Below are 57,671 nucleotides of genomic sequence, written 5' to 3' on the forward strand. Positions count from 1 at the left end.
TAACTGAACTTTCTATCCAGCGCTTATCTGTAAATGCAGGTGAAAGATACGATGTCTTCGATACATTGACGCCTGGATTGGTGCTCAGAGTCGGATCCAAAGGCCGCAAGTCGTGGTCTCTTATGTACAGAATTGCCGGTCGTGGTGAGGATGGTATGCGGGGCAAATTGCAGCGCCTGACACTAGGCCAGTACCCTATCGTTAAGTTGGAAGAGGCCCGTGAAAAAGCACGGATGGCATATCAGCACGCAGAGGAGGGGAATGATCCTTCGGATCTTAAAAAGTTAGAACTTTTGCGGCGTAACGCCTGCCGTTTTGAAGTGGTATGCGAAGAGTTTATCGAGCTCTATGTAAAGCCTCAAACGAAGAAGTGGAAAGATACTGAGAGTCTTCTAAGGCGCTTTGTAATTCCTGAATTTATAGGTCTTCAGATTTCCGAAATTGACAGAGGTAAATGCTTTCAGTTGCTTGATACCGTGACCGCTAAGCGTGGTGAAGCTATTGCACGTGAAGTTAGAAAGCATCTTGTCAAATTTTTAAACTGGTCTGCGGATCGCGGATACATTGCCGTAAACCCGCTGGCGGGTGCCAAAATGCCGAGCCTTGTTTATGTACAGCGAGAACGGGTTCTGAGCGCAGAAGAAATAGAAAAGATTTGGCGTGCTGCTGGAGAAATTGGATACCCATTTGGTCCATTCGTAAAGCTACTCATTCTTACTGGTCAGCGCCGAAATGAAATTGCGAAAATGCAAGTGAGGTGGTTCACGAAGGTAGATGGCGTCCCGGCAATTGAAATTCCCGGTGCCATTCGAAAAACAAAACGCCCACAGCTACTTCCTGTCACGGAGGAAATTGCAAAAGTTCTGTCAGATCTCCCCGTTTACGAAGGCGCGGATCACTTGTTTTCTACCACCGCTGGGCACAAGCCAATTTCAGGGTTTTCGAAAGCTAAAACTAGAATCGACCGAATAGTGGGCTTCTCTGATTGGACCTACCACGATATTCGCCGGACTGTTGCTACGGAGCTTGCAAGAAGGAAAGTACCCCAAGAGCATATTGAACGCGTTTTAGGGCATGAAGTTGGCGGTGTTCAAGGCACTTATAATCTCTATAGCTATCACGATGAAAAGCGCGAGGCATTGGCGCTTTGGGGTGCTGAGTGGGCTGATAAATGAGTCTTATGCAATTGCATTTAGCTGGTGTATTGATTGCATAAATAGCAATGTAAGCATCATGTCACAGTTATCAGTGACTATCTACTTTAATCTATTTCTCTCATCTTCCAATTACCGTTAATGCTTCTGCTCAAACTGCATAAGGCCGGCAAAGATTTTACCCAAGATTAGAAGGTTGCTGCGTGGACACCGACAACTGAGACATAGCCTTCCGATTCTTAGAAACACACGCAATTTGGGTTTCTGAGAACTTCGATTGTTTTGACGGAAGTCTTCTTATTTAGCAGAGAGTATAAATGGAAGATTTTGAATTTAGATGATCCGATTTCGTGGGTGCAGATCAACCCCATTGTGCCGCATGAATAGATAGTCGCTCATCGATCTTTCATGCGAAGATCCCAGATGGAATTAATAACATCAAAGAGGGCGGAGCTTGTATTTTTGTCTTTGTTGCGCTCCAACGTAACGATGCTCAGGCAAGCAGGTACGGAAAGCGTTTCGCATATCGAAAGGCCAAAAGATTGCCGTTGGTGAAGCGCGATGGATTCCCTGCAAAGGCTTAACCCAACGCCTGATCGCACCATTTCCAGCATTGATGCTTCCTGATCAACAAGCGCGACGATGTTTTGCTTGCAGCCATGTTTATCGAAAATAGAAGTAAGCAAACGATTGTGAACGGATGTCTCAGGTGTTCCGATCCAAGGTAGCTTTGCCAACTCAGTCCAATCACTCGTTTTTATACGGTTCTGCCAGCCTGCGGGCGCGATCACGCGGTAAGAAAAATCTGCTAATTTCACGCTGTGAATGGGTTCATCGCCAACCATATGATCCATTAAATTTGGATCACTTAAATAAAAGCCTGCATCAATTTGGCCGCGTTTTAAGCGGTTCAATATTTCACCGCTCACGCCGTGCATCAATTCCGTCGCAATATCAGGAAAATCTGATCTTAATTGATGGAGTAATCGACCAAGGCGGATGAATTCTGGGTCGACGATAGTGCCAATTTTGAGGGTGCCAGTTACACGGTCAAACTGTTGCCGTGCGGTCCGGCGAAAGTCACTCATGGCCACAAGCACCGCTTCTGCTTTTTGCAAAATGGCCGCGCCGTCCTGTGTAATTTGCAGGCCATTAGGTGTTCGTTGAAACAGTTGAACACCGGTTTCAGCGCTCAGCCGCTTTAGCTGATGACTGACGGCAGGCTGCGTTAAATTTAATAACTCAGCTGCGCGAGATACACTGCCCTCACGGGCAACGGTTACAAAAGCTTGGATATTGTTGAGATTGAAAAAGCGTTCCATATAAAATTTTGTAATATCACTATGTACCATTTGTCATTAGGAAAATCCGAAATTTTCCATATTCTAAGTTCAGATGACGCGCTTGGAGGAGGCGTGGCACGTCTTGAGTATGTAAATAGCACCACATTTGCGTGTAATTTTTCAAACCGTGATCTGCTCTTCTCCTTCTTTCGTTGTCTTTTAAAGAGTTGGAAGGCGGCGCATGTCTGAATTTAATAAAGAATTTGATTTTATCATTATTGGTGGCGGTTCCGCTGGTTGCCTGCTCGCCAATCGGTTGAGCGCCGACCCCGCAAATCAAGTTTTGCTCGTTGAGGCTGGAAAGCCTGACACTTATCCATGGATACATATTCCGGTTGGATATCTTTACTGCATAGGTAATCCACGTGCGGATTGGATGTATAATACTGAACCCGACAAGGGGTTGAACGGGCGTATATTGCGCTATCCGCGCGGTAAAACGCTTGGCGGATGCTCATCCATCAACGGCATGATCTACATGCGCGGTCAGTCGCGTGACTATGACAATTGGGCAAAGCTGACAGGCGAAGATGCTTGGAACTGGGAAAATGCGCTCGATTCTTTTAAGGCTCATGAAGACCATTATAAGCTTGATGATGGCGCAGACCCTGCAACGGGTAGTAATAGCCGGTTTTCAGATATGCACGGGCATGGCGGTGAATGGCGCATAGAAAAGCAGCGCTTGCATTGGGATGTGCTGGATAAATTTGCTGACGCCGCTGTGGAAATGGGCGTTGAAAGAACGGATGATTTCAACAGTGGTGATAATAGCGGTGTTGGCTATTTCGATGTCAACCAACGTTCAGGCTGGCGTTGGAACACAACAAAAGCCTTTTTAAGACCCGCAAAGACGCGTCAAAATTTGACAATTTGGACTGAGGCACAGGTCGAAATATTAAAAATTGAACCAGCAAATGATGGTAGTTTGCGGTGTGTCGGCGCCCTGATAAATTATGGCGGTTCATCAATTTTTATTCGTGCAAAACGCGAAGTTATCCTATCGGCAGGATCGATAAATTCTCCGCAAATCTTACAGATATCAGGTATTGGTTCTGCACCATTATTAAAGGCTCACGGTATTGAGGTTCATGTTGATGCGCCTGTCGGTGAGAATTTGCAGGACCATCTTCAAATCAGGGCTGTGTTTAAAGTTAAAGGCACGCGCACACTCAACACAGTGGCAAAAAGCCTGTTTGGAAAAGCGATGATCGGCGCAGAATATTTGTTCAAGCGCTCTGGCCCAATGAGCATGGCGCCTAGCCAGCTTGGCGCATTTACACGATCTGATCCTAGCCGTTCTCATGCTAATCTGGAATATCATGTTCAACCGCTCAGCTTGGAAGCGTTCGGCGAAGATCTACATGATTTTCCTGCGATGACCGTGAGTGTTTGCAACTTAAATCCGACCAGCCGCGGTACTGTGCAAATCCGTTCAAATGATTATCGCGACCCGCCTAAAATTTCACCGAATTATCTTGCAACTGAAGATGATCGTAAAGTTGCAGCAGACAGCTTGAGACAAGTGCGCGAAATTATGGCGCAGCCCGCAATGCAGATTTATGAGCCAGAGGAATATAAGCCCGGCATTCAGTATCAAAGCGATGATGACTTGGCGAAGCTCGCAGGAGATATCGCTAATACAATTTTCCATCCTGTCGGTACGGTCAAAATGGGACGTTCAGATGATCCTACGGCGGTGCTTGATCCGCATTTGCGCGTCAAAGGTGTTGATGGGTTGCGTGTGGTCGATGCGAGCATCATGCCCGAAATTGTCAGTGGCAACACAAATTCCCCAACGCTGATGATCGCTGAAAAAGCTGCCGGATGGATATTGTCTGGGCAGTGATGCGCGGCCGTGAGTTTGCTTTTTTCCTGGAGATACTATGTCTACCTCTTTTTCCAAACTACCTTTGAGCGGCGTTAAAGTCGTTGATTTTGGCCAGTATATCGCTGGTCCAGCGGTTGCAATGTTGTTGGGTGATCTTGGCGCGACTGTCGTTCATATTGACCCGCCTGAGGGACCAATGTGGGATAGCCCTGCCAATGCAAGCCTTATGCGCAATAAGCTCATTGTTAATCTTGATTTGAAAACAAAAGATGGGTTGGACAAGGCGCTGTCTTTGTGTGCTGAAGCGGATATTATCATTGAAAATTTCCGTCCGGGTAAATTGGCAAAACTGGGGGTCGATTTTGCCGTTTTACGGGAGAAACATCCGGCGTTAATTACTGTGTCACTGCCAGGCTTTGCATCCAATGATGCGGAGCGGTGCGAGCTGCGCGCTTTTGAAAGTGTCATCGCGGCAAGCTCGGGCGTATTTACAGATATGGGCTTGAATCGTGTATTGATGGGATTGAGCCCGTCTTTTTCACCACTGCCATTAGCATCAGCTTATGCATCTCAAATTGCAGCGTCAGCAACAGTGCTTGCTCTTCAATCGCGTCAATTGACGGGGCTCGGTGATCAAATAGAAGTGCCGCTTGCTGCAGCCGTGATGGAGGGGTTGTGCTACAACTCGATCAAAGTTGCAGACATGCCGGTGCGCTATTTAACACAGCGCGAAGTTGAGATCGAAAGACGGCGCATCGAAGGCCTTCCAATGAATGTGCCTTACGATGAATTGCAAGAATTGCTCGACCCATTTTTCCGCAGTTATATGTGCAAAGACGGCCGTATGTTTTATGTTGTTTGTCCGAGCCATAAATATCATGCGCGACGCTGCCTTGAGGTCTTAGGCATATATGAGGAAATGGTCGCCGAAGGGTTGAGTGAGGAAGACGATACTTACAAGCCTCATGCAGAGTGGGCGTCTGATACGTCACTTGGCGTTTATCCAATGCCAAAAGTTTGGGCCGATAAAATCGCCGCTCGCATGAAAGATGTGTTCATGACGCGAACATCGCACGAATGGAAACGTATGTTTGGTCGTGCTGGAATTCCCGGTGCGCCGCAGCGGTGGTTACAAGAATGGATTAACGACGAATACGCTGAAATGTCTGGCTTAATGATTGATGTCTGGGATCCAGAATATGGGGAGATGACGCAGCCAGGGCCAGTGGTGTGGATGGAGGAGAGCGGTGAAGAAGCGCTGAAACCAGCAGCGCGCCGTTCTGTTGAATTTGAAGAAGCATTAAAGACATTACGTAAATTTCGCACCGAATTGCCTGACCCTACAGATGCCATAGAGCAGGAAGGGTGGCTTTCTGGTGTGCGTGTGCTTGATATGTGTAATGTGATCGCTGGCCCTCATTCGGTCAGCTATCTAGCGCGGTTTGGTGCGGAGGTCATTAAGCTAGATCCTGCTAAGCCGCTTTATGATAGTTGGAACACTGTTGTTTATGGTCTCAGCCAAGGACGCGGTAAGCGTTCAATCTTGGCTGATGCGACTTCTGAACACGGGCGAAAAGTTTTTGAAGATCTTATCAAAACAGTTGATGTCATTGTTTGGAATGCTCCTGATAGTCAGATTAAGCGTATGGGGCTTGATGCAGAAAATCTGCGTAAGCTTAATCCGAATGCAATTTTCTGTAAGCTCGATTGTTTTAGCGGTGTGCGTCGCGGCGTGCGGACAGATTTTATCGGTTATGATGATCTCGTGCAGGCTACGACAGGTATTATGCTGCGCTTTGGCGGGGCTATGGACCGTCCAGAAGAGCACGCACATGTTGGTACGATTGATGTGATGTGCGGCTTTGGTGGTGCCTTGGCTGTTGCAAGCGCGCTTTATCAAAAACATCGTTTTGGGCGCATTGGACGCGGTCGCACGTCGCTTAGTGCAAACAGTGGATTGCTGCAAATACCATTTTGTTATGACTATAAGGGACGCAGTCTTTTTGATGAACCATCAGGCCCTGATGTCAATGGTTACAATGCTTTAAGCCGATTTTACAGCACAGCATCGGGAATCTACATATTGCTAAGTGCGTATGAAGCAGATCTTCCCAGATTTAAGAATGTGCCTGACTTAGAAGAACTGCCGGAGATAGATGAGGAGAACCGTGCATCTTTTCTAGCAACAGCTTTTCAGATGTATCCTGCAACTGAATGGATTGAGCGATTAAGGGCGGCTGATATTGCCTGCGCTATTTGTGATAATATAGATGCATTGCGTGCGGAAAATACGCATGAAGCAGACGGTACGACGGGCGTGGATAACGGCAGCTATTCGTTCTCAGTTTACCGCGATCATCCTAGTGGTCATGAGATAACGCAGCTCGATCCATATGCAGTTCGCAGCAAACGTGGGCGCGTGTTTGCATTATCTCCAACAGAGAAGTTTGGTAGTTCAACAAGACTGATTTTGAGTGAGCTTGGTTATAGCGACACGGCAATAGAAGCGATACTAAAAACCGATCAACTGAGTGAAAGCTGGAGTGAGGAATATCTGCCGAGTTGATTTATAAATTGGTGCATCGCTTCAATGAGAAGCACTGATACCTAATGGCATACAGGCCTTTGCGGTCTGTTTTCCACATAACCGCATCACATAGGCAATGGCGAACACCAGTGTGGTCGCCAGCTGGAGAGGCTTGCCTGATGCACCACGCCATAAAGGAGGAGATATGGCCAAACTACCCCCATTAATGAAACTACCGATAGAAACCGCAGACAGCGGCTTTTATTCTGGTTTCAGCAAACATGTTGCAATCACATCCAAAATACTGGTTAGCGCACTTATTGTGTGGGCCATATCAGTTCCAGAAAATGCAGCGACTGTACTCAATGCGCTCAATGGCCAGATGCTTAAGAATTTTGCAAGCTGGTATATTTATGTCGCTGCAGTGTTCTTAATTCTATGTGCCGCATTGGCAGTGCTACCCGCAACTGGACGTTTAAAACTGGGACTTGCAAATGATAAGCCAGAGTTTTCAAACTTCTCATGGTTCTCCATGATGTTCGGTGCAGGAATAGGCATCGGCATGCTTACTTTTGCCACGGCAGAACCAATGTATCATTTTGCCACGAACCCAAATGTTATCAAGGGCGAAGTGGTCGGGTATTCTGCGGAAAATGTTACACCAGCTTATGTCTGGTCTTTCCTACATTGGGGATTATCTGCTTGGGCATGTTATGCGCTGGTTGGGTTATCCTTGGCATATTTTTCATACCGTCGTAATTTGCCTTTAACGATCCGTTCTGGACTGACGCCTTTGTTTGGCAAGCACCTATCTGGCGGCTTGGGACATGTTGTTGATATTGTGGCTGTCGTTGCCACCATACTTGGCGTTGCTCAAACTTTAGGATTTGGCGTTGAACAGTTTGTTGCCGGATTGAGCCGCATTGGAATTGGCGAGTGGATTATCAATGCCGATGGGAAGCCTAGCTCTGCTGGTGTTGTTTTTGCCCTCATTGTTATTCTTGGCGCTTCAACATTGTCAGCGCTCTCAGGGGTTGGCAAAGGTATTAAATGGTTGTCGAACCTGAATATGGGGCTTAGCTTTTTCTTGCTTGCGTTCTTCTTGCTGTTTGGGTCGACCTTTTTTGGCTTCAATTCTCTTTTTTGGGGATTGCTGGAATATTTGCTACAGTTGCCAAAACTACTTTTCACAGTTTGGCACACTGACGGTACTGAAACGGGAGACGCGCTTGCTTCATGGCAAGGTGGATGGTCCGTCTTCTACTGGGCTTGGTGGATTGCTTTCGCACCCTTCGTTGGTGTTTTCCTTGCTCGAATATCCAAAGGCCGGACAATTCGCGAATATGTCTTGGGCTCTGTCGTGATCCCATCATTAATGTGTTTTTTCTGGTTCACCGTCGTTGGCGGTACTGCAATTGACCTAACCTTGAATGGTTCAGCAGGTGATGCCATTACGGGTGCAGGGCAGGAAAGCCAGCTATTCGTTATGCTGGAGCTTATTTTGTCGGGTGGATTTGCGTGGATTATGACCGCTATTGTCGTGGTTCTTCTGCTCACCTATCTCGTTACCACCGCAGATTCTGCAATTCTGATTGTGAATACAATTAATGCTGCAGGCGAAGAAAGCCCTAAAGGCAGCGCTCACATAATTTTCTGGGGTGTCGCACTTAGCTTCGTGGTTGGCGGTCTGCTCATTGTTGGCGGCTTAGGTGCGATTAAAACCGCAATGGTAATTGGCGCATTGCCATTTAGTCTCGTCATGTTCTTAATGTGCATTGCGCTCATCAAGGCCGTTGTTCGAGACGCTATCCGCGATAAGAATGGCATCCAAAGCGTTCATATTGATAACTAAAAAGAAAAGAGGCATTTTTAAAATGCCTCTTTTTGCCCGTTCTTATAGGCATCAATCAGGTAAAAGTTGATGAAGGTTTGCGCTTCATATTTCGGACTGCTTCATGCCAACTATCGGCATATGAATTTAAGTGATTGCTTTTTGTGCAGTCTATTTCTTGCTCGCTTGTTGCGCTGTTAAGTTTGGCGATCGCACTATCATCAGCGCTGAGCATAGCCGCACCAATGCTTGTACCTGTTGCACTTTTGGATGCAGCAATAACAGGCCCTTGAGTGGCTGCCGATAACATATCGAGAAATGGACGATTACGCGAAAACGGGCCTTCAACGATGATTGGTCCTTGCGCTCCGATCAGGTTCAAACAGACGGATGTCATCATCGCCAGATAAAACGAAATAGCCGCGTAGCGCACACCATCAGCAGGCTCATCGCCCAGCCATTTTTGTCCATAGCCTTGAAACGGGCCGGAGCGATTTTCTGCCGCGGGCAGCAGGTAGATTTTCTTTTCCAAAACGGTGGCAATGTCATTATTACTGCAATCAGCGGTTTGGCCTTGCAACAATAGGTCATATTCGCGCCCGCCCATAAAGCGTGCCGATGGCACTGCATCGCCAAAGGCGCTCACATTGACCAGAGTGTCACGTGCTGGATCGGGCTTAATGTTGTTGCCTTCAATTGCCATGCAGATGACCCATGTGCCCGATGATACTACGCTGAACGGGCCTTTGCGTTGGCGTAAATTCGGATAAAGCGAAGCGTTGGAATCATGGATACCGCAATAAACAGGAACATTGGCAGATATGCCCGTTTCAGAGGCAATTTTCGGTGTGATCGTTCCCAAAATATCGTTGGCTTTGCGGATCGGTGCTAAAAGTTTGCCCCAGCCGGTCAGGGTGCAAAGCGATGATAATTTGTTTTCCCAAGGGTTCCACAAATCCGTGTGACATCCAAGTGACGTGACTTCTGTTGCCAGAACACCTGTTAACCGAAATGCCCAATATTGTGGATAGGTGACGATTGATTGAACTTGTGAAAATTCCTTAGCAAATAACGTTTGTTGCCAAAATAATTGTGCGCCAAGATTAAGACCGAGCGGCAATTCTGGCGATCCGGTTTCTGCAAAATTGGGGCGTATTTTTTGGTAGGTGGGTTTGGTTGTATCAGGCCCATCATGCTCATAATCAAGCATCGGTAATGCAAGTTGTCCGTCATTATCCAGTAATACAGCCGACGCACCATGCGTTGTAATAGAAATTGCCGAAATGGGGTGTGAATCGTTGAGCGCACGAAGCGATTGAACGATAAATTTCCATAGACCTTCTATGTCAAAATGCGGATAGGGCGCTTTATTTAAAACGCTGTTGGGCGTGGTGCGTACCGCGATTTCAGACCAGTTTTCTTTGTCAACGATCGCGACCTTTGCGTTGGTCTTTCCTATGTCGATAACAGCTATGAAATTTGTCATCATCTAATCCATATGGAAGACGTTAAGAAGCGGCACTGCTACCGGAGATTGATCCGCATTTGTTTCCATTATGTCGGCCATGTAAGCCCACCATTTTTGCATAATAGGGTGGGAGGGCAAGTCGTCCATAGTGTGATTATCTTTGCGCCATAGGACCGCGAATAATACGGATGTTTCGGCATCAAGATGGATAGAATAGTCCGATATGCCAGCCTTCTTCAAAAGCGCATGAAGATCAGGCCAAATTTCATCATGACGCTTTTTATATTCAGCTTCGCAACCGGCTTTAAGTTGCATTTTGAACGCGACCTTTTCCATTACGCTTTGCGTCCTGCGCGTGCGGCGTTGGCCATAGTCCAAAGGCGCGGCAAGGCAATCACTGCAATAAGCAGCAGGCCGATGAAAATCGACATCACAATGCCCGGTACATTCAAAAGGCCAAAGCCAAAGGTCACCATACCCATTATCAATGCGGCAAGAACTACGCCTGGAATAGTGCCAGAACCACCCAAAATATTGACGCCGCCAAGCACGACCATTGTTACAATTTCAAGCTCCCACCCAAAGGCGATAGAGGGCCGTGTTGAACCAAGGCGCGAGGTCAAACACACAGCTGCAATACCGGACATTAGGCCTGTTAAGAGGAATAAAATGAACTTGACGCGCTCGACGCGAATGCCAGAAAACTTTGCGCCAATCGGATTGTTACCGATGGCATATACTGCACGTCCAAAATTCGTCTTATGTAAAATAACCGCATAAATAAGAGCAAAGATTACAAACAACACCAGTTCAAACGAGATAACCCACCAGACATAACCTTGGCCGAAAAATGCAAAGCTGGATGGATAGCCATTATAGGCTGTATCACCGAGAACGATGTATGAGATGCCTCTGAACAGGCTCATTGTACCAATGGTAACAACGATGGACGGCAGGCCCAACCGAGTAACCAAAACGCCGTTGAACGCACCGCATAAAACACCAACGGTAAGTCCGGTTAATACCAGCGTGGGCGTGTCGAACCCTGCTTGCATCATAAAGCCCATAGCCGTTGATGCTAATGCGACAATCGACGCGACAGATAGATCGATTTCACCTGACACAATTAGCATTGCCATTGCAAAAGCAATCATTGCCTTTTCGGTGAAGTTGAATGTCGCATCCGATAGGTTCCACGGATTTAGGAAATAGGGCGATGAAAGTGCATTGATGACAAACACCATCACCGCAATGATCACGAGCAAGGTTTCCCAGCTTTTAAGCGCTCTTTGGTCGCGCGAAGTCAGGCGGTCGGGAATGTTGCGTGCGGTAAAATCATTGCTCATTGTGCATGCTCCGCTTTTTTAAGAATAATCCGGCCTTTTTTGCGCTCGGATCTGGCATTGACCGCAACAGCAATAATGATTGCGGAACCAGAAATTGCCAACTGCCAGAAGGGGGAAATATCAACAACGGGTAGGGCGTTTTTGATAATTCCAAGGAATAAAGCGCCCAGCACAGCCCCGCCAATTGTGCCGATACCGCCAGCAATGGATATACCGCCAATGACACAAGCAGCGACGACTTCTAATTCAAACCCGCCTGCAATATCGACATAGGCAACCGCATAGCGCGATACCCACAGATAACCACAGACACCGGAAATCGCACCAGCAATGACAAAAGCCATAAAGCGTGTGAAGCCGACATTGATGCCTGTGTAAACGGCAGCATGAGGATTACCGCCAACCGCATAGAACGCGCGCCCTAATGGAGTGCGCACAACCAGTAAGTAAAACAGAATAATGGTGACAACTGCCATCCAAGACAGAACGGGTAGGCCTAATAATTCATAGCGCGGAAATGCCTTGAAAGAGGCACTCATCTCATGGGCGTTGATCCATGCGCCGTTAGATACGAGGAAGATAATACCGCGATAAATTGTCAATGTGCCAAGTGTAACGACGATGGGTGGAATGTCGACTTTCCAAACCAGAATACCGTTGATGGCACCTAAAAACGCCCCCAGTGTTATGGCAACCAATAACAAAACTGGAACGGGAAGGTCAGGCGCTGCGACATTAATGAGGCCGACGACCATACCTGTGAGTGCAAGGTTTGATGCTACGGAAAGATCAATGCAGCGCGTCAAAATAACAACCATCTGGCCAAGAGCCAGCATGATGAGAATGGATGTGTCTTGAAAAACGCTCGCCATATTTTGAGGAGCGATGAACCCAGAAAAGCGTGTTGAAATAAGGCCAAGCAAAATCAATATTGCCAGAACAAGAAGCGCTTCACGCGATTTGATAAACTGCTTTATCATGCTGCTTTCTCCTTGATACCTGCGGCGGCGCGGACCAGCTTTTCGGCGGTCATTTCACTGCGGGTAAATTCACCTGCTTTGCGGCCTTCGCGCATAACGATTGTGCGATCAGCCATGCCTAAAATTTCGGGCAGTTCAGATGACACCATGATGATTGCCAACCCATTGGCTGCGAGCTCGCCCATAAATTCATGCACGGCGGCTTTTGAACCAATATCAATGCCTTTTGTCGGCTCATCGACAATGATGACACGTGGCTGAGTAGCCAACCATTTGGCAATGACCACCTTTTGTTGGTTTCCACCTGATAGTTCGCCAATATCTTGATCGAGAGATGCAGCACGCAGATCAAGCCGCGCGGTATATTCTCGCGCTAGTTTGAATTCTTCAGCCAGTTTTAAAAAGCCCTGTTTTGACGTTTTGTGCAGAGAGGGCAGGGTGACATTTTGGAAAATCGGCAGGCCGATAATTGCGCCCTGTTTGCCGCGATCTTCGGGCACATAAACAATGCCGCGCCCAATCGCTTCTGCCGGAGAACGTACAATCGCAATTTCACCAGCGATTTTTATCGCGCCTTTGGATGGCTTGGTAATGCCGAATAATGCCTGCATCAATTCACTTCTGCCAGCGCCGACAAGGCCATAAAATCCTAGAATTTCACCTTCGCGTAAATCGAAGCTCATGTCTTCGAATTCAGTTGGATGGCTGTAACCACTAACGGTCAAAATAGGGTCGCCAATTTTGACTTCTTTTTTCGGATAAATTTGATCAACGGAGCGGCCAACCATCATCGTGACCAATTCATCTTCGCTCACATTTTTAATTAAGCCTTCGCCAGCCATCTGTCCGTCGCGGAAGACCGTGTAGCGGTCGGCAATGCGAAATATCTCATCGAATTTATGACTGATGAATAAAATTGCTTTGCCGTCAGCTTTAAGCTTTTCGACCAAGTCATAGAGTTCAGTAATTTCTTTGTGCGAGAGGGCCGCGGTTGGTTCGTCCATAATAACGACCTGTGCATCAACAGAAAGCGCGCGCGAAATAGCAACCATATGTTTGCTGGCAATGCCCAAATCGCGCAGGCGTGCGGTTGGTTTAATGTCCGCGCCTACCTGCTCAAGAATGGCTTGCGCGTTCGCGTTCATTTTGGCGCGGTCAATAAGACCAAATAGGCCCCGCGGCGCATGGCCGATAAAGATGTTCTCTGCAACAGATAGGTCGTCAAATAAAACTGTTTCTTGATGGATGGCGGTAACGCCCGCAGCTGAGGCCGCATGGGCATTTGGAAATTCTGTTTTTTGTCCGGCAACTTCAATCGTGCCAGCGTTGGGCTGATAAATGCCCGTAAGTATTTTTACGATTGTTGATTTGCCCGCACCATTTTCACCAACAAGTGCAGTAACTTGACCCGGGTACAAGTTTAGCGAAACATCCGATAAGGCTTTAACGCCTGGAAATTCTTTCGAGATACCGCGCAATGAAAGCGCAGCTTTGGTCGTTTTATGCGCGGTGGGGTCCGAGGTAAGCATTATACGGGCCTTTTTGAAAGGAAAACGGGCGTCACCATTGGCGCCGCCCGTCCGTTATGTTGATTAGAAAATGTCTTTGAAGTCAGCGACGTTTGACGCGTCATAGACAAATGGATCGGCCATTGCGCCTTCCGTATTGTCATCAAGCGTCACAGCGCCCATGCGGCCCATTAGAATTTCCGCACCGGCTTCTGCTGTCGCTTTGCCAGAGGCAAGGTTGTAAGCGATCATTGTTGCTGAATATCCAAGATCAATAGGGTTCCAGATCGCGAATGATTTGGATGCGCCGCTATCAACATGGCCTGCCATTTCAGATGGAAGGCCAAGGCCAGTCACATTGATTTCGCCAGCTTTACCTGCATCTGTAACCGCTTGCGCAGCTGCAACGATACCCACTGATGTCGGGGCAATGATTGCCTTCAAATTAGGGTGAGACTTCATAAGGCCTTGTGCTTCTGTGTAGGACTTATCAGCTTTGTCGTCGCCATACACTGTCGCTACAACATTGACGCCAGGATAGTTGCCCATAACCTTGTTCATTTCCTCAATCCAAGTGTTTTGGTTTGTGGATGTTGTTGTTGCAGAAAGAACCGCGACATCGCCGCCGTCTGGCAGATTGTCGGCAGCCAGCTTGATAATCATGTTACCGATTAGCGGGTTTGATGATGGGTTTAGGTGCATTTGGCGACCTTCTTTGGCAACGCCTGAGTCCCAAGAAATAACGGTGATGCCACGGTCCATTGCTTTTTTGAGCGTTGGCACCAAAGCATCCGTGTCGTTCGCCGATACAGCAATCGCGTCCACATTCTGAGCGATCAATGAGTTGATAACTTCGATTTGGCCTTCTGCGGTTGTATCAGTAGGGCCAGTGTAGATGATTTCCACATCACCAAGTTCTTTGGCTGCTTCTTCAGCGCCTTTTGCAGCTGCTTCAAAAAAGCCAATGCCAAGTGCTTTGACGACAAGCGCAATACGCTTTGTTTCCTGCGCTTGGGCTGGTGAGATCATGATCGTTGCTGCGACAGCGGCTGTCGTCAGTAGTTTTTTTAGAATGCTCATAGGTTCCTCCCTGGTTTAGGCATTCGGATATATTCATCCAGCAGCGTTAGCTGCCGTTGAAGCGGCGTCATTCCTTACATGTGCGGCGATGATTAATTCGACACCAGCAGCCTCCAAGATGCTGGCGGATTTATCATCTATGCCGTCGTCCGTGATGATCTTGGTGATCCGATCAAGCGGACACAAAATAAGGCTGGAACGTTTTTTGAATTTTGATGAATCGGCCAAAACGATTAGCTCGTCTGCCTGATTAATGAGTTTTTGTTCAGCTTGAATGAGTAGGGGGTCAGCCTCCATCAGACCAAGAGGTCCAAGGCCCTGCGCGCCCATAAACATGCGTTTGGCGTAGAAATTGCGCGTAACATCATTGTCGAAAGGACTCAGGATAATGTTTTGCTCGCGGTAGATTACACCGCCTGATACGACAACCGTGTTCTTGGAATTTTTGAGCAGGTGTTCGGCAATTGGAAAAGAGTTGGTGAAAACCTGCAAGCGCCGTGAGGCGAGTGGATGCACCATTTGAAACGTCGTTGTGCCACCATTAATAATGATTGGATCGCCATCTTCGCAAAGTTCAGCAGCTTTCAACGCGATGGCACGTTTTTGCGCTGTATTTATCGTTTCGTTGACGCTGAATGTGCGCCCAGCCAAACCGACAAATTGCGGAGGACTAATTGATTCAGCGCCGCCGCGCACACGGCGCAGCTTTTTTTGCACATGCAATGTTGCAATGTCGCGCCTGATCGTAGCCTCGGAAGATTCGGTTAGCTCCACCATTTCTTGAACAGTGACAACCGGTTTTTCCTGTACAGCAGACAGTATAATTCTGTGGCGTTCGCTCTCGTGCATTGATGGCCTCCCAGCCAAAACATCACACTGAAATAGATCGTTGTCAATCACAAACAATCAAAAATAATCATGACGCAGTGCAGTATGACGTTTTTTGATTGTTTGTGATTGACAATCTGTCGATCTTGAACGATTTTGCGCAAAGAAGTCCGTGAGAGACACCGGGCTTATGGGAGAAAACTATGCTCGATACCAACAAACCGACTGATTCACATATCACCAATTTGGAAAATAAATGGGATGATAGCCGTGCCAAAGGCATGAGCGAGCCGGAACTTTTGCTCTATCGATCAAACCTTTTAGGTTCTGATAAGCGGATTACCAACTATGGCGGTGGCAACACGTCGGCCAAGGTGATGGAAAAGGATCTGCTGTCCGGAGACATGGTCGAAGTGCTATGGGTTAAGGGCTCGGGCGGCGATGTTGGTTCCATTAAAATGGATGGTTTCTCAACGCTTTATATGGACAAGTTGCGGGCGCTGAAGAATATTTATCGCGGTCTTGAGTTTGAAGACGAGATGGTTGGCTATCTGCCACATTGTACGTTCAATCTTAATCCACGCGCGGCGTCCATCGACACGCCGCTGCATGCTTATGTTCCGAAAAAACATGTCGATCACATGCATCCCGATGCGATTATCGCAATTGCTGCGGCAAAGAATTCAAAAGAGCTTACGCAAGAGATTTTTGGCGACAGTATCGGCTGGTTGCCTTGGAAGCGTCCGGGCTTTGAGCTTGGTCTTTGGTTGGAAAAGTTCTGTGTTGAAAACCCTGATGCCAAAGGCGTTGTATTGGAAAGCCATGGTCTTTTCACATGGGATGACGATGCTAAAAAATGCTATGAACTAACACTAGAGATCATTCAAAAAGCAATGGATTGGTTTACGGCAAAAACGGCAGGACAGGCAGCTTTTGGTGGCGCTAAACATCAAAGCATTGATGCTGATGCCCGCCACGTTGTTGCATCGCGATTGATGCCTGCTATTCGCGGTATGGTGTCCGCACAGCAGCATATGGTTGGCCATTTTGATGACAGCGATGCAGTGCTTGAATTTGTTAACGCCCATAATATGGAAGCGCTGGCAAAGCTTGGCACATCATGCCCAGACCATTTTTTGCGCACAAAAATCCGCCCGCTGGTTGTTGACTTTAATCCTGCTAATCCCGATGTCGATGCGACTTTGCAGGGTCTCGAAGCTGCAATTGCTGCTTACCGCGAAGATTATGCGGCCTATTATGAACGCTGCAAGCATGATGATAGCCCGCCAATGCGCGATCCAAACGCGGTTGTTTATTTGGTGCCGGGTGTGGGTATGATTACCTTTGCTAAAGACAAGGCAACGGCGCGGATTTCAGGCGAGTTCTACATCAATGCAATCAATGTGATGCGTGGCTCTTCAGCGGTGTCAGAATATTGCGGTCTGCCAGAACAAGAAGCATTTGATATTGAATATTGGTTGCTCGAAGAGGCCAAATTGCAGCGCATGCCAAAGCCAAAGTCTATGGCGGGACGTGTCGCATTGGTCACAGGCGGCGCTGGCGGTATCGGCTCTGCGACAGCTGAGCGCTATTTGTCAGAAGGTGCCTGTGTTGTGCTGGCCGATATTGACGAGACAGCGTTAAAGGCTGCTGGTGATAATTTGAGCGGCCGTTACAGCCGCGATGTTGTGCGCACAGTACTGATGAATGTCACGGACGAGACGGCAGTGATCGGTGCATTCGCGGACGTATCGGTTGAATATGGCGGTGTTGATATTCTGGTGTCTAATGCGGGTATCGCCAGCTCTGCGCCTGTGGAGGAAACCACATTGGCGCTATGGAACAAGAATATGGATATTCTATCGACCGGATATTTTCTTGTGTCGCGTGAAGCTTTCAAAGTTTTGCGGGTGCAGGATTTGGGCGGTTCAATTGTGTTTGTTGCATCTAAAAACGGCCTTGCCGCTTCGCCAAATGCATCGGCTTATTGTACAGCGAAAGCTGCTGAAATTCACTTGGCACGTTGTTTGGCGTTGGAGGGTGCGGAAGTCGGTATTCGGGTGAATGTTGTCAATCCTGATGCGGTGCTTAAGGGCTCTAAAATCTGGTCCGGCGAATGGCTTGATCAGCGCGCCTCAACCTACCAGACAGACAAAGACGGGCTTGAAGACATGTACCGCCAACGCTCGATGCTTAAACGTTCGGTTCTGCCGGAAGATATTGCAGAAGCGGCTTATTTTCTTGCTTCTGACGCGTCTGCAAAATCGACGGGCAATATTATCAATGTCGATGCCGGCAACGTGCAAGCGTTCACACGCTAAACTGGTTTGGGAGGACCGATTATGTCTGATTACAAAAACGCAGCAGATGCTTTTGCTGCATGGGGTGTGGACACGGACGCAGCTTTAGAGCGTCTCAAATCCATACCGATTTCTATGCATTGCTGGCAAGGCGACGATGTTGTTGGCTTTGAGAAAAAGTCAGGCAATTCGGGCGGCGGTATACAGGCAACGGGTAATCATCCAGGTCGTGCACGCACACCAGATGAGCTGCGCGCTGATCTTGAATTTTCCTATTCCATGATACCGGGAAATCACCGGCTAAATCTGCATGCTATGTATTTGGATAGCGATGAGACACCGGACCGTGATGCAATCGAATATAAGCATTTTGAACCATGGGTAGAGTGGGCGAAAACGCAAAAGATTGGACTTGATTTTAATCCGACATTCTTTGCTCATGACAAGGCAGACGACAATTTGACATTGTCGCACCCCGATCAGGGTATACGTGATTTCTGGATCGAGCACGGCAAACGTTCACGCGATATCGCCGCGCATATTGGCCGCGAGATGGGGTCGGCCTGTGTCAATAATATCTGGGTGCCGGATGGCTATAAAGACATTCCTGTTGATCGTTTAGCCGCACGCAAGCGACTTGAGGCTTCACTTGATGCGATGACTGCACCCAGTCATGATAAGGCGCATCTGCTTGATGCGGTTGAAAGCAAATTATTTGGTATCGGTGTTGAGGCATGCACCGTTGGAAGTCATGAATTTTACCTTGGTTACGCAATCCGCAAGCAAATGTTGCTTTGCCTTGATATGGGCCATTTTCACCCAACCGAGAACATTGCCGATAAACTGAGTGCTGTTTCATTATCGCTTGATCGAATATTGCTTCATGTTTCGCGCCCAATGCGCTGGGATAGTGATCATGTGATCTTGCTTAATGACGATATTTTGGCTGTAGCACAGGAGCTTGTTGGAGCCGATCTGCTGGAGCGTACATCTATTGGCCTTGATTTCTTTGATGCCACGATCAGCCGCACGGCTGCATGGATTATTGGGACGCGCAATATGCAAAAAGCGCTTTTGCGTGCTTTGTTGCAACCATTGAGGCAATTGAAAAAGGCTGAAGCGGGGCTCGATTTTACATCTCGCCTAATGATGACCGAAGAGATGAAAGATTTGCCATATGGTGCGGTCTGGTCAGAATTTTGCAACCGCATGGATGTTCCAAACGGGCTGCACTTGATCCGTAGTCTTGAGACATATCAAGCTTCGGTGACTGAGCGTGGGATGTGATGTTGGTTGAGTTTGCTCCATTGCTAGTCTGCCCCCAGTAAATTGGACCATTTAAAGCTGGAATTTTCCACTTATAATCCCTGCTGAGGGAGAAGGAGAGTTCCATAAAAGCATCGAAGTTTTCAGAAACGCTAATCGCGTTTGTTTTGAAGCAGGCTGAGGGTGATGCTTCTGTTGCCGAAGTCTGTCGCAAGGCCGGGATCGGCGTGGCGACGTGTTATAATTGGCTTAAGAACTATGCCGGCTTATGCCATCTGAGATGAAGCGTCTGCGGCAGTTGGGGAGCAGTTCAAGGTCAAATGCTCTAACTTAATTGAAATTGATCTCGCCAGCTCAGCCCAACCTCAACCGCTTTTTTTGGGTTGTATTCACATCCGAAAAAACCACCGTAACCTGCTGCTAAGAATTCTCTCAAAGCGATGCCATAGTCGATACTTCCTTGGTTTGGTTCTGCCCGTTCTGGAAATGACGCTATTTGGATGTGGCCGATCCGGCTTTTGTGTTTATGGAACTGCTCCATCATCGCTCCATGCTCGGCTTCGATATGGTAGCAATCGAACAAAATACGTAATCGTGGATTATCAATCTCATCCAAAATCTCGGCGGCCTGATCAATGTCATGCAGGAAATAATCGGGCATTGCGGCACGGCAAATTGGCTCGATTAGTATCGTAATATCGCTTGCATTGAGTGCATGGCGAAGCGCGCGTAAATAACTGCTACGATTACCTTCATCACCTGTACGTCCAGCGAGAACATGAATTGAACCAGCACCGATCCGCTGGGCGGTCTCTATGGCGATGTCGATATCTTTTAGTGCTTCTTTTTCGCGTGAGGCTATGGCTGCACAACCGGCTGTTTCGCCCATACGTACATTTAGCCCTAATACTCGTAACCCAGCCTCGGTAAGTACATCGGACAGCGCTAATGTGTCAGCCTGTTGGGCTTCGTCATGGAACTCAACGGCATCAAAACCACACGCGGCGGCTCTACGAATACGATCAATAAAGGGCAACTCTTTCCATAGGAAACCGGTATTGGCAGAAAAGCGATAATGGTTCATGCGTTAGCTTCCGGATTATATTTGCGGTTGAGCTCGGCAATTTGCGAAGATGTTAGATGTCGAGGGGATAGGCCGCGCGTTAGGATTGCTAGTTTTGCCGTCTCTTCTAGTTCCTCTATTGCATTGACCGCACCTTCAAGATCATGCCCCGCAACGACAGGACCGTGGTTTGCTAACAATACAGCCGAACGTCTGCCGCCGAGCCCACGTAATGCGTCCCCCATTGCTGTATCTCCAGGCATGAATACCGGAAGAAGCTTCACACGTCCGAGGCGCATAATCGCATAGGGTGTAAGCGGCGGTAAAACATCGTCGGGGTTTATGTCAGGTAGCATAGACAATGCAACGGAGTGGGTGGAATGAAGATGCACGACCGCACCAGTTGAAGTACGTGTTTCATAAAATGCACTGTGAAGTGGCATTTCTTTTGTTGGGGCATCGCCGCTCTTATGTCTCATGTTTTTGTCAAACAGACTAAGTCTTGCAGGATCGAGTGCTCCAAATGAGCTGCCTGTCGGGGTTACAAGTAGTCCGCCGTCGTCCAGCCGCACAGAAATGTTTCCCGATGCTCCACCTGTTAGCCCGCGGTCAAACATCGATTTTGCAAGTCGGCAGATGGACTCTCGTAAATTGGATTCTATAGTCATGTTTCCTCCAATTTTTGGGCAGCATGCGTAAAAAAGTTTTCAGCGCCGAAATTACCGGATTTCAATGCCAATACCAGATTACGACCTGATACGCGCAACGCTGGTACGCCAACGGCAATTGTAGGCCCAATCTCCAGTGTGTCGGCCTCAAGCGCTTCGACGACTGCACCTGAAGTTTCGCCGCCAGCTGTAATTAGTCGAACGAAGTCAGCTTCAACTGCCGCTCTGGCCAATTGTGCGAAGAAATTTTCAACGATTTGTGCGGACTTTTCAGTTCCAAATTTTTGTTGATTATTTTTAATTACTTGTGGGTCATCGGAGGTGTAGACCAATGGTAAAGTAGTTTGCGCCATTGCCCAATTAATCACATCGTTCACGGTTTCTTGGCCGTCGAATAGGGCTGACACGTCAATTCTGTGTTGGGCCCCTCCATTTTCACGATGATAGGCAATTTGCGTCCGCGTCGTCTTTGAGCACGAACCAGCGATTGCAAGCGCAGGACCTTTTTCACCGCGCCAAGACGCTAAGCTATGTGTAGTGCCTATTAGAAGCTCAGGTAGACCAATCGCTATACCTGATCCTCCGGTGATAAGGGGAAAGCCCTCAGCAGCTTTTCCAAGCGCTTTCAAATCGCAGTCAGAGATGGCATCACAAACGATAATTTGCCGTCCGGAGTTCGTTTCGCTTACTAGTGCTTCTCTTGCTTTCCCATTGCGAATATCATCAAGCGTCAGATGTCCAACGGGGCTTTTGGTTTGATATCCAAGCCAGCGCCTAATGTCAGGATCTACCATCGGGGTTAAAGGGTGCGCCTCCATGCCGCTTTCGCTTAATAAACGATCGCCTACGAAGAGGTGTCCTTGGTAGATTGTTCTGCCAGTTGCAGGGAAGGCAGGACAAACGATAACGGGAGCGGATGTGCCCACTTCTTCAATCAGCGCTTCAATAACGGGTCCAATGTTGCCATCGCGGCGTGAATCAAACGTCGAACAATATTTAAGTAAGATTTGTTGGCAGCCTTGATCGCGAAGCCACCGATAGGCGGCAAGGGATGCTTTTACAGCATTTTCCACCGGCATGGTCCGTGTTTTGAGCGCCACAATGCCAGCTTCCACTTCGTTGTCTGCAGGTTTCGAAGGTACGCCAACATATTGTGTGGTACGTAAACCACCGTTTGCTAATGTTAGCCCTAAATCCGATGAACCTGTGAAATCGTCACCAATTGCGCCTAAAATCATTGAGTGCTCCATGGTCGTTAGCGCCATTGCCAATGTTTGCAGTAGATAATTCTTGCATAAGTAATGGCAGTGGTGTTGGCGCCTATAGGCGCGTTGTTTATGTGTTGATCAAACTGTTCGGTCTATCAGTACCCGCCAGCTTTCATCTGTATGCCGACTTCAGAACCTCTTATGGTCGCAACCGCAGATCTAAGCTCACGTGTTAGGGCACCTAAATCATTGCCCGGTGTTACAAGATCAAAGCCTTGCTCCACTCTGGCCCGTGCAGCTTCTCCATTTGCGCAAAATACACCCGCTAACTTCTTTGCCGCACGTGTTCGCTCCAGAACTTGTGCAATAGCTTCAGCTGTCGCAGGACCGTCTGTGCCCTGGCCGGGGCGTTCGCCATAGGCCAGCGCAAGATCATTTGGTCCAATGTAAATCATGTCAACGTCTTCAACAGATAGAATTGCGTCGATGTTTTCTACTGCCTCGCACGTTTCTATCATGGGAATAACTAGAATTTCATCATTGGCATTAGCGAAGTAATCATCTCCGCCATATAGAAGTCCGCGTGAGGGACCAAAAGAGCGGCTGCCTTGGCTTGGATATTTACATGCGCTTGCAAATGAGCGTGCGTCTTCTTCCGTCGATATCATTGGGCAGATTATGCCGTAAGCACCTGCATCAAGTATATGCATGATTTGAGCTGCATCATTACAGGACACGCGCGCTAGGGGCACTGCATCCGTTGTTGAAATAGCTTGAAACATGGTCAGGCCAGTATCAAACCCGATCATTCCATGCTGAAAATCAATGGTGACGCTGTCAAAACCTTGTCGCGCGACACCTTCAGCGGCATAACTAGAGCCTATAGAGAGCCAAGCATTTATTGCTGGCCGTCCTTCGGCAAAAATTTCTTTCAACTTATTCTTACGCATGCGTTTTGTCCTTTAGAAGACGTGCTTACCAACGAAGTTCCATTTGGCTTCTTCGCTGTTTCAATTTTCATTGGTGCTCTGGCAGCACACAAAATTCCCTCACATGGTTCACTTTTTTAATAAATAATGTCAACATAATTGTTAACATTATTTATGTGGAAAAGTTATTTGCCGCTGTGTTATCAGGTAATTTTGAATTTGAATTTTTCTGTAAAGTCTAGCGTTTGGTGTTTGTTCTGGCTTGCTGAGTTTGTTTATTGCAATAAAAATGTGGGAAGAGAGGTTTCGTTGTTGCGCAACAATAATATTGACAATCTACAGATCAAATTCCAATAAAGATTTACCGATCTTGGTGCGTTAAAGGGTCAATTTAGTCATGACAGACGAGATAATCAGTCGAATCGAAGAAGATATAGTATTTGGAGTTTATCCTCCTGGAGGTAAGCTGGTGGAGGATCAGCTTGGCGAAAGATTTGGTTTATCGCGCTATAATCTTCGTTCGGCACTCTCTATTCTTCAGGAGAAGGGGTTGGTTGAAAAGATTCCCAATCGTGGAGTGCGTGTAATTGAACCTACGCCAAAAGAGATTGATGAACTGTATGAAATCCGCCTGTTGTTGGAAAGCCATGCGGCTTCGCAGACCCCTTTGCCAGCTCATCCGTCATTAATTGAAAGTCTTGAAATCAAGAATCAAGAACACAAAGAGGCTGCAGCTAAGGGGGATCTTAGGGCCGTTTTTCGTCACAATCTCGCTTTTCACAGTATTCAATTTTCTGCTTGTCCTAACGAAAAGCTTCGAGATGCAATAGAGCAATATGCACGCAAGGTTCATATCGTTCGAGCGGTAAAGTACTTTGATGCTAGTCATCTTGAGCGGGTAATTCAGCAGCATGCTGCAATTGTAAGCTCTTTACGTGGGTCGGACACGTGGACTTATGTTCAGGCCGTACGCGAACACATACCTGCCTCCAGTCAAGCTTATCGTACCGCCTATGAATTAAAGTACGGCGTTTCAGGAGCGTCTTGAGGATTGTTAGAAAAAATGTTAACAATTTAGTTGACAATAATGAATTATATGCTGAATGTATGCTGACATTCATTTGGAGGATTATGATGTCATTTACATTGCACCGCGGCTTAGTTGCTGCATTACTGCTTGGTTGTAGCTTTCCAGCGTATGCTCAAGATGAGCGACGCGTCAAAATTGTGTTGGGCGAAGAGGCTCAGCTTATTGACCCTTGTATGGCATCACGTTCAGATGTCGGTCGCGTTGTACTACAGAACATCTCTGAAACGCTTACAGTGCTAGATCCGCGTTCTGCCGACTTGCGGCCGCGATTAGCTATGTCTTGGACGCAGGTTGATGATGATACTTGGCAGTTCAAGTTGCGTGAGGGGGTAAAGTTCTCTGATGGTACTGCATTTGATGCAAAAGACGTCGCGCATTCAATTGCACGTACAACTTCCGGTGCAATTAACTGCGAAATAGGCGTTAAATATTTTGGCGGGTTAGATATCTCAACAGATGTTATCGACCCACAAACGATCGAGATAACGACAAACCCAGCGCAGCCGATCTTGCCTGTTTTGATGTCAACAATGACTATCGTACCTGAAGAGACTGCGATGGATGAACATACGCGCAGTCCTGTTGGAACGGGACCTTACATTTTTGATGAATGGAAAGCTGGACAGAGCATTAGTTTGTCACGCAACCCTAGTTATTGGGGTGAAACTCCTGAGGTCGAGGGAGCGACCTATTTGTTCCGTTCGGACAGATCAGTGGCAGCACTGATGGTTGAAAATGGTGAGGCAGATATTGTACCCAATATTGCTGTTCAAGATGCGACGAATACTGACACAGATTTTGCTTATCCAAACTCCGAGACTTTCTTCTTGCGTATTGATACCCAAGTTGCACCACTAAATGATCGACGTGTCCGTGAAGCGCTTAATTTAGCGATTGATCGTGAAGCGTTTAAGGGAAGCATATTATCATCTGAAGTGGTGAGCGCTACTCAAATCGTACCGCCAACGACAATCGGTTCCAATGATAATTTAACTCCCTATCCATATGATCCAGAAAAAGCGCGCAGTTTAATCGAAGAAGCGCGGGCTGATGGAGTGCCGGTCGATACTCCTATCAAATTGATTGGACGCACAGGGATTTTTCCAAACGGAACGGAAGTGATGGAGGCTATGCAAGCCATGCTTTCAGATGCAGGCTTTAAAGTCGATCTGAACATGTATGATGTCGCAGAGTGGGAAAATTTCTATACGAAACCGTTTGCGGAAGATCGCTCACCACAGATCATTCAGTTGCAACATGACAACGCTAAAGGTGATCCTGTCTTTAGCATGTTCTTCAAATATCATTCTGACGGCCTTCAGAGCGTGCTGGAAGATGATGAGGTGGATCGTTTAATCGACGAAGCGACTGTGGCTACAGGTGAAACGCGTGCTGATTTGTGGAAGCAACTCTTTGCGCGTCTCCATGATGATATCATATCTGATATCGTGATGTTCCATATGGTTGGATATACTCGTGTATCAGAGCGGCTGGATTTTGAACCATCAATCGCTACAAACAGCGAGCTGCAACTCGCTGAAATTTCTTTCCGCTAGAAATAGTTGTGTCGGGAGGGCGCATCATTAGCGCTCTCCCTCAAGCTAGGAATGTCATGCTAAAACATCTTCGCAATCGGTTGATCTCAAGCTTGCTATCGCTCGCTGCGCTAATCGTCATCGTGTTCTTTCTATCACGATTGACGGGGGATCCTTCAGCGCTTTACTTGCCTCTCGATGCTTCTATTGAATCTCGTGAAAATTTTCGCGAAATCAATGGGTTAAATGATCCGCTCATCGTTCAGTTCAGCAGTTTTGCAAAAGATATTGTGCAGTTTGATTTTGGCAAAAGCCTGCGTACCTCGCGCCCAGCGCTTGAAATGGTGCTTGAAGCCTTCATCTGGACCTTACAGTTGGCATTAATAACGATAGCACTCGTCATTCTTGTGGCCACAGTGATCGGTTCACTGGCAGCATTTAACGTTGGCGGTCTTTTTGATCGGGTCGCTACAGTCGTTTCACTAATAGGTGCTAGTGCGCCAGATTTTTGGATAGCCATCGTTGGAATTCTTATATTCTCCATTGGTTTTGGTTGGTTGCCAACTTCGGGTACAGGAAGTCTTTTGCATTGGGTTTTACCCGTAGCAATATTATTCATTCGTCCCTTTGGGCTTATTACACAAGTTGTACGCAACTCCATGATTGCCGCACTGCATGCGCCTTATACAAAAACAGCACGTGCAAAGGGGGCAGGCCCCCGCCGGATTATTTTCGGGCATTCTTTGCGAAATGCGGCTCTGCCAATAGTTACCGTAATGGGAGACCAAGCTGCAGGCATGTTAAATGGTGCTGTAATCGTAGAGACAATTTTCGGGTTTCCTGGTGTGGGTAAGCTGATGATCGACTCGATTCTTATGCGCGATTTTTCGGTTATTTTAGCCTCCATTGTCGTCACAGCGATCGCCATTCTTCTCATGAACATTTTGATTGATTTATCTTATGCAGCACTCGACCCCCGAACTCGTGCCTGAGCACATAACCCCTCCGAGTACCATGGCTCTTTTGCGTCGCAACCCTGCAGCCCTGGCTGCTGCTATGTTGTTGTTTGTGTTGGTACTTGCTGCGCTTTTTGTCGCTCCAATTCTAGTTGATGCTGCATCATCAACGGACCTAAGAGGTCGCAATGCACCTCCTTTTGATTTTGGACGTAATTGGCTTTTTGTACTAGGTGCTGATGCTTTGGGTCGGCCTATACTGCCGCGCATCATCGTGGCTGCTCAAAACACGCTGCTTATTGCAGGTTGTTCTGTGGTTTTTGCACTTGGCGTCGGTAGCGGGCTAGGCCTTATCGCAGGCTATGTGGGCGGGACAATCTCTCAAATTTTGATGCGTGTCGCAGACATCATAATGTCGTTTCCATCATTATTATTGGCGGTCATCGTTCTTTATATGCTTGAGCCATCGATTTTTAATCTTGTGATTGTTCTGACAATTACGCGGATTCCTGTTTATTTACGTACGACCCGTGCTGAAGTGATGGAAATACGCAAACGCATGTTCGTGCAGGCTTCGGCAGTGATGGGAGCTTCACACCTGCGCATTATTTTGACACATATACTGCCAATCGTGCTGCCTACTTTAATGACAATTGCGACGCTTGAGTTTGCATTCGTTGTTCTCGCTGAAAGTTCGTTGTCATTCTTGGGTATAGGAATTCAACCACCTGATATCACTTGGGGTATGATGGTCGCACAAGGAAAGCCTTACCTTACACAAGCTTGGTGGCTTTCATTCTGGCCAGGCCTTGCGATCATTCTGACAACTTTATCACTGGCATTATTATCAAATTGGATGCGCCTTGCTTTTGATCCAGCACAACGTTGGAGGTTGGAATTATGATGGGAAACAAAGTGGAGCATCTTCTCGACGTTCGAAACCTTAGCATTGAATTTCATGGTGGGCGGGGCATTACACGCGCAGTCAAAGGGGTAAGTTTTCATCTTAATAAAGGGGAAACGCTCGGTATTCTTGGAGAGAGTGGATCAGGTAAGTCGGTATCTACTAGCGCTATTATGGGGCTACTTGATCAACCACCTGCGCGAATTACTTCGGGGGAAGTGCTGTTTGACGGGGTAGACCTGTTGCAGATTTCTGAAAGAGCGCGTCGAGATATTAATGGACGCCGCATAGCTATGGTATTCCAGGACCCTGCTGCTTATCTGAATCCTGTTCAGAAGGTTGGCAGACAGATAATGGAAATGATGACACTGCACGGTGTCTCGCGACATGAGGCGCGTGAACGGACGCTTGAATTAGCAAAGCGCGTTCGTATTCCTGACGCTAGCAAACGTCTCGATGCTTATCCTCATCAGTTTTCAGGTGGCCAACGCCAACGTTTGATGATCGCAATGGCTCTTGCGATGAAGCCTGAAATTTTGATCGCTGATGAGCCGACAACCGCGCTTGACGTTACTGTGCAGAGCGAAATTATTGAGTTGCTTGTTGAGTTGCGCGAAGAGATGGGACTGGCGATGATTATGATTTCTCATGATCTAGGGTTGGTTTCGAAAGTCGCTGATCGATTACTGGTTATGAAAGATGGCGAAATTGTTGAGCAGGGTGTGTCAGAGGTAATCGTCAAAGCGCCTTCGCACCCTTATACGCGTAAGCTTCTACAAGCCGTTCCGGGGCAGGTGCGCAAAGATGCAAGTCGCCCAGATGGGGACCCGCTACTTAAAGTCCGTAATTTAGCGCAGACTTATGGAACTGTGCAGGTTTTGAAAGATATCTCTTTTGACCTTCATTCAGGCGAGACTGTTGCAGTTGTAGGCGAAAGTGGATCAGGGAAATCGACTCTAACTCGCAGCTTACTGATGATGGAAAAACCGTCACACGGAACAATTCATCTTGATAAGCAAGATCTCGTCAACGCCACAGCCGCGGAGCGTGGTCAAGTGCGTCGCAGAATGCAGATGATCTTTCAGGACCCAGGACAATCTCTCAACCCACGTTGGAGTGTCAGTGCGATAATATCTGAACCTTGGAGAATTCATCGTGACGTCCTGCCACCGAAACGTCACCGTGACCGTATTGTTGAGTTATTGGAGCTTGTTGGTTTAAGTTCGGAACATGCAACAAGGCATGCTGGGCAATTCTCTGGTGGTCAGAAGCAGCGTATCGCTATTGCACGCGCGCTTGCACTCAATCCAGAAATTTTGATTTGTGATGAAGCTGTTTCTGCTCTTGATGCATCAATCCAAGCACAAATCGTGGAGCTCTTACAGTCGCTGCAACGCGAACTGGGTATTGCATATCTCTTCGTTGCTCACGACTTACCATTGGTACGGGCATTTGCTGATTGGATAATGGTGTTTCAAGCGGGCGAGCTTGTTGAGCAAAATACGCCGGCAAACATTTTCGGATCGCCGCAACACGAATATACGAAACAGCTCATCCGTAGCAATGAGAAGTACGAGATCGCGGCACTCACGTATTCGTGAGGCTTATCCCGACAGGAGATTTTGAGATATGATAGACTATTTTAAATGGCCCGCCATTGTGACGGTGCTTGGGCTATTTCTTGGTGCTTGGTTGGGATGGAGCGTTAGCGGCACGCTTGCTGGTGCTGCCGGGGCATTCTTCATTACGGCTATATTGTCGATACTGGAAATTTCTCTTTCATTCGACAATGCAATTGTAAATGCTAACAAGCTGCGTGACATGTCACCGATATGGCGGCAGCGCTTTTTAACATGGGGAATTCTCATTGCCGTGTTTGGCATGCGGATAATTTTCCCATTGGCTGTTGTATGCATAGCAGCCGCTATATCGCCTTGGGCAGCGGTTCAACTAGCTTGGAGCGAGCCTTCAGAATATGCAAAAATTATGTCGCAGGCGCATATGTCGATTGCTGCTTTTGGCGGTAGTTTTCTAATGCTCGTCGCGCTGGATTTCTTTCTCGATACAAAAAAGGAAGTGCATTGGGCATTATGGATTGAAGCGAGAAGCGCGTTACTTGGCAACGTCAAGGGAGCAGGTGTTGCTATTGTTCTTGCGCTATTGCTGGGCGTGTCCATGGCGCTTTCAGATGAGCAGCAGGCTGATTTCGTCATCGCAGGTTCATGGGGCATTCTGACTTTTCTCGCAGTGTCGAGCTTAGGTCATTTTTTGGACCGAAGCACTGGGCGAGATGTTGCTGTGAGCGGCGGATTAGGTGCATTTCTTTACTTAGAAGTCCTCGATGCAAGCTTTTCGTTTGACGGTGTCGTTGGCGCGTTCGCTTTAACTCAAAACCTTTTTATCATCGCTATCGGCCTTGGTATCGGAGCAATGTATGTACGGGCGATGACAATTATGCTTGTCGATAATCGAACTCTTAATGATTATCGATACCTTGAACATGGTGCATTCTATGCAATCTTAGCACTTTCGATGATTATGTTTTTGCAAGCGGTATTCCATGTACCTGAAATTGTTACCGGCTTAATTGGCGCAGGATTAATTTGCTTAGCATTTTTGTCTTCGCTTCGGTTCAATCGCAGAGTGGAGCAACGTTAATAGGGCAATTATCGCTTAATTTCTAGGCCTGCCTCACGCACGACGGGCTTGCCTAAATTGACACCGCGGACGGGGGAGTCAGTGAATTACCGCTATTTGAAAACCGCGATAATTTTCTGCCATGACAACGAAAAACCCTTTCAAGTATTTTAAAACTTCGCCTGAAATCATCAAACTAGCGGTGATGTATTATGTTCGGTTTCCACTCAGTTTACGGCAAGTGGAGGATATTCTGCACGAACGCGGAATCGATATTTGTCACGAAACTGCGCGATCTTGGTGGAGCCGTTTTGGACCGATGTTGGCAAAAGAAGTTAGGCATCAACGGGCAGGGAGCCACTCAAACTGGCGTTGACATATAGAAGAGGTTTTCGTCAGAATAAAAGGTGAAAGATACTATCCGTTGACCGGCAGGTGAATGCGAAGCAATCACCGAGAGTTTTGGCGCGATATTGACCAAGAAGGAACAGTGCTGGAAAGCTTTGTTTCAAAGCGTCGAGATCGCCGCGCGGCATTAAAAGTATTACGAAAACTGCTTTCCAAATATGGTTCTCCCGCTGCAATAGTGACGGATAAACTAGTTTCCTATGGAGCTGCTTTGCAAGACTTTGGTATCCGACATCGCCATGAAACAGGGCAGTATCAGCAGGCAAAAACTGTATTTTCTTAGAATACGATATCAGGCGACCCGGCAGCGTTGATAAATACGGCAGCCAATAAGTATTTATCGCCTCCAAACAAAGACGGCCTGCCTAGCTCGTTCGCGCTCAACATTGGCATATTGGCCACCGTTAAATGACAGATCGTGTTCTGTTTATGCGATGAGTTCGCTGAGTATGGCTCGGACGCGACGGTAAATATTGCAGGCAAGCTCACCAAACAATTGCCTTCGTATGAGACAAGTTGTCGCCAGAAATCGCTCATTTTTATGTACTTCGCTTATGCGAGCTCGCGGTGTATTTTAATAAAAGCGCTGGGAGAGAAGCCGTGGTGACGTGAGAAGACCATGCCAAAAGCACTTGCGGAGCCATAGCCAACACGAAGAGCGATTTCATTATTACTCAACCCGCCGCGTAGCAATAGATCACGCGCCACGGCCATTCGCCAAGCGGTGACATACTCCATTGGAGTGCTGCCAACTTCTTTTCGAAAACGTTCGAAAAAACCGGATCGTGACATGCCTGATTCTCGTGCAAGCTCAGCAATCGACAAGGCCTGTGATGCGTCCGCGTGAATACGATGTAGAGCGCTGGAGAGTTGCGGGTCAGACATGCTGCGCAACATACCTGGGGGCAGAGTTTTTCCGGATGTCGACCGCACAGCATCGACCATTAGCACTTCGAGAAGACGCTCCAAAATCATACTTCTTGCTGGGCGATCTGCACTAGTCTCTTCATGGATCATATGCACCAGTGCCATGAGCCGATTATGCCCAGAAACATGGATCATTTCTGGTAGGAGCGAAAGTAAAAGCTCTCTTTCGGGTGTCTTGAATTGGCAATGACCTATGAGTGCGCGTAGTTCAACCGGCGCTGAAACGGGGCCCAAATGGAAAGTGCCCGGTCCGATCTTAAGGGGCAAATGAGGCGCATGAGGCGAGGGATTGGGGCTACTGGACATCGTAAAGCGGTGGATGTCAGGAATTAAAACAAAATCTCCAGCGTTAAGCGTGACCGCATCGCGGTCGGGAATTTTGAGGTAGCAGCGTCCTGATACGACCGCGCAATAAAACGGACTTGCCATGTCATGCCGTTCGACCTGCCACTGTCCACTCGCCTCGACAATCTTCGAAATTGAAGGCTGTGGCTTCAATAGGGCAATTACGCTGGAGAGAGGATCTGTTGGGTTATCAGTCATAATGTTTGGACTTTTGATGGTCTAGATTGGACTTATGAATATAGATAATCCATGATTTTTTGTCTATCTCCTTTAAACGCACATAAAGGAGTTGATTAATGTCCCGCGTTCTCATCACAGGTTGCTCTTCCGGATTCGGCCAATCTATAGCTAAGCGCTTTCTCGAAGAGGGATGGCATGTTGTTGCTACAATGCGCTCACCCTCAACCGAAGGATTACCTTCATCTGATCGTTTGCAGTTGCTACCGCTCGATGTCACTGATCCCAACAGTATCGCAAGTGCCTTAGAAAAGGCTGGTCCACTTGATGCGCTGATAAACAACGCTGGGGTGGGCATGTTGAACGTATTAGAGGGAGCTGAAATCGCGAAAGCGCGTGAGCTCTTTGAAGTCAATGTGCTTGGAGCAATGGCAATGACGCAGGCCGTCATGCCAAGTATGCGAACGCGGCGCAAGGGTGTGATTGTAAATATCAGTTCCAGCGTCACACTACGCGCCCTACCAGCATTGTCTATCTATAGCGCTAGTAAGGCAGCGTTAAATGCCTTCACAATGAGCTTTGCTTTAGAGGCAGAAGAGTTTGGTGTTCGCGCTAGGCTGGTTTTACCGGGCAGTGCTCCAGAAACAGCTTTCGGACGCAATGCCGTGGCGCGAATGGGTATGGATGCGCCAGAGGTATATGAGCCCTACATGCAGTCTATCTTTCAGGCCCGAAAAGCTACAACCGAATTTACACAAGCGCAGGATGTGGCAAGCGCCGTTTGGCGCGCGGTCACCGATATTAACGCACCAATGATGTTACCCGCAGGAGCGGATGCTGAAACATGGTTTCGCGAGGAAGGAATCTTCGCCGCTTAATCTGCGACGTCGAGACATCTAAATTTAATAGTAAGTCCCGTTAGGAAATGAAGTAAATGAACCGACTGATTGATCTTGCGCGTCATCTGCCCACGCCTAAAGCTGTAATGACTGTGGCCTATACACCTATTCAGCTTGAGATGCCCGGCAGAACACCACTCGAACTGCGACTAACGGCTCCGGCAGAGGGGCGCGACTTGCCCATCGTCTTGCTGTCTCATGGGTTTGGGCCGTCGCATTACATTCCTTCCAAAGACGGTTATGCGCCACTCGCACAATTCTGGGCTGAACGCGGTCTAGCCGTTATTCAGCCAACTCACGCCAGCTCTCGTGTCGGAGGACTTGATGCAAGTCATCCAGAAGCCCCGTTCTTTTGGCGCGAAAGGGCTGATGAAATGCGCGCAATTCTTGATCAACTTGACGAGATTGAACGGCAAGCTCCAGCGGTAGCGGAACGCCTTGATCATCTTCAGATCGCAGTTGCTGGACATTCCTTCGGTGGCCATACTTGCGCACTTCTTTTGGGGGCTAGCTTGAATGGGGAAAATTTCTCAGACCCGCGTATCTGTGCCGGGATTTTGCTGGCCACTCCGGGACGTGGCGGTAACGACATGACACCCGAGAGTGCTGAGCGGTTTCCCTTTTTTGATGTGGACTTCAGCCGCATTGAAAAACCAACGCTTGTGGTCTGCGGAGCAGATGATGATCCTCATTTCACCAGTCGTGGACCTGATTGGCACGCAGATGCTTTTTACGGTGCACCCGCTGCCGACGCACTGCTGATGGTCGCTGGTGTAGGGCATGGGCTTGGCGGGATTGCTGGATTGGATGCCAAAGAAACTGAAACTGAGAACCCCGATGCTCTAGAGATGACACGGCGACTTACGACTGCTTGGTTGCGCAAACAATTTGGTCTTGGTTCTTCAGACTGGGAGGAGGGGAAAGTTGCTCTGCGAAATAAGGCGGCAGGCATAGGAACAGTTTATACAAAAACAGAGTGATTTTCTCTGAAATCCACTGCGGAGAAGCCTGTTGTTAATGATGGGTAGGATGCTCCGTTCCCCATTAACGCACAATGAGCAGATTGGTTTAATTATATGAGGAATGCGCTGGTCTTAAATGTGGTGGAGGAATTATTGAAAGTATGTGGTAGAAAACTTGTTTCTCTGCTCCATCAAACAAGCGGTAAAGGCTTTCATCAATTGTGATTTTTGAGAGCCAGGAGGATAAATAATATAAGATCTAAAATTAATTTGCGGCACGAAGGGCTTGAAAATTAGCGTGTCTTGAAAGCCATCTGTTACAAGTGGGTTGACCAAACCAATTGCATCACCAGAGAGTGCAAGCGCGCACACTGTTACAGAGTTTGGTGTCTCCACCACGTAGTCTGGCTCAACATTTGAAGCGGCAAGTGCAGCGTCGAATCTATGACGAGCTCTATCTTCTGGCACTAAGCCTATTAGCTGTTGTCCGGCCAAGAGCTCGGGAGAGATTTCCTCATGGATGGAGAGCGGGTGGCCGCGACGCATTGCGATAGCTCCCATAAAATTTCCAAAAAGTTGTGTATCTACACCGGAGCGATCAATTTCATCTGCTGCAAGCCCTATGTCATATTGTCCATCTATCACGCCGTTTCGAATTGCTGATGACCAAGTAATGTGAAGGGTTATACGTACTTTTGGGTTGGTTTTTCTGAAGTTACGAATAGCCGCTGGGACAATTGTACCGCTACCAGCCGAGAAACAGCCTATGCGTAGTGTGCCTTCTCCATAATCCCGTATTCTCGCGGCAGCCGTACGTAACCGGTCGAGACCGGTAAAGCTTGCCTCGACTTCTCTATGAAACAATTGTGCTTCAGGTGTAGCGACAAGACGCCCCCTAATCCGATCGAAGAGAGGAAACTTTAGCTCAGCTTCCAGCTCTGAAATCAACCGTGATACTGCTGGCTGTGTAATCCCCATCAGTTCGGCCGCCCTGACCGCAGAGCCAGAAATCATAATTGAATGAAACGCTTCGACTTGTCTATGCTTCATAGAAAAATCCTATCAGGTTTAGTTATGGATGTATAGCTATAGATCAGTGGATTTTCTATCTTGTGCACTCAATAGTGCCGTTTAGGAATTCAGAGGATCATCAATGCGTGACGCAACTAAAGCTGTACATCATCCCATAATATCAACAGAGGGCTACGCTGCTTTAAGCGTGCCTACACACCGAGCTTCAACGATTGTTTTCGAAGATTCCGATGCATATGCCACTCGCGGGCAGCGCGATCTTGATAATTATTCATACGGTATGCACGGCACACCTACGCAGCGCGTCTTAGAAGCGCAATTAACTGAGCTTGAAGGTGGACTGCGCACTGTGATCATTCCATCGGGGCAGGCGGCAATTGCTATCATTTTTCTATCTGTATTGAAAACTGGCGATCATGTTTTGATCGCGGAGACAGCCTATCCACCTGCAATTGGTTTTTGTCGAAACTTTCTTGAGCTTCGTGGGATCAGCTTTAGCACTTATCCACCAGGCATAGGTGCAGGGATTGAAGAATATATCACTGACAACACGAAACTAATTTGGATGGAGTCTCCCGGTTCGACAACGATGGAGGTGGAGGATGTGCCAGCCATTGTATCTGTTGCGCGAGGCCGTAATATACTTACCGGAATCGATAATACGTGGGCAACGCCGCTTCTGTTCAAGCCGCTTGCACATGGCGTAGATTTTTCGATGCAGGCGCTTACTAAATATCCATCAGGGCATTCAGACATATTGATGGGCTCTGTTACGGTCAATGATCTTGATCTTCGAAAAGGTTTGCGTGACCAAATGCGCATGCTTGGTATGCATACCGCCCCTGATGCAATTTCACTGGTGCTGCGTGGCCTTGAAACTATGGCATTGCGTTTGACTCATGTGGGCAAGATTGCCGGTAAATTTGCCGCGCAGATTAATGAGCGAGGTGACTGCGAAGTGCTGTTTCCTGCTCTGCCTGAGAGCCCAGGGCACGACATTTGGAAGCGTGATTTTTCCGGGTCAAGTGGCCTGTTTTCTGTTGTCTTACCTGAAGCATGGGAGCCGAATTTAGATCAGGCGCTTGATGCAATGCAGGTATTCGCAATTGGTGCGTCATGGGGTGGAACACACAGTCTGATTGCGCCGATGAATATATCCGCAAACAGAGACACACCACACGCCAGAAATGACAGAATAATATTACGTATCAATATTGGTTTGGAAGACCCCGCCGACATAGGCGCTGATTTGGATTTGTTTTTCCAGCTACTTTCCGCCGATTGATCTCAAATTTCATACTTAATCGCCTCATGACTAGCTTAAAACCTCAAGGAGAGAAATGAATGAAACAAACTATTCTAATTGCAGCAGCGCTTAGCTTGTTGGCAACTGCCGCAAGCGCACAATCCATGTTGGAAACGGTAAAGGAACGCGGTCGGTTGATTTGCGGTTCGAGTCAAGGAACACCTGGCTTTGGTGCACCTGATGACAACGGCTACTGGCGCGGCCTTGATATTGATACCTGCCGGGCAGTTGCTGTTGCAGTATTGGATGACAAAGATGCCGTTGATTTTGTCCCGCTGTCCGGTCAACAACGCATACCCGCACTCCAAACCGGTGAAATCGATATGTTGCCGCGTACTATGACATGGACGCTGCAACGCGATGCCAACGGCATAAACTTCACAACACCGAATTATTATGAGTTCACCGGTTTTATGATGCCTAAAAGCCTTGGCATTACTGAAGTTACGGGCATGACAGGCGCATCTGTTTGCGTGCAGACAGGCTCAACCACAGAGGTTGTGGTCAATGATGTCTCGGCAAAAAATGACCTTGATCTGAAGCCAATCGTTTTCGACAACACTTCAGCTGCGCGCCAAGCGTTTTTCAGTGGTCGTTGCGATGCACTTATTACTGATGCAGGTGCATTGGCCTCAGTGCGGGCAACGATGTCTGATAAACCCGATGATTATGTAATCTTTCCGGCGACAGATTATGCTGATGCGTTGACACCAGCTGTTCGAGCCGGTGATGATCAATGGATGGATATTGTAACATGGTCCATTCAAGCGCTTATTGCTGCTGAAGCCTTTGGTTTGAACAAAGATAATGTAGAAGAAGCTCTTAAAAGCGAAGATCCACGCATACGTCGTTTTTTAGGAACTGATCCTGGTAACGGTTCTGCACTCGGATTAACGGATGACTTTGCGTACCGGATCGTTAAGCAGATCGGAAACTACAGTGAAGTTTTTGATCGCAATGTTGGTAAAGATAGCCCTCTAAATCTTGAGCGTGGACGCAATGCATTGTTCACAGATGGCGGTCTTATGTTCCCGTTGGCATTCCAGTAATTATGTTCAGCACTCTTTGGTATTCCGCACGACTTCGCGGCTGGATTACACAGATCGCCCTTTTGGGCGGTCTGGCAACCTTTCTGCTGTGGGTCGGGAGCAACACTGTGCAAAACCTAGCGCAGCGTGGCATTAGGACTGGCTTGGACTTTTTGTCTCGCCCGGCGCGATTTCCAATCTCTGAATCGATTATAACTTACGATCCATCTAACAGTTTCTTATGGGCTTATGTTGTCGGTGTTGCCAACACATTATGGCTATCTTTTGTCACAATTCTGCTGGCGACACTGCTTGGATTAGCCGTCGGCCTCGCACGCCGGTCTTTACATCCTCTATTATCAAAACAAGCAATGATATTCGTTACAATCATGCGGAATATCCCGCTGATCGTTCAGTTGCTATTTTGGTATGGCGTTTGTACTTCGCTTTTTCCCGCGCCACGCGATGCACTCAACCCACTGCCGGGCGTGTTCCTGTCGCTGCGAGGGGTATATGCGCCATCGTTTTTGGCTGGCCCCAATGCCTTGCCATTTATGCTGGTAGTTGTTGCCGCGTTACTCATAGTGCTTTGGCAAGTGACTCGGCTTTTGCGTCGCGGCTCACAGAAACGAATTATAATTCCCACTGGGTTCCTGATGTGGGTTGGCATATCGGCTGGATTATATAAGCTCTTTCAAGCGCCAGTTTCATTAGAGTTTCCCGAGCTGACCGGATTGAACTTTCGTGGCGGATCATATCTTTCTCCTGAATTCGTCGCCATCGTATTTGGTTTAACGCTCTATACGTCTGCATTTATAGGCGAAATCATTCGTGGCGGTATCGAAGCTGTCAGTAAAGGGCAGTGGGAAGGTGCGCGTGCGCTCGGATTGAGTGAACGACACATAATGTTCAGAATCATTCTACCGCAAGCGCTACGAGTCATAATCCCGCCAATGACATCCCAGTATTTGTCGACTGTCAAAAACACAACGCTGGCTGTTGCTGTTGGTTACCCTGAGCTGGGGCTCGTCGTAAACACGGTGATCAACCAGACAGGCCAAGCCTTGGAAAGCATTATGATTATGCTTGGTGTCTACTTAAGTATCTCGCTTTCTGTTTCTCTTTTCATGAACTGGTACAATGCACATGTTGCATTGGTGGAGCGTTAAAATGGCTATCGGCGAAACAAACGTCCCGCTTACGGCATTGCCGCTCAAACCCAAGCAACCTTGGATGAAGCTATTTTTTGGTGATGTATTTTCTAGTTTTCTAACGATCCTATCTATTTTGATTGTGATCAGTCTATTGCCGGGGCTAAATTGGGCATTGTTCAATGCTACATGGCCCGGCGGTACGCCTGAGGCTTGCCGTGATGGTGGAGCATGTTGGGCATTCGTCGGGGCTAAATCACGACTTATTCTGTTCGGTCTATATCCTCCAGAACATCAATGGCGTGCTACACTCGTTATCGTGCTTATCATTGCGATGGTCCTTGCGTCACTATCGCCGCGGATGTGGGGCAACAAACTCATAATGCTCTGGGGAGCAGGTATTGCGCTTATGCTGATACTTATGGGCGGTGGTTTATTGGGTCTTGATACGGTGCCGACATCTAAATGGGGTGGTCTACCTGTCGTTTTGATGCTCGCAGTTTTATCACTTGGTATGGGGTTTCCCATCGCCGTTTTACTGGCCCTTGGCCGTCGGGGATCATTGCCTGTCGCGCGCGCTGTTTGTACTTTTATTATCGAACTGGTTCGCGGTCTTCCACTCGTTGGTTTATTGTTTGTGGCAGCAATTTTGCTTCCATTATTTCTGCCACCCGATTGGACGATTGATAAGCTTGGACGTACGCTTGCCGCTCTCACAATATTCTCATCCGCTTATCTCGCAGAAGTCGTTCGCGGTGGCCTGCAAGGTCTCGATAAGGGGCAGGGTGAAGCAGCACAGGCGCTTGGTATACCTTATTGGAAAGTGATTTGGCACATAATACTGCCTCAGGCGATCCAAAATGTAATTCCACCGCTGACAAACACTGCGATTGTTATGGTAAAAAATACGTCGCTGGTTTTGATCGTAGGTATTTTTGATATGCTCAGCGCTGCACGTAGTGCAGCAACTGATCCAACTTGGCCGGCTCCTTCGACGGAAGGCTATTTATTCGTTGCGCTCATCTATTTTGCCATTTGTGTTTCAATTTCAATATATGCTCGTCATCTCGAAAATGGCGTTCGTGCAAGGAGCCATTCATGACCCCACAAAGCAATGCAATCGAAGTGCGTGCGCTCAACAAATTTTATGGCGAGTTTCATGCTTTGAAGTCAATTGGTTTCCAAGTTGAACAAGGAGAGCGGGTTGTCATTTGCGGGCCTTCTGGGTCCGGCAAGTCTACGCTCATCCGTTGTTTAAATAGGCTAGAAATACATCAAAGTGGATTTGTCAGTGTGCAAGGGATTGAGCTTGGTGACGATTTACGTAATCTCGACGCCGTGCGGCGTGAGGCGGGAATGGTTTTTCAACATTTCAATCTGTTTCCGCATATCACCGTTTTGCAGAACTGCTCTCTTCCTCAAACATTGTCACGGGGCACTAAGCGCAACGATGCAGAAACAAAAGCACGTGAAATGTTGAGCCGTGTCCACATCTTAGACCAAGCTGATAAATTTCCAGGCCAATTGTCTGGCGGTCAGCAGCAGCGTGTTGCGATTGCCCGAGCGCTTTGCATGGAGCCTAAGATCATGCTTTTTGACGAGCCAACCTCAGCGCTTGATCCTGAAATGATACGTGAAGTTTTGGAAACCATGATTGATTTGGCCACAGGCGGTATGACCATGGTGGTTGTAACTCATGAAATGGGATTTGCACGTGAGGTAGCCGACCGCGTTGTTTATATGGAAGCCGGAGAAATCGTTGAGAGTGCACCACCTGCTACCTTTTTCAAAACGCAAAAAGACCAGCGTACCAAAAGGTTCTTATCCCGCATTCTTTCCTAGATATTTAAGAGGCAGTATTACTTTCAATGTATTTAAATTTCTTTGGGTTCGGCAAAGTATTTTGCCGAACCCATATTTCTTTGTTTATGCCGGTTGGAATTTTTTCAGCGTGTAAATGCTAACTTCCAATGCAGCGATAACGAGCAGTGACAGACCGACCAATGGGAAGAATATTCCCGCAATGATCGCTATTACAAACACACCGCGCGGGATGCGCCAATCGGCAGGAACTTTTGGTGCGCCCAGCGCTCCTTTGGGACGTCTCTTCCACCAGATTATAGCAGCTGAAACAGCCAAAAGTACCATGGCGATACATGCTAAAAGCAATACGATTTGGTTTGCTAACCCGAATGCTTGCCCCATATGGATACCTATCCCCCATTCTGCAGCCCATCCCAGTGCTCCTAGATCAGACAGTCCCATATCCACCAGAACCTCGCCTGTATATTGATCTAGGTGAATGATACGTTCTTGACTAACATTATTGGGGTAAACAGATGCTGTAAACACCCCGTCAGGTGTACTTGGAATATTCAGTTTGTAACCTGCATGAATACCTAAATTTTCTACATTGGCGATGACTTTATCAATGGCGACAGGGACACCTTCTGAGGCTTGAGACAATGGCATAGGCTGCTTTTCAATCGCCCATGGTGAGCGGTCGAGTGCTTCGCCAACTGGGACAGTGGATGTCGGGTATTTACTCCAATATCCATCTGGCATGCCAAGGTCAGCAGCATAGGATAATTCATAGAATTTATCACCCCACACGCCAGACCAAGGCAAACCTGTCATCGCTAGAAACACGATAAAAATAGCCGCATAGATGCCAGTCACCGCATGAATATCACGCCATAGCGGTCTGCCTTTCGTCTTGCGTGGAAGATAGACGCCGACATTGCGAGAGCGTGGCCACCACAAATAAATGCCGGTTCCGACGAGTAGAACCATCCATCCTGCGGCTGCTTCTATGATGCGATTGCCCCACCAACCGACATATTCGAGGCTGTGTAATTTGCGCACGACATACATTAACGATGTGCCCGAGGAACCAACATCCCAAGCTGTTCCAAGAACCGTGCCATCATAAGGGTTTACGTAGATGATGTTCTTGACGCCGTCCTGATCTGCAATACTGACTTCTGCCGCGCGATTGGGCGCTTCGGAAGATAAATAGGCCTTCAATGTGCCAGGGTAAGAAGCCAATGCATTGGATGTTAGAACTGATGGTGCAAGCTGGGGCGATGATATAGGTTCGACAATGCGAAGATCAGAATAGAGCGTGTTATTAATTTCATCCTTAAATAGATAAATTCCGCCGGTCACAGCAATCAGGATCATAAACGGTAGAACGATCAACCCTGCATAAAAATGCCATCGCCAAACAGCGCGGTATAGGGCAGATGTTGTAGGGTTGGATGTAGCAGTTTGTTCGGCAACATGCGTCGCTTCAATAGAGACCATTTGTCTCTCCTTCGATATAATTACAATGATTTGGGATTGAAATTAGATCGAATGCGGCGGGGCTCTGGCGTTGCAGCTATAATGAATATCTTGGAGTAATAAAGGTGCTTCGCCATGCGTGCATAAGCGTATATCTTTAAATACTGCATGTGCCAATAGGAACGTAGGTTGGGGTAGAACAACAGCATGCATTTGCATGGACCAGTCACATGGATGGTGCGTATCGTTTTCTATAGGTTTGCCATTCTTATCGACTGTAATGGTCTGCAGACTGTCACCTGAACAGATGACGATTTCTATGCCTTGTTTAGAAAATGAAGGCATTGTGCCTACTGAAAAAAACGCAAACAACATGAGTGGCCAAAACATTGTTGCAATGACCGTTTCTTTGATTTGACGATGACGTAGCGTTTTCATCATGAATGAAAAATAGCGTGACTTGCGGCCAAGGGAAACTGATTGTTTTTAGTTTACATGCGACTGTTTGAAACAGTAGTTAGGATCAGGACTCTTTAGAGCCACCAAATGAATTTTGCAGCGATTGTTATTGCCGCCACGAAGACGTTTGCTTTTCGATCGTAGCGCGTTTCTGTATTGCAATTACAGAGCTGGCTTTGAAGCGGTAACTGTCATTGTCGGTCTCCAGTATGTGGTATCTGTGTTTTAACCGATCGAGCAAGGCATTGGTCATCTTGCCCCTCTAGGGCCACCGTCAAATGATGCTCAAAAATCCAATGTTTATCACTCCAATTAGCCCCGACACATCTGTTCAGGGGCAAGTTTTCACATGGGGCATATCTCAGTGGAAATCCTGACCTCTTCTGGGTCAGTTATGAGTGGAATTCAACACAACTATTGCCTGATAGGATCAGGCTAGCAGCGATGTTTAACGAGCAGTTTTGAATCATTTTGAGACAAAATGAATCATGCTGGCAGCGGCTTGAAAGACGCTGAGCGTGCCATGCTGCGATGAAATACTGCGAAACGTTGAGGTTGCTGTTCAGTCAATAAATACAGGCTGTATATTATTTGTGAATCGAGCCTAAGTCCGTTCGTAGCGCTGATTGATTGTGGTTGAAATAGACTTTGGGATGAGTGATAAAAACCCACTAACATGGGGAGCAATACATTACTAGGTTGATAGCAAGTTCTTTTCCGGTTCCAGAAACCATCTCGGAAGCGACTAAAAGAACATATAAAAAGCATATGAAGGCGATGTTAAATTCGTATTCCAAGGATAATTTGGGGGCCCAAAACGTTCAATATAACGGCTTCATAGATTGGTTTTGCGGACAACATTTTTGCTATTCGAAATCCACCATTCGTAGTTATACGGCGTCCATTCTCCTTTATCTGGAAAGCGCTCAAGGCATGGGTAAGTTTTCGGCCGATACTGCCGATAAACTTAAAAAGAAGTTAGAATATGGACCGACCCCGAAAGACCGTGGTGATGAAAAGAGAACGTCCTCCAAAAAGCTGAAAACCGTAAATGAAAAAGATGTGCATCGCTTAATAGCTGTATTTCGCAACAGCGGTAATGCAGAAGGTTTGTTTTATGCCAATTGGCTAGTTTTCTCGGCCCTCTTTTTTCCACGACCAAACGAATGGCACGGTGCTAAAAATATAAAATGTGAAACGGATGATGGCGTAATTTTCTTTCTTAAGTTACCGAATTCAAAGAATTCAAATGGGCGCACTTTTGGCCCATATCGTCATCTTGAGCTCAAACTAACAGGTGGTGCAATTTCTGAGTTGGAATTGTTTATCCGCGAATATAAGCGCAGAGCCTCAGAGCATAAAACTGAACGGCACTATCATGATCAATTGCGTGGTATGATAAAACGCATTTGTGTAAAGCATAAAATCAAACCGTTTTCGCCATATGCATTACGCGGCCTTGGTATGGCTACAGCCAAAAGATCGATGGATAGTTTAGCTGTCTCTTACGCAGCTGGGCACCGCTCAGATCGCACCAAAATTGAAAATTACCCTCGGACTAAACGGAAAGGATCCGATTGGTTGAAGCCAGAAATGGCCTTTAGGGTAAGTGAAGATCAATGCAATTTAGTACGTGTAACAGGGCGAGTACGGTCTAAGAAAGATAAGACTTTGACTGTCCGGCACCAAGGTTTTTGAAAAATATAGCTGCTTAAATTATGCGTTGAGTTCGCTGAAAACTTGCTGGACACGCGCAGTTACCATTGCAAACGAGACCATCAAAAAATTGCCTTCAAATCAGACAAATAAGCGTCAGTAATCACTCTTATATGTGATCGTAGTATTTGCTTAAAGCTTCAAGAAACCCGATCCAGCTTATTAGCAATTTGGGCGGAGAGCATTCTTTCCCTACAGATTTGAAATCTGACGGTTTTGTGGAACCTTTCAGCAACGTTCGCGCACTGCTCTCTCGCTTCACTATTGATAATCTTCTAAGTTCGGAGCATCACCCGCTTTGCCGGATTTTACCCAGTCCACCTTGTTGCGAAGAAAGGATAATGCAGTATCAAGAGCTATCTTACGTTCCTGCAATCGTTCAATCTGCAATTCAAGAACCTCAATAGTGCGTTCCGAGGAATGCTCACCTGCGCGATACTCATCGTTGAGAGTAAGAATTTCTGAGAGAGTATATCCCAGCGTTTGTTGAAGCCGGATCATCCGAGCAGCAGTCACGTCCTCAGGCTTAAATAAGTGGTACGGATTAGAGCCACCCTTAAGGCTACGATCAGGCTTCAGAAGGCCTTTCGCTATGTAAAATCGTATCGTGTCGACAGGGAGTTCTACAGTTCTCGCAAATTCCGAAATTAGCATTTTTATCCTTGACCATGGAGTTTACTCCACACTTATAGGTCATGCTTGTCCAAATGTGGAGAATTAATATGACAAGCAACATTAACAACATCCAGCAAGATCAACTTGGTCAAGATGGTCCCCAAATAGGTATTCAGGGTCTTGGCTGCATGGGTATGAGTGAATTCTATGGAGAACCTGACGAGGTTGGTTCACGCGAGACACTAGAAAGAGCCTTGGAACTCGGAGTTAACCTATTTGACACTGCTGACATGTACGGGCTCGGTGCAAACGAGGAATTCCTTGCGCCGTTCATCGCGGCCAACAGAGGCGGAGTCGTGATAGCCACAAAGTTTGGCTACAGCCGCACGCCGGAAAACCCGGATGACTGGAGTATCGACAATCGTCCTGAATTCATTCGAGGCGCTGTTGATCGTTCGTTAAAGCGGCTTGGCGTCGATGTTATTGACCTTTATTATATGCATCGCCGGGACGACCGCGTGGCTTTGGAAGATTCCATAGGAACGATGTCTGATTTGGTTAATGAGGGTAAAGTGAAGCAGCTGGGTTTGTCGGCTGTCAGCGCCAACGAGCTACGTGCGGCTCATGCCATTCACCCCATTGCCGCTATACAATCAGAATGGTCAATCTTCACCCGCAACATCGAAGAAGAAGTTGTTCCGGCGGCCTCCGAACTGGGTGTGACAGTTGTTCCATATGCTCCGCTGGGACGCGGAATGTTGACTGGAAAGGCATTTGCAAAGTCGCTGGCTGGAGACGATGCGCGTCGGCATTTCCCAAGATTCTCAGATAATAACCGCTCAACAAACATTGCTCTGGTTGCAGAGATCGAGGCCATCGCCTCGGCGCGCGATGTAACGGCGGCGCAAATTGCGCTTGCATGGCTTTACGCCCAAAGCCGCAAGCTTAATGTCAAAACAGTTCCCATTCCAGGAACCCGAAAGCGTAGCCGCCTTGAGGAAAACGTTGCATCAACGTCAATTTCACTCACCGCACAGGAGATGGCGGCACTCGAACCACTTGCCTCGGCAGTCCAAGGAGTCAATGTTTAGGCGATTAAATGTAGCAGCTTCGCCATCGGCGGAGCTGGTTTAACCTTCAGACATCAGATTCGACGTTATCCACGATGACAAACTAATTTTATGGTTTGCGTCTGCTTTGGGCCGTTCGTGTAGATCGACACAATGGGTGGCTTTCGGACATTCGCGGCTGCTACAAAGCATTAGGGTTCAGGCAACGAAAGCTGACATCGGGGTGTCTTGGCCCTGCTGAAAAATGCAGGACCAAAAAGGGATCAGTCCCATTTAGGTGCGAGCGTTTCGGGACTGACCAAGCGTCCCTTCGCAGTACCAAGGGCGTCAATTTGAGTGATCTGCTCTGCACTCAACACGATCTCCGCAGCGCGTAAATTGCTGGCAAGCCTGTTCGTATTGCCGGTCCTGGGCAGCGCGATGCTCATCTGGCGCGTCAGGACCCATGCCAAGGAAACCTGGGCCGGGCTCGCATCATGCGCGGCTGCAATATCGCGCAGTGTTGTATTTTCCATGACTTTGCCTTGCGCCAGCGGTGAGTAAGCCTCGACCGGTATGCCCTTGCTCGCGAGGTGAGCGATCATCCGCGTTTGGTCGATCAGCGGATGAAGTTCTATTTGGTTCGCGGCCAAGGGCGTGTTCAACGCAGCTTGTGCTTGGTTGACCATATCTATGGTAAAATTCGACACGCCTCCGTGCCGTACTTTGCCTGCTGCAATCAGATCATTTAGCGCCCCAATTGTGTCTGCAATCGGCACGTCTTTTGACGGCCAGTGTAGGAGTAGTAGGTCTACATAGTCCGTCCCCAATCGTTTTAGAGACGCCTCGGCGGCTGAGGTGAAGGCTTCAGGTGCAAAGTGCTCGGGCAGTATTTTGGTGGTGAGGAACACATCCTCACGACGGGCATCAGCGCGACCCAAACCCTCTCCAACTTGCTCTTCGTTCTCATAGGCCTGTGCCGTATCAATATGTCTAAATCCTTCGGCAAGTGCTGCACTCACCATGTCAGCTACCGTATCTTGTTCAAGTTGAAATGTGCCAAAGCCCATGGAGGGAATTTGGGCGGGTCCGATAAGGGTGATACTCATTGTACTGTCTCCATTGTATTTTTTTCTGTGAACTCAGGCATGACATGTTTGGCCAACTCGGCCAGAACATCTTCTATTTCGCGCTGTGATTGGCGCAGTTTAAAGGCGATATGGGCGACCCCTGCAGCTTGCAGAGAACGAACGTGAGTTGTTAAAGCATTTCGACCTATGCGGCCTCCGAACTGGATAGGCTGGAAGGGCGCATCGGGATTTGGGTCAAGGTCCAAGTGCATAGCAGTCAGGACCGGCGCGACTGGTAGACCAGCATCGTTGCGCGCCTGACGCCACATCGACAGGCGTCGCTCGGCCTGCTTAGGAGGGCCGGGATAAGTGAACCATCCATCCAATTCCTGGGCGATCCATTGCAGGCTTTGTTGGCCCATTCCGGCCATTACCATCGGGATACCTTCAGGCACATACGGGCGCACTGTGACGGGACCTTGTGGCCCTTGCAGCGCATCGCCTGACCAAAGATTGCGCATCTGGTCGACCCGTTCGCGCAGGGTGGCCCCGCGAGCTTCATAGTTCAGCCCCATTAGCGGGTATTCCAACGGACGATCCCCCGACGCAATCCCAAGGATAAACCGCCCGTCCGATAGATGGTGCAGGCTGGCTGTCATCTTGGCCAGCAGGATCGGATCGCGCAACGGCAAGACGATACCGGCGGTGCCTAGCGCGATGCGTCGGGTGCGACCGGCAAGAAAGCCAAGATAGGAAAACGGGTCGAAAACCTGCCCTGCATCCCCGAAGCTCGGATCGTGAACCGGTACATCCCGCAGCCAGACTGCACCAAAGCCAAGGCTCTCGGCCAGCTCCACGCCCTTGGCGGGGCTTGAGATGTTTGGTACACCAAAGGGGCGGCCCTCGTTACGGGCACGGAGCTGCCCAGCTTCAGTCCAATCGCGGTCAAGAAGCAGTTCTATGCCAAAGGTCAGGTGGTCTTTGTAAATCAAATTCAGGGCAGACATGATACGAAGCTCCTTATTATTGGTTTGCTCCGCCGCACGAACATGCGGCGGAACAAGCTAGTTCATTCAGCCGCAATGGCTTGGGGTATGGTCGCATTCAGGCGACCTGACAGGCGCACCAGAACGATCCCGACAACCACCACACCCGCGGCGATGTAAGGAGCAGCGGCAAGACCGATGCCTTCGACCACAAGCCCTCCGACCCATGCGCCACCGGCAATGCCAAGGTTGAACGCTCCGATGTTCAGACCAGACGCCACATCCACCGCACTCGGCGAGACTTCACGTGCAATTTGTACGACGTAAGATTGTAGCGGCGGCACGTTGGCGAAGGCAAAGCCACCCCAGAAGGCAGAAACGGCGATGGCTGCAATCGGGTGTGTAAGAAACGCACCAAGTGCGACCAGTGATATAGCAAGGCCAGCAAAGATTACCGTCAGGGACGCTACTGCACCGATACGGTCAGCTAATTTTCCGCCGGCAATGTTGCCGACGGCGACAGACGCACCGTAAAGCAATAGCACCAGACTAACCGCGCCTGCAGACAGACCCGTGACCTGGTTCAGCATCGGTGCAAGGAAGGTAAAGGCGATGAAGTTGCCGCCATAGCCGACAGCTGTGATCAGATATACCAGCAAAAGGCGAGGCGAGGTTAGCACCTGTAATTGGGCTTTGATCCCCGCCGAAGCAGTGTTGGTCAAATTAGTTGGCACCAGCACCGCAGAGGCAATGAAGCCGATCACGCCAAGCGCGACAACGCCAAGGAAGGTCGACTGCCAGCCGAAGTTTTGGCCGATGAACGTCCCCAAGGGAACACCGGTTACCAACGCGACTGTTAGACCAAGGAACACCAGCGCAATGGCAGAACTTTCTTTTTCGGGTTCAACCAGATCGGTCGCGATCGTCGAGGCGATTGCAAAGAACACCCCGTGCGCCAAGCCGGTAATGAAGCGTGCAACGACCAGACTATTATAATCCGGCGCAAAGGCGGCATAAGCATTGCCAAGTGTGAACAGCGCCAGCAGGAGCAGCAACAATGTCTTGCGCGGCACGCGGTCGGCCATTGCCGTAAGCACCGGCGCGCCGATGGTTACGCCAAGGGCATAAAGACTGACCAAAAGGCCAGCAGAAGGAATGGAAACGCCAAGATCGATGGCGATGGTGGGAAGCAAGCCGACGATAACGAACTCAGTCGTTCCGACGGCGAAAGCGCTGATGGTCAGCGCCCAAAGGGCAAGTGGCATCGGTTTTCTCCAATAAATTTGATGTCGACACGGTATATGCCAGCCGCTATCTATTGCGAGAACAGTCAAGTTTGGAATGGATCATTGCAAAAATTGCACGAATTACTACGCATGGGAGACTTGGCCGCTTTTGTCGGGATCATCGATGATGGCGGTTTTGCTGAATCCGCGCGGCGCAGAGGGGTATCGGCCTCTACGCTCAGTCGGTCGGTCTCTCGGTTGGAAGATCAGTTGAAGGTCACATTGCTTCGCCGCACTACGCGATCCATCGAGATTACGCCCGAAGGCGCCGCTGTTGTTGCAGAAGCGCGCGAGATTTTAGACCGCAGCGAAGCTCTGCAAGAGATCGCAACAAGCGGACAGGCCCCCGCCGGACCACTACGTGTAAACGCACCAGTTCCTTACGTCTTGCATGTGCTCGCCCCGCGTCTGGCTGAGTTTCACGCGCAATACCCCGACATCCAGTTGTCTATCGACATGACAGATACGCTGGTGGATCTGATCGGCAGCCATGCAGATGTTGCTATCCGGCTGGGCCAGCTGCCTGATAGCGACATGTTGCACCGCTACTTGGGATGTACGGCTTGGAAATTGGTGGCTGCACCGGAATATCTTGATCGAAACGGCTGGCCCAAAACACCAGCCGACCTTGCACAGCTGGAGCAAGTTCGGTTCGTGGCACCAGATCATATAAACACCTTGCGCTTTGCTGGTATGTCCACCCCCGTGACGATGCCCTCCGCACTGTCTGCAGGCAATGGAGAGGCCGTACGCCAGATGGTGTTAGGCGGACTGGGCATAGCGCGATTTTCTGATTTCATGATTACTGAGGATATCGTTAAAGGTCGACTGGTTGAACTATTTCCCGGCCAGCTCGACGCGGCCCCTTTGAATATCTCAGCGCTTTACCTTACCCGTGTTTCAGGCCTTCGGCGACTAGGGGTATTTCTAGATTGGGTGGGGAACATTAGTGGAGGCTGAGTTAAGCGAGCGCCATTTGGCATGCATAACGATCTCGATCAAAGAGCGGGCCCAAAAAATACTCTTCGACAGTCTTATATATAAATGTATTTAAGATGTCCGCTTTTTGGAAGTTGCAACGCAGAGGCAAGCTTCTTTGCTAATGGCATTTATGGGCCGATAGCAATAATAAGAGTTTGGTAATTTGGGCGGGATCCGGACCTTTGCTGCGCAATGCATGGAGGTCTGCTTTGCGGACAAACCGACTAAGCCACTAACTCCCATGAATTTCCCGATTGGGCGATAAGTGGAGGTTCAGGACTGAACCTCGTCTTGGTTCACTGGCCAAAATTCAAACTTTGCCGTGCCCTAGAAAGATTAACGAAATCAGAATTGGTTTGCATTCGATTAACAGCACCACTCAAAAGGCAAGCAGCCATTTAAACAGTTTGCAACCTAAAACAGTTAAGCATGGTTTGCGTTGTGGAGGTTATTATGCTGCTCGAACTGCAAAACAGTATTCTTAAAATGGTCGCACAAGGCGACGAGCTTGGCGTGATGTTGGCGCGGCTCTGTTCGGAGGTCGAACTGCTGTTGCCCGGCGCACATGCCTCGATCCTGACCCTCGATGAAAACAATCTATTGCATCCTTGCGCCGCGCCAAGCCTTCCCGATCAATACACGAGCGCGCTTGATAATATCCCTATAGGCCCCTCAATAGGCTCATGTGGTACGGCTGCATTTCTGCAGAAGAGTGTCACCGTCATTGACATTAAACGTGATCCGCTCTGGGAACCCTACAAGTCTCTTGCCTTGTCTTTTGGGCTGCGAGCTTGCTTTTCCAGCCCAATATTTGGCAGCAATGGTACTGTACTTGGCACATTTGCGCTTTACTTTGAAGAGCCCCGGGCACCGTCTCTCCTTGAGCAAACCATAGTTATCGGTTGCTTACCTATATGCATGATTGCACTGGAATCTCACGAGCGCTTACAGGAACACCGACGTCTGGCATTTACCGATGTGATGACCAGCCTGCCAAACCGCGCCAAATTTTATGAGGCCCTGCAGAAAAAAAGATCCAACGATGAATGGTCACTGCTCCTTCTCGATGTCGATCATCTCAAAACTGTAAATGACACATTCGGACATGCGGCTGGAGACGACTTGATATCAGTAGTTGCTACAAGGCTGGCAAGCGCGGTTCATCCCTTGCCCGCCTATCGCTTGGGAGGTGACGAGTTTGCAGTGATCCTCGATGAAACACTCAGAAAGCCCCTCGAAGAGATCGTCGATCGGATTGTTGCTATGGCCAGGCAGCCAGTCAAGTGTAATGGTCACACAATCCTTCCGACTGTCACCATCGGCATCGCGCGATCCAACGAATGCTTTTCTGTTGCTGAGACCCGCCATCATGCGGATATCGCTCTCTACCATGCCAAGGATATAAGCCGAGGTACCTTTGCCATCTATGATGAGACGATTGCATCTGTCATCCTGAAGCGTGCAGAGGCTATCCGGAATGTTGCCGAAGCGTTGAACGACAATAGGATCGAAGCCTGGTATCAGCCAATTGTTCGCATCGATACGGGTGAAGTGGTTGGCGTGGAAGCTCTGGCACGTATGCGATTGAGCGACGGCACCATAGTTCCCGCAGCTCAATTCCACGAAGCCACAAAAGATGCCCACGTTGCAGTAAACTTGACGCAGCATATGATCAGATGCATCAGTCGCGATGTTGGTAATTGGCTACGACTGGGCATTCCTTTCCAGCACGTCGGCATCAATCTGTCTGCTGCTGATTTCAGCGGAAATGATATCTTGCAGAGTCTGGAAAAAGCATTCGCAGCAGAAAATGTCCCGCTTCGCCATGTGATCCTAGAAGTAACTGAATCGGTTTATATTTGCGAACAAAATCAGAACATTGCAAACAAGATCGCTTCATTCCGGGCAGCAGGTTTCAAAGTGGCACTCGACGACTTTGGCACCGGTTTCGCATCCCTGACCCATCTCATTACAGTTCCTGTTGATATCATCAAGATCGACAAGAGCTTCATCGATCATTTGGGCTGTGAGCATGCGGGAACTTGTATTGTCGAAGGCATAATTGATATCGCCAAGGGTATGGGCATGCGCGTGATTGCTGAAGGTGTTGAAACATTGGCTCAAGCAGAGCTGCTAGTAGAACGGGACTGCATCCTTGGACAAGGATATCTCTATTCAAAAGCAATTCCAGCTGATGAGATGGCAACATTGCTTGAGAGACGCGGACAAAGACAGGATAGCGCACCCAAGATTGAGGGGGCCGTTCAAAGGCGTGGAGGGATTCGCGCATAATGATTTTTGTGTCACCTAAAGCGTTTAATGTCCGCTTTGGACCGTCCATGTCGATCAGACCGGCGTTACACTCAAGATGCATACTGCACTGGCGTAAGGCGGCCCCGAACCTAACGTTACGGAAGATCAGCTGAATATTTTGATCAGAAGAACCGCCTGACCTCTCGGCAGTATTCGAGAAATGGCTCGCCGTATTTCCGCGTAAGCCAGCGTTCCTCTATGAAAATCGCAACTAAATAGAGCAATGCCCAATTCATCAACGTTGCGATTACCGGTGGGACAGGGACGAGGAGAGCCCATCCCGTTAGGCCAAACCAAGTGGCGACGTAAATCGGGTTACGTGAATATCGAAACATCCCGTCAATTCGCAGTCCTTCTTTTGACCCTAATGCGTTTGCCCAACCAAGGGCTATCGTTGCGCCAAGTGCGGTGGCAAGGCCGCAAGCAAACAAAAGGATGGCCAGTAGGATAGCTGGGGTAGATAACTGAAACTCGGCTCGCAAAAGATACATTATCGAATAAATGACTAGCCCATACACCACGATCCGAAAGAGGATCATGAAAACGATCTTTTTCCTTGGCTGGTCTTCAGGCGGCGGCCAAAATCTGAAAGCCGGATTGATGAGCTCATAGGTGCCGAGCGCCAACAGACTGAAGCTCGATATGAAAGTCAGCATGATAATTGCAATGAGAAGGAAGTCAATCATGCACGGATCTTATAAATGCAGTTTGTCTTGGCAACAGGATCTTGAAGAGCGGATGTCCGCTTCAACCCGCTGCGCTGCCATACAGATAATGCTTATTTTGCGTTGTAAGGCAGTACGTTTTCAGATCAGTCAACACTCGTGGTCGACAGTCGGTTATGGGCCTAAAGTTTCGATGCGCTGGAACTTGGCAAAAGTCTCAAACGGGCGGTTAGCTGCCATTCGCTACAGGTGCAAAATCCCCCACAGCGCTACAAAAGTTTCCATCAGTCCGCGAAACGAGGTAAGAATGCAATTTCGTCCAATCTTGCGGCTGCTTTGAAAATTGCTCCCTTCAAGCTGGAGTTGCCTTCTGCTCTCGCAAACATCCGCTGGAGCAAGTCCAAAGCATCTTGGATGTGTTCAAAATCGGTTGGCAGGCCTGCAATCGCCCTCGCAATAGCTGGATCTTCGTTCGTATCTTCTAAATCGTCAATTTCACGTTGTTGGATTTTTTGTACAATAGGAGCTGCTTGGCCGGACGCTTGTATAAACGCGCTGCGTTGGCCCCGAAGTCGCTCAAGTGCATTTGCCTTCGAGTTGGCGTAAACCGCTTCTGTCTGCGATAATATCACAATAGCATCCTCAAGCGAAGTGTTAGTAAGGCTTATGAAATAGAAAATGGGAAGCCATTGACGCTGCACCAAAGCCGACTCACGGACAAACTCTATTGGTGAACGCACCTGTTCTTGTGCAAGGAAAGCTTGTAGAACCGTGTCCGCAGTTAGAACGCGATTTTCGATCCGTTCTCGAATTTGGCCGTCAGGCTCTATTGCTCGGACATCTCCGATAAGGCGCAAAGTGGGAGCACCTTCCACTTCTTCAAAATCACCTTCCCTAATGAATTCCAACTGATCAGCTAAGTCTCGATCAATCATAACTTTGGTGTCATCTGCCTCAATGGTCCCCTCACGGGTGTCTACTATTAGAGAGTTTTGAAGACCTATGTCTGCGACGCGCTGTGCCGACCTAAGAAGTCTTGACTGACTGGCCTGATCCCGTTGACGCAGCAAAATAAGCAGATCACCGGCGCTAATTTTAGCTGTCTGTCCGGGTGAGCGAAACAGGATTGCACCACTTTCGAGCCCGTCGCCGTCCCGACTGACAATTATAGGAGGTTCGGCATACTTTTCGACATAGATTACTCCAACATTCATTCCACCAATGACAATCGTGGCTTTAATGAAGTCCGGTGTCGGAGTAAGAAAAGTTTTCACCTTTTGACTAACCTGCACAATGTCAGTATTTTGAAAAGTGTCATCAGGCAGTCCGACAACTTTACAGCCCGCATTTTCAACACCAATGAATACAAAGCCCCCTTTGTTGTTTGCTAAGGCGGCAATCGCTTTAATGATGGGCGTCATTTTCTTTGGGTTGAACGTCTCTTTACATTCCTGCTGGGACGTTTCCTCATCGCGTAGCTTCCAGCTTCCATCAGCAAGTTGTTCAAACAGAGATTTCGCGCGTTCAGCTATAGTTGGTGGTCCAGCATCTTCCTCCTTGACAGGAACACCCACAGCTGCGGCCTCGAAGTTATGTAAAAAGGTATCAAGATCTTGATCAGTCGCTTGCGCAACCTCCGGGCCGTAGCTTCCTGTTCTAATCTGGCTTATCCTACCAGAGTTAACGGGGCGGTCTTGGCGGTTAAAATAAAACTGAATATCCACGTTACGCTTGCCGCGCGCTAACATTGCCTTTATGTAACCAATTTCTTCGTCAGTGATGCTTCGTGCCATTTCAAGCCTCAACCCCCTCAACCTATGATTACGATCAACCTTGATGCAATATAAGAGAGGTTCAAGCGATTTTCTCAGGAATCCCGTAAATCGTCGCAAAAGCCACTATGTTGATTGTCAGTTGTGATTGATCAAGTTTGTCGTTTCTTCATGATCCACCTTCAATTGAAAAAGCTTTTTACCCGTAACTACTTGCGTCTATTTAGGTGGGACAGGTTCAAATAAAAAAATGGGTCAAAACATGCTGAAAATCAACAGGCTTAGCACATAGTCCTAATATATCTCTGCAATTAGCTTATTTGGGCATTTTGCGCTAAAGGTTTCGCACCTCCGGTAAGGCTTTCGGCAGCTTTTCCTATTCGCAAGAGTAACATCTCAGAATGGTTTGGCCCTATGAACTGTGCAGCCAATGGCAGACCTGTTGAGTGCATGCCGATAGGCACTGTAATAGCAGGAATACCGGTCAAGTTTGCGCCAGCATTTAGCCTAACATAAGCTTCGACCACAGGTTCTTGAATCCCATTTGGCCAGTCAAATACATCTTGATCACGCCTTGCAGCCACAGTAGGAACAGTCGGCACGATGAGCGCATCAACATGTTCAAACATTGAAGGCCAGCCCTTTTGCAAGCGAGCCTGTGCCTCTTTTGCCATCAAATAATCTTGTGCGGGCAAGAGGCTTCCGGTTTCTACAAGAAGGCGAACATCCTCGCCGAAATGGTCCGGTTTGGAACGTATATTCTCGTAATGTACACGTGCAGCTTCTGCCAGCATGATACCCCATTGGCTGGGCATGATCGTTTCGGTCAGTGGCACCGATATTTCAACAAGTTCGATACCGGTATCAGCGAGCGACTTTTGTAAATTGTGCAAAGCCTGCTCAATCTCTGAATCCAACTGATCATAGAAATAATTTATTGGTACACCTAACTTAATTCCAGAAAGTTCTTGGCTCGATGCACCAAGTGCTGCTGCATATGCTTTGGAGCCGCCAGTGATGACCTCAAGCATCAGTGCCGCATCACCGACAGTGCGGGTGATGGGGCCAACGGTGTCAAGCGATTTAGCAAGGGGCAAAATACCTTGAAGCGGAACCAATCCGCGTGTTGGCTTCAAACCAACAACACCGCACAGTGCAGCTGGCACGCGGATTGAACCTCCCGTATCCGTTCCAATTGCGGCAAGCGCTCCTCCATAAGCAACAGCCGCAGCTGAGCCTCCACTTGATCCGCCAGGCGTGTGATCAAAGTGCCATGGATTACCTGTCTGAGGTGTGGTTAAACCAAAAGCAAACTCATGGGTGTGAGTCTTGCCAGTGAGAATGCCACCTGCCTCTTGCAGCCATTGTGTGACGGTTGCGCTGCTTTGCGCAACGTGCCCCTCTTGTACCCGTGAACTGGCACTGGTCGGCAGACCGTCAACATCGATGAGATCCTTTAGCGCGAACGGGATACCATGAAGTGCTCCCAAAGGATTACCATCCAGCACTTTTTGCTCAGCCAGTTTAGCGTCCTTACGGGCTTGATCTGCAGTCAACAAAGCGTAGGCGCCGATATTGCTGTCGACCTCTTCTACGCGATCGAGAACAGAATTCACGAGTTCTACTGGTGATAGTTCTTTTTTGCTGATCAGGTTTGCGGCTTCGGAAATAGAGAGTTCAAAGGGTTTCATCGAGATCTGCCTCTTTGTTAAGAATGCTTGTTTGGGTCGTTGCATCAAGCGTTGCGATAAATGTGCGCACATGAGTCAATGTCGCGGCAATCAGTTCCAGCCGCTCTTCTGGTAAGTGCAACATTTGGCGGCGTGCCAATTCGGTTATTAGTTCAGGTGTATAGGTAGGAATCATGATTTCTGCTCCATTGATGTGGGGGCGCTCTTGAGGATCGTTAAGGCAAATGAAAGCGCAGCAAGCGCGATGATAACTGCGCCAAATACTGTTGCGGTTTCAAAAAGACCAACGTGCTGTACTGCAAACCCAGCGATGAGCGCAGGAACGGCATTCGACAAGTAGCTTTCTGTATAAAACGCTGAGAGCAGTCCTGCGCGTTGCTGCGGTGTTGCAAGTACCGCAACGCTGCGCATGGCTCCGAGGAAACCAGCACCGAAGCCAAGGCCCGAAACGACAGCGCCTGCCATCAGAACTTCCGCATTAGAAATATGTATACTGCCTAAAATGATCGCTGGGCCGACAATCATAGCAAGACTTCCAGCTAGTAGTGCCGTTCTTGCCGATTGATTGCGGAATTTCAGAACTGCCGCAGCTCCGGCGAGCGTCAAAGCTGCAACCGCACCACCGCCAAGAACCTGCTCTTGGTTTGGCGCAATTTCCCCAATTAGCGAAGGCATTAGGGATAGGAAGAAGCCGCCAAGCGACCAGACTGCAATATTGATGGGCGCAACGCGCAAAAAGGTCTGACGTGCTTCCTCTGGAATTTCCATTCGCAAACGTGGATACCAGCGCTCGGACGCAAGCTCCGCTGACGTCTCCACACTCATCAAGGTGCGAAATGCTTGAACGATAAATATAACGATCAACAGAACATAAACGAAATGAAGTGGCGCAGGAGCCGTTTGTGCCAAAAGCCCCGAACCAAGCGCGCCAACGCCCATGCCAATCATAGGTGAGATACTGTTGATTGTTGTTCCTGCCTTTTGATCTAGATCCAGAAGTGCAGAAGCAAGAGCCGTGGTTGCTAGCCCCGTCGCTAGACCTTGTACAATCCGCGCTACAATCAGCCAAGCGCTACCTTGAGCAAGGAGGAACAATCCC

At 48.3% G+C, this 57,671-nt stretch carries 48 protein-coding genes and 2 pseudogenes (1 of these 50 running past the window's edge); 25 read left to right on the forward strand and 25 right to left on the reverse strand.

Annotated elements, in window-relative coordinates; all coding sequences use genetic code 11:
* Positions 1 to 1,175: tyrosine-type recombinase/integrase (locus tag C504_RS0115850; protein ID WP_018690353.1), on the forward strand; the 1,175-nt coding region annotated here is incomplete at its 5' end.
* 374 nt (positions 1,176 to 1,549) lie between these two features.
* Here C504_RS0115850 and C504_RS0115855 read toward each other — a convergent pair.
* Positions 1,550 to 2,476, reverse strand: coding sequence for a LysR family transcriptional regulator (locus C504_RS0115855; protein ID WP_026317581.1), 927 nt, complete (start codon positions 2,474 to 2,476; stop codon positions 1,550 to 1,552).
* 202 nt (positions 2,477 to 2,678) lie between these two features.
* Between C504_RS0115855 and C504_RS0115860 the strand changes: the two genes are divergently transcribed.
* The 3 genes from C504_RS0115860 (at position 2,679) to C504_RS0115870 (ending at position 8,704) form a co-directional block, all read left to right on the forward strand.
* Positions 2,679 to 4,343, forward strand: a complete 1,665-nt coding sequence (locus tag C504_RS0115860) for a GMC family oxidoreductase (RefSeq protein WP_018690355.1) — start codon at positions 2,679 to 2,681, stop codon at positions 4,341 to 4,343.
* Positions 4,344 to 4,380: 37 nt separating this feature from the next.
* Complete coding sequence (locus C504_RS0115865) at positions 4,381 to 6,891, forward strand: CoA transferase (protein ID WP_018690356.1); 2,511 nt, start codon at positions 4,381 to 4,383, stop codon at positions 6,889 to 6,891.
* A 166-nt stretch (positions 6,892 to 7,057) separates the two neighbouring features.
* Positions 7,058 to 8,704, forward strand: coding sequence for a BCCT family transporter (locus tag C504_RS0115870; protein ID WP_026317582.1), 1,647 nt, complete (start codon positions 7,058 to 7,060; stop codon positions 8,702 to 8,704).
* A 55-nt stretch (positions 8,705 to 8,759) separates the two neighbouring features.
* Here C504_RS0115870 and C504_RS0115875 read toward each other — a convergent pair whose 3' ends face one another.
* From C504_RS0115875 to C504_RS0115905, 7 genes are all read right to left on the reverse strand, one after another.
* A complete protein-coding gene (locus C504_RS0115875; RefSeq protein WP_018690358.1) occupies positions 8,760 to 10,172 on the reverse strand; it encodes an FGGY-family carbohydrate kinase in 1,413 nt (470 codons plus the stop codon).
* Complete coding sequence (gene rhaM / locus C504_RS0115880) at positions 10,173 to 10,487, reverse strand: L-rhamnose mutarotase (RefSeq protein ID WP_018690359.1); 315 nt, start codon at positions 10,485 to 10,487, stop codon at positions 10,173 to 10,175.
* On the reverse strand, positions 10,487 to 11,497 hold the full coding sequence (locus C504_RS0115885) for an ABC transporter permease (RefSeq protein ID WP_018690360.1): 1,011 nt from the start codon (positions 11,495 to 11,497) through the stop codon (positions 10,487 to 10,489). Before C504_RS0115885 ends, rhaM begins: the two co-directional genes overlap by 1 nt.
* Positions 11,494 to 12,477: an ABC transporter permease gene (locus C504_RS0115890; protein WP_018690361.1), complete on the reverse strand. Its 984-nt coding sequence runs from the start codon at positions 12,475 to 12,477 to the stop codon at positions 11,494 to 11,496. Before C504_RS0115890 ends, C504_RS0115885 begins: the two co-directional genes overlap by 4 nt.
* Positions 12,474 to 14,006: a sugar ABC transporter ATP-binding protein gene (locus C504_RS0115895; protein ID WP_018690362.1), complete on the reverse strand. Its 1,533-nt coding sequence runs from the start codon at positions 14,004 to 14,006 to the stop codon at positions 12,474 to 12,476. Before C504_RS0115895 ends, C504_RS0115890 begins: the two co-directional genes overlap by 4 nt.
* Positions 14,007 to 14,069: 63 nt before the next feature.
* The gene (gene rhaS, locus C504_RS0115900; protein ID WP_018690363.1) at positions 14,070 to 15,065 is read right to left on the reverse strand and encodes a rhamnose ABC transporter substrate-binding protein; all 996 of its coding nucleotides are present in this window, start codon (positions 15,063 to 15,065) and stop codon (positions 14,070 to 14,072) included.
* A 33-nt stretch (positions 15,066 to 15,098) separates the two neighbouring features.
* A complete protein-coding gene (locus C504_RS0115905) occupies positions 15,099 to 15,914 on the reverse strand; it encodes a DeoR/GlpR family DNA-binding transcription regulator (protein ID WP_018690364.1) in 816 nt (271 codons plus the stop codon).
* A 182-nt stretch (positions 15,915 to 16,096) separates the two neighbouring features.
* Between C504_RS0115905 and C504_RS0115910 the strand changes: the two genes are divergently transcribed.
* The 3 genes and pseudogenes from C504_RS0115910 to C504_RS18625 form a co-directional block, all read left to right on the forward strand.
* Positions 16,097 to 18,214 carry a bifunctional rhamnulose-1-phosphate aldolase/short-chain dehydrogenase gene (locus tag C504_RS0115910; RefSeq protein WP_018690365.1) on the forward strand — a complete coding sequence of 706 codons (2,118 nt, stop codon included), beginning with the start codon at positions 16,097 to 16,099 and terminating at the stop codon, positions 18,212 to 18,214.
* Positions 18,215 to 18,235: 21 nt separating this feature from the next.
* The gene (locus tag C504_RS0115915) at positions 18,236 to 19,480 is read left to right on the forward strand and encodes an L-rhamnose isomerase (RefSeq protein ID WP_018690366.1); all 1,245 of its coding nucleotides are present in this window, start codon (positions 18,236 to 18,238) and stop codon (positions 19,478 to 19,480) included.
* 104 nt (positions 19,481 to 19,584) lie between these two features.
* A pseudogene (locus tag C504_RS18625) lies at positions 19,585 to 19,760 on the forward strand (transposase); the annotation flags it as partial.
* Between the two features lie 24 nt (positions 19,761 to 19,784).
* Here C504_RS18625 and C504_RS0115920 read toward each other — a convergent pair.
* The 4 genes from C504_RS0115920 to C504_RS0115935 form a co-directional block, all read right to left on the reverse strand.
* Positions 19,785 to 20,543, reverse strand: coding sequence for a hydroxypyruvate isomerase family protein (locus C504_RS0115920; protein WP_018690367.1), 759 nt, complete (start codon positions 20,541 to 20,543; stop codon positions 19,785 to 19,787).
* A complete protein-coding gene (gene otnC / locus C504_RS0115925) occupies positions 20,540 to 21,190 on the reverse strand; it encodes a 3-oxo-tetronate 4-phosphate decarboxylase (protein ID WP_026317585.1) in 651 nt (216 codons plus the stop codon). Before otnC ends, C504_RS0115920 begins: the two co-directional genes overlap by 4 nt.
* Positions 21,187 to 22,428: a 3-oxo-tetronate kinase gene (gene otnK / locus C504_RS0115930; protein WP_018690369.1), complete on the reverse strand. Its 1,242-nt coding sequence runs from the start codon at positions 22,426 to 22,428 to the stop codon at positions 21,187 to 21,189. The genes otnC and otnK overlap by 4 nt, the downstream gene beginning before the upstream one ends.
* 125 nt (positions 22,429 to 22,553) lie before the next feature.
* The gene (locus C504_RS0115935) at positions 22,554 to 23,348 is read right to left on the reverse strand and encodes an HpcH/HpaI aldolase family protein (RefSeq protein ID WP_018690370.1); all 795 of its coding nucleotides are present in this window, start codon (positions 23,346 to 23,348) and stop codon (positions 22,554 to 22,556) included.
* A gap of 376 nt (positions 23,349 to 23,724) precedes the next feature.
* Here C504_RS0115935 and C504_RS0115940 point away from each other — a divergent pair, with 376 nt between their 5' ends.
* The 7 genes from C504_RS0115940 to C504_RS18435 all read left to right on the forward strand — a co-directional run bounded on the left by C504_RS0115940 (position 23,725) and on the right by C504_RS18435 (position 31,140).
* Complete coding sequence (locus C504_RS0115940; RefSeq protein WP_018690371.1) at positions 23,725 to 24,375, forward strand: GntR family transcriptional regulator; 651 nt, start codon at positions 23,725 to 23,727, stop codon at positions 24,373 to 24,375.
* Between the two features lie 86 nt (positions 24,376 to 24,461).
* The gene (locus C504_RS0115945; protein WP_018690372.1) at positions 24,462 to 25,973 is read left to right on the forward strand and encodes an ABC transporter substrate-binding protein; all 1,512 of its coding nucleotides are present in this window, start codon (positions 24,462 to 24,464) and stop codon (positions 25,971 to 25,973) included.
* Positions 25,974 to 26,029: 56 nt separating this feature from the next.
* A complete protein-coding gene (locus C504_RS0115950; RefSeq protein ID WP_018690373.1) occupies positions 26,030 to 26,944 on the forward strand; it encodes an ABC transporter permease in 915 nt (304 codons plus the stop codon).
* 22 nt (positions 26,945 to 26,966) lie between these two features.
* Positions 26,967 to 27,812, forward strand: a complete 846-nt coding sequence (locus tag C504_RS0115955; protein ID WP_018690374.1) for an ABC transporter permease — start codon at positions 26,967 to 26,969, stop codon at positions 27,810 to 27,812.
* A complete protein-coding gene (locus C504_RS0115960) occupies positions 27,809 to 29,413 on the forward strand; it encodes a dipeptide ABC transporter ATP-binding protein (protein ID WP_018690375.1) in 1,605 nt (534 codons plus the stop codon). The genes C504_RS0115955 and C504_RS0115960 overlap by 4 nt, the downstream gene beginning before the upstream one ends.
* A gap of 28 nt (positions 29,414 to 29,441) precedes the next feature.
* Entirely contained in the window at positions 29,442 to 30,470 is a 1,029-nt protein-coding gene (locus C504_RS0115965; RefSeq protein ID WP_018690376.1) for a DUF475 domain-containing protein, read from the forward strand.
* A 418-nt stretch (positions 30,471 to 30,888) separates the two neighbouring features.
* Positions 30,889 to 31,140 (forward strand): DDE-type integrase/transposase/recombinase, encoded by a 252-nt coding sequence (locus C504_RS18435; RefSeq protein ID WP_018690379.1) that lies wholly within the window; start codon positions 30,889 to 30,891, stop codon positions 31,138 to 31,140.
* A gap of 269 nt (positions 31,141 to 31,409) precedes the next feature.
* On the opposite strand, the gene C504_RS0115985 is transcribed toward C504_RS18435, so the two are convergent.
* Entirely contained in the window at positions 31,410 to 32,327 is a 918-nt protein-coding gene (locus tag C504_RS0115985) for an AraC family transcriptional regulator (protein ID WP_026317587.1), read from the reverse strand.
* 98 nt (positions 32,328 to 32,425) lie between these two features.
* Here C504_RS0115985 and C504_RS0115990 point away from each other — a divergent pair, with 98 nt between their 5' ends.
* Both C504_RS0115990 and C504_RS0115995 read left to right on the forward strand, forming a co-directional pair.
* A complete protein-coding gene (locus tag C504_RS0115990) occupies positions 32,426 to 33,184 on the forward strand; it encodes an SDR family oxidoreductase (protein ID WP_018690381.1) in 759 nt (252 codons plus the stop codon).
* 56 nt (positions 33,185 to 33,240) lie between these two features.
* Entirely contained in the window at positions 33,241 to 34,185 is a 945-nt protein-coding gene (locus C504_RS0115995) for an alpha/beta hydrolase family protein (protein WP_018690382.1), read from the forward strand.
* 132 nt (positions 34,186 to 34,317) lie between these two features.
* On the opposite strand, the gene C504_RS0116000 is transcribed toward C504_RS0115995, so the two are convergent.
* On the reverse strand, positions 34,318 to 35,217 hold the full coding sequence (locus C504_RS0116000; protein ID WP_041951799.1) for a LysR family transcriptional regulator: 900 nt from the start codon (positions 35,215 to 35,217) through the stop codon (positions 34,318 to 34,320).
* Between the two features lie 103 nt (positions 35,218 to 35,320).
* Between C504_RS0116000 and C504_RS0116005 the strand changes: the two genes are divergently transcribed.
* Genes C504_RS0116005 through C504_RS0116025 form a run of 5 tightly spaced genes read left to right on the forward strand, consistent with a single transcriptional unit; the run spans position 35,321 to position 40,526 of the window.
* Entirely contained in the window at positions 35,321 to 36,484 is a 1,164-nt protein-coding gene (locus tag C504_RS0116005; protein WP_018690384.1) for a trans-sulfuration enzyme family protein, read from the forward strand.
* A gap of 59 nt (positions 36,485 to 36,543) precedes the next feature.
* Positions 36,544 to 37,554 carry an amino acid ABC transporter substrate-binding protein gene (locus tag C504_RS0116010; RefSeq protein ID WP_018690385.1) on the forward strand — a complete coding sequence of 337 codons (1,011 nt, stop codon included), beginning with the start codon at positions 36,544 to 36,546 and terminating at the stop codon, positions 37,552 to 37,554.
* A gap of 2 nt (positions 37,555 to 37,556) precedes the next feature.
* The gene (locus C504_RS0116015; protein ID WP_018690386.1) at positions 37,557 to 38,702 is read left to right on the forward strand and encodes an amino acid ABC transporter permease; all 1,146 of its coding nucleotides are present in this window, start codon (positions 37,557 to 37,559) and stop codon (positions 38,700 to 38,702) included.
* A 1-nt stretch (position 38,703) separates the two neighbouring features.
* Entirely contained in the window at positions 38,704 to 39,786 is a 1,083-nt protein-coding gene (locus C504_RS0116020; RefSeq protein WP_018690387.1) for an amino acid ABC transporter permease, read from the forward strand.
* Positions 39,783 to 40,526, forward strand: coding sequence for an amino acid ABC transporter ATP-binding protein (locus C504_RS0116025; protein WP_018690388.1), 744 nt, complete (start codon positions 39,783 to 39,785; stop codon positions 40,524 to 40,526). Before C504_RS0116020 ends, C504_RS0116025 begins: the two co-directional genes overlap by 4 nt.
* A gap of 84 nt (positions 40,527 to 40,610) precedes the next feature.
* On the opposite strand, the gene C504_RS0116030 is transcribed toward C504_RS0116025, so the two are convergent.
* Together C504_RS0116030 and C504_RS18630 are read right to left on the reverse strand one after the other, a co-directional pair.
* A complete protein-coding gene (locus tag C504_RS0116030; protein ID WP_018690389.1) occupies positions 40,611 to 41,990 on the reverse strand; it encodes a PepSY-associated TM helix domain-containing protein in 1,380 nt (459 codons plus the stop codon).
* 544 nt (positions 41,991 to 42,534) lie between these two features.
* Positions 42,535 to 42,684: pseudogene (locus C504_RS18630) on the reverse strand (ATP-binding protein); the annotation flags it as partial.
* A 443-nt stretch (positions 42,685 to 43,127) separates the two neighbouring features.
* Between C504_RS18630 and C504_RS0116040 the strand changes: the two are divergent.
* Positions 43,128 to 44,126, forward strand: a complete 999-nt coding sequence (locus C504_RS0116040) for a hypothetical protein (RefSeq protein WP_156815982.1) — start codon at positions 43,128 to 43,130, stop codon at positions 44,124 to 44,126.
* Positions 44,127 to 44,405: 279 nt separating this feature from the next.
* On the opposite strand, the gene C504_RS0116045 is transcribed toward C504_RS0116040, so the two are convergent.
* Positions 44,406 to 44,798 (reverse strand): MerR family transcriptional regulator, encoded by a 393-nt coding sequence (locus tag C504_RS0116045; RefSeq protein WP_018690392.1) that lies wholly within the window; start codon positions 44,796 to 44,798, stop codon positions 44,406 to 44,408.
* A 68-nt stretch (positions 44,799 to 44,866) separates the two neighbouring features.
* On the opposite strand from C504_RS0116045, the gene C504_RS0116050 reads away from it, so the two are divergent.
* Positions 44,867 to 45,850 carry an aldo/keto reductase gene (locus C504_RS0116050; protein WP_018690393.1) on the forward strand — a complete coding sequence of 328 codons (984 nt, stop codon included), beginning with the start codon at positions 44,867 to 44,869 and terminating at the stop codon, positions 45,848 to 45,850.
* Positions 45,851 to 46,092: 242 nt separating this feature from the next.
* On the opposite strand, the gene C504_RS0116055 is transcribed toward C504_RS0116050, so the two are convergent.
* The 3 genes from C504_RS0116055 to C504_RS0116065 form a co-directional block, all read right to left on the reverse strand.
* Positions 46,093 to 46,917, reverse strand: a complete 825-nt coding sequence (locus C504_RS0116055; RefSeq protein ID WP_018690394.1) for an aldo/keto reductase — start codon at positions 46,915 to 46,917, stop codon at positions 46,093 to 46,095.
* A complete protein-coding gene (locus tag C504_RS0116060) occupies positions 46,914 to 47,885 on the reverse strand; it encodes a TIGR03571 family LLM class oxidoreductase (protein WP_018690395.1) in 972 nt (323 codons plus the stop codon). Before C504_RS0116060 ends, C504_RS0116055 begins: the two co-directional genes overlap by 4 nt.
* Positions 47,886 to 47,947: 62 nt before the next feature.
* A complete protein-coding gene (locus C504_RS0116065; RefSeq protein ID WP_018690396.1) occupies positions 47,948 to 49,129 on the reverse strand; it encodes an MFS transporter in 1,182 nt (393 codons plus the stop codon).
* A gap of 84 nt (positions 49,130 to 49,213) precedes the next feature.
* Between C504_RS0116065 and C504_RS0116070 the strand changes: the two genes are divergently transcribed.
* Entirely contained in the window at positions 49,214 to 50,110 is an 897-nt protein-coding gene (locus tag C504_RS0116070) for a LysR family transcriptional regulator (protein WP_026317589.1), read from the forward strand.
* Positions 50,111 to 50,584: 474 nt separating this feature from the next.
* Positions 50,585 to 52,423: a sensor domain-containing phosphodiesterase gene (locus C504_RS18105; protein ID WP_018690398.1), complete on the forward strand. Its 1,839-nt coding sequence runs from the start codon at positions 50,585 to 50,587 to the stop codon at positions 52,421 to 52,423.
* A 143-nt stretch (positions 52,424 to 52,566) separates the two neighbouring features.
* Here C504_RS18105 and C504_RS18440 read toward each other — a convergent pair whose 3' ends face one another.
* From C504_RS18440 to C504_RS0116100, 5 genes are all read right to left on the reverse strand, one after another.
* Positions 52,567 to 53,130 carry a methyltransferase family protein gene (locus C504_RS18440; RefSeq protein ID WP_018690399.1) on the reverse strand — a complete coding sequence of 188 codons (564 nt, stop codon included), beginning with the start codon at positions 53,128 to 53,130 and terminating at the stop codon, positions 52,567 to 52,569.
* A 263-nt stretch (positions 53,131 to 53,393) separates the two neighbouring features.
* On the reverse strand, positions 53,394 to 54,902 hold the full coding sequence (locus C504_RS0116085) for an AlbA family DNA-binding domain-containing protein (protein WP_018690400.1): 1,509 nt from the start codon (positions 54,900 to 54,902) through the stop codon (positions 53,394 to 53,396).
* A 290-nt stretch (positions 54,903 to 55,192) separates the two neighbouring features.
* On the reverse strand, positions 55,193 to 56,572 hold the full coding sequence (locus C504_RS0116090) for an amidase (protein WP_018690401.1): 1,380 nt from the start codon (positions 56,570 to 56,572) through the stop codon (positions 55,193 to 55,195).
* Entirely contained in the window at positions 56,559 to 56,747 is a 189-nt protein-coding gene (locus C504_RS0116095; RefSeq protein ID WP_018690402.1) for a hypothetical protein, read from the reverse strand. The genes C504_RS0116090 and C504_RS0116095 overlap by 14 nt, the downstream gene beginning before the upstream one ends.
* Positions 56,744 to 57,671 carry the 3' portion of an MFS transporter gene (locus C504_RS0116100; protein ID WP_018690403.1) on the reverse strand. It continues 284 nt past the right edge of the window, so 928 of the gene's 1,212 nt are visible here — the last part of the coding sequence; its start codon lies beyond the right edge, outside the window — the gene reads right to left on this strand; the stop codon is at positions 56,744 to 56,746. The genes C504_RS0116095 and C504_RS0116100 overlap by 4 nt, the downstream gene beginning before the upstream one ends.

Origin of the sequence: Ahrensia kielensis DSM 5890 (assembly GCF_000374465.1) — a bacterium.
GTDB lineage: Bacteria > Pseudomonadota > Alphaproteobacteria > Rhizobiales > Rhizobiaceae > Ahrensia > Ahrensia kielensis.

Excerpts from the sequence above, each read along its gene's own strand:
- C504_RS0115855 (WP_026317581.1), bottom strand. The coding sequence starts at position 2,476 with ATGGAACGCTTTTTCAATCTCAACAATATCCAAGCTTTTGTAACCGTT.
- C504_RS0115860 (WP_018690355.1), top strand. The coding sequence starts at position 2,679 with ATGTCTGAATTTAATAAAGAATTTGATTTTATCATTATTGGTGGCGGT.
- C504_RS0115865 (WP_018690356.1), top strand. The coding sequence starts at position 4,381 with ATGTCTACCTCTTTTTCCAAACTACCTTTGAGCGGCGTTAAAGTCGTT.
- C504_RS0115870 (WP_026317582.1), top strand. The coding sequence starts at position 7,058 with ATGGCCAAACTACCCCCATTAATGAAACTACCGATAGAAACCGCAGAC.
- C504_RS0115875 (WP_018690358.1), bottom strand. The coding sequence starts at position 10,172 with ATGATGACAAATTTCATAGCTGTTATCGACATAGGAAAGACCAACGCA.
- rhaM (WP_018690359.1), bottom strand. The coding sequence starts at position 10,487 with ATGGAAAAGGTCGCGTTCAAAATGCAACTTAAAGCCGGTTGCGAAGCT.
- C504_RS0115885 (WP_018690360.1), bottom strand. The coding sequence starts at position 11,497 with ATGAGCAATGATTTTACCGCACGCAACATTCCCGACCGCCTGACTTCG.
- C504_RS0115890 (WP_018690361.1), bottom strand. The coding sequence starts at position 12,477 with ATGATAAAGCAGTTTATCAAATCGCGTGAAGCGCTTCTTGTTCTGGCA.
- C504_RS0115895 (WP_018690362.1), bottom strand. The coding sequence starts at position 14,006 with ATGCTTACCTCGGACCCCACCGCGCATAAAACGACCAAAGCTGCGCTT.
- rhaS (WP_018690363.1), bottom strand. The coding sequence starts at position 15,065 with ATGAGCATTCTAAAAAAACTACTGACGACAGCCGCTGTCGCAGCAACG.
- C504_RS0115905 (WP_018690364.1), bottom strand. The coding sequence starts at position 15,914 with ATGCACGAGAGCGAACGCCACAGAATTATACTGTCTGCTGTACAGGAA.
- C504_RS0115910 (WP_018690365.1), top strand. The coding sequence starts at position 16,097 with ATGCTCGATACCAACAAACCGACTGATTCACATATCACCAATTTGGAA.
- C504_RS0115915 (WP_018690366.1), top strand. The coding sequence starts at position 18,236 with ATGTCTGATTACAAAAACGCAGCAGATGCTTTTGCTGCATGGGGTGTG.
- C504_RS0115920 (WP_018690367.1), bottom strand. The coding sequence starts at position 20,543 with ATGAACCATTATCGCTTTTCTGCCAATACCGGTTTCCTATGGAAAGAG.
- otnC (WP_026317585.1), bottom strand. The coding sequence starts at position 21,190 with ATGACTATAGAATCCAATTTACGAGAGTCCATCTGCCGACTTGCAAAA.
- otnK (WP_018690369.1), bottom strand. The coding sequence starts at position 22,428 with ATGATTTTAGGCGCAATTGGTGACGATTTCACAGGTTCATCGGATTTA.
- C504_RS0115935 (WP_018690370.1), bottom strand. The coding sequence starts at position 23,348 with ATGCGTAAGAATAAGTTGAAAGAAATTTTTGCCGAAGGACGGCCAGCA.
- C504_RS0115940 (WP_018690371.1), top strand. The coding sequence starts at position 23,725 with ATGACAGACGAGATAATCAGTCGAATCGAAGAAGATATAGTATTTGGA.
- C504_RS0115945 (WP_018690372.1), top strand. The coding sequence starts at position 24,462 with ATGTCATTTACATTGCACCGCGGCTTAGTTGCTGCATTACTGCTTGGT.
- C504_RS0115950 (WP_018690373.1), top strand. The coding sequence starts at position 26,030 with ATGCTAAAACATCTTCGCAATCGGTTGATCTCAAGCTTGCTATCGCTC.
- C504_RS0115955 (WP_018690374.1), top strand. The coding sequence starts at position 26,967 with ATGGCTCTTTTGCGTCGCAACCCTGCAGCCCTGGCTGCTGCTATGTTG.
- C504_RS0115960 (WP_018690375.1), top strand. The coding sequence starts at position 27,809 with ATGATGGGAAACAAAGTGGAGCATCTTCTCGACGTTCGAAACCTTAGC.
- C504_RS0115965 (WP_018690376.1), top strand. The coding sequence starts at position 29,442 with ATGATAGACTATTTTAAATGGCCCGCCATTGTGACGGTGCTTGGGCTA.
- C504_RS18435 (WP_018690379.1), top strand. The coding sequence starts at position 30,889 with ATGCGAAGCAATCACCGAGAGTTTTGGCGCGATATTGACCAAGAAGGA.
- C504_RS0115985 (WP_026317587.1), bottom strand. The coding sequence starts at position 32,327 with ATGACTGATAACCCAACAGATCCTCTCTCCAGCGTAATTGCCCTATTG.
- C504_RS0115990 (WP_018690381.1), top strand. The coding sequence starts at position 32,426 with ATGTCCCGCGTTCTCATCACAGGTTGCTCTTCCGGATTCGGCCAATCT.
- C504_RS0115995 (WP_018690382.1), top strand. The coding sequence starts at position 33,241 with ATGAACCGACTGATTGATCTTGCGCGTCATCTGCCCACGCCTAAAGCT.
- C504_RS0116000 (WP_041951799.1), bottom strand. The coding sequence starts at position 35,217 with ATGAAGCATAGACAAGTCGAAGCGTTTCATTCAATTATGATTTCTGGC.
- C504_RS0116005 (WP_018690384.1), top strand. The coding sequence starts at position 35,321 with ATGCGTGACGCAACTAAAGCTGTACATCATCCCATAATATCAACAGAG.
- C504_RS0116010 (WP_018690385.1), top strand. The coding sequence starts at position 36,544 with ATGAAACAAACTATTCTAATTGCAGCAGCGCTTAGCTTGTTGGCAACT.
- C504_RS0116015 (WP_018690386.1), top strand. The coding sequence starts at position 37,557 with ATGTTCAGCACTCTTTGGTATTCCGCACGACTTCGCGGCTGGATTACA.
- C504_RS0116020 (WP_018690387.1), top strand. The coding sequence starts at position 38,704 with ATGGCTATCGGCGAAACAAACGTCCCGCTTACGGCATTGCCGCTCAAA.
- C504_RS0116025 (WP_018690388.1), top strand. The coding sequence starts at position 39,783 with ATGACCCCACAAAGCAATGCAATCGAAGTGCGTGCGCTCAACAAATTT.
- C504_RS0116030 (WP_018690389.1), bottom strand. The coding sequence starts at position 41,990 with ATGGTCTCTATTGAAGCGACGCATGTTGCCGAACAAACTGCTACATCC.
- C504_RS0116045 (WP_018690392.1), bottom strand. The coding sequence starts at position 44,798 with ATGCTAATTTCGGAATTTGCGAGAACTGTAGAACTCCCTGTCGACACG.
- C504_RS0116050 (WP_018690393.1), top strand. The coding sequence starts at position 44,867 with ATGACAAGCAACATTAACAACATCCAGCAAGATCAACTTGGTCAAGAT.
- C504_RS0116055 (WP_018690394.1), bottom strand. The coding sequence starts at position 46,917 with ATGAGTATCACCCTTATCGGACCCGCCCAAATTCCCTCCATGGGCTTT.
- C504_RS0116060 (WP_018690395.1), bottom strand. The coding sequence starts at position 47,885 with ATGTCTGCCCTGAATTTGATTTACAAAGACCACCTGACCTTTGGCATA.
- C504_RS0116065 (WP_018690396.1), bottom strand. The coding sequence starts at position 49,129 with ATGCCACTTGCCCTTTGGGCGCTGACCATCAGCGCTTTCGCCGTCGGA.
- C504_RS18105 (WP_018690398.1), top strand. The coding sequence starts at position 50,585 with ATGCTGCTCGAACTGCAAAACAGTATTCTTAAAATGGTCGCACAAGGC.
- C504_RS18440 (WP_018690399.1), bottom strand. The coding sequence starts at position 53,130 with ATGATTGACTTCCTTCTCATTGCAATTATCATGCTGACTTTCATATCG.
- C504_RS0116085 (WP_018690400.1), bottom strand. The coding sequence starts at position 54,902 with ATGGCACGAAGCATCACTGACGAAGAAATTGGTTACATAAAGGCAATG.
- C504_RS0116090 (WP_018690401.1), bottom strand. The coding sequence starts at position 56,572 with ATGAAACCCTTTGAACTCTCTATTTCCGAAGCCGCAAACCTGATCAGC.
- C504_RS0116095 (WP_018690402.1), bottom strand. The coding sequence starts at position 56,747 with ATGATTCCTACCTATACACCTGAACTAATAACCGAATTGGCACGCCGC.